The organism is Marinilabilia salmonicolor JCM 21150, from assembly GCF_000259075.1.
Taxonomy (GTDB): domain Bacteria; phylum Bacteroidota; class Bacteroidia; order Bacteroidales; family Marinilabiliaceae; genus Marinilabilia; species Marinilabilia salmonicolor.
Map to the genome: position 1 here is coordinate 57,672 of NZ_AJKI01000021.1, position 57,671 is coordinate 115,342.

36 protein-coding genes and 1 riboswitch (2 of these 37 cut by a window edge) are annotated in these 57,671 nt (G+C 43.6%); of the genes, 1 reads left to right on the forward strand and 35 read right to left on the reverse strand.

The window, feature by feature from the left end; genetic code table 11:
- From W7W_RS0111405 to dapA, 33 genes are all read right to left on the reverse strand, one after another.
- Window positions 1-426 carry the 5' portion of a glycoside hydrolase family 3 C-terminal domain-containing protein gene (locus W7W_RS0111405; RefSeq protein ID WP_010663889.1) on the reverse strand. 1,788 nt of this gene lie to the left of the window's left edge, so 426 of the gene's 2,214 nt are visible here — the first part of the coding sequence; it begins with the start codon at window positions 424-426; the stop codon falls past the left edge of the window.
- A 504-nt stretch (window positions 427-930) separates the two neighbouring features.
- Window positions 931-2,223, reverse strand: a complete 1,293-nt coding sequence (locus W7W_RS0111415; RefSeq protein ID WP_010663891.1) for a cysteate synthase — start codon at window positions 2,221-2,223, stop codon at window positions 931-933.
- A 50-nt stretch (window positions 2,224-2,273) separates the two neighbouring features.
- Complete coding sequence (gene cbiD, locus W7W_RS22085) at window positions 2,274-4,148, reverse strand: cobalt-precorrin-5B (C(1))-methyltransferase CbiD (RefSeq protein ID WP_010663892.1); 1,875 nt, start codon at window positions 4,146-4,148, stop codon at window positions 2,274-2,276.
- A gap of 49 nt (window positions 4,149-4,197) precedes the next feature.
- Window positions 4,198-5,994, reverse strand: coding sequence for a precorrin-4 C(11)-methyltransferase (gene cobM / locus W7W_RS0111425; protein ID WP_010663893.1), 1,797 nt, complete (start codon window positions 5,992-5,994; stop codon window positions 4,198-4,200).
- 4 nt (window positions 5,995-5,998) lie between these two features.
- Window positions 5,999-7,183, reverse strand: coding sequence for a bifunctional cobalt-precorrin-7 (C(5))-methyltransferase/cobalt-precorrin-6B (C(15))-methyltransferase (locus W7W_RS0111430; protein ID WP_010663894.1), 1,185 nt, complete (start codon window positions 7,181-7,183; stop codon window positions 5,999-6,001).
- Between the two features lie 184 nt (window positions 7,184-7,367).
- Window positions 7,368-8,768, reverse strand: coding sequence for a precorrin-3B C(17)-methyltransferase (gene cobJ / locus W7W_RS0111435; protein ID WP_010663895.1), 1,401 nt, complete (start codon window positions 8,766-8,768; stop codon window positions 7,368-7,370).
- A gap of 684 nt (window positions 8,769-9,452) precedes the next feature.
- Entirely contained in the window at window positions 9,453-10,142 is a 690-nt protein-coding gene (locus W7W_RS0111445) for a precorrin-2 C(20)-methyltransferase (RefSeq protein ID WP_010663896.1), read from the reverse strand.
- Between the two features lie 71 nt (window positions 10,143-10,213).
- Window positions 10,214-11,632 (reverse strand): cobyrinate a,c-diamide synthase, encoded by a 1,419-nt coding sequence (locus W7W_RS0111450; RefSeq protein WP_010663897.1) that lies wholly within the window; start codon window positions 11,630-11,632, stop codon window positions 10,214-10,216.
- 67 nt (window positions 11,633-11,699) lie between these two features.
- Window positions 11,700-12,239: a bifunctional adenosylcobinamide kinase/adenosylcobinamide-phosphate guanylyltransferase gene (locus tag W7W_RS0111455; RefSeq protein ID WP_010663898.1), complete on the reverse strand. Its 540-nt coding sequence runs from the start codon at window positions 12,237-12,239 to the stop codon at window positions 11,700-11,702.
- A 77-nt stretch (window positions 12,240-12,316) separates the two neighbouring features.
- Window positions 12,317-12,889 (reverse strand): alpha-ribazole phosphatase, encoded by a 573-nt coding sequence (cobC, locus tag W7W_RS0111460; RefSeq protein WP_010663899.1) that lies wholly within the window; start codon window positions 12,887-12,889, stop codon window positions 12,317-12,319.
- Between the two features lie 91 nt (window positions 12,890-12,980).
- Window positions 12,981-13,886, reverse strand: coding sequence for an adenosylcobinamide-GDP ribazoletransferase (locus tag W7W_RS0111465; protein ID WP_010663900.1), 906 nt, complete (start codon window positions 13,884-13,886; stop codon window positions 12,981-12,983).
- Entirely contained in the window at window positions 13,846-14,925 is a 1,080-nt protein-coding gene (gene cobT, locus W7W_RS0111470) for a nicotinate-nucleotide--dimethylbenzimidazole phosphoribosyltransferase (protein ID WP_010663901.1), read from the reverse strand. The genes W7W_RS0111465 and cobT overlap by 41 nt, the downstream gene beginning before the upstream one ends.
- A gap of 4 nt (window positions 14,926-14,929) precedes the next feature.
- A complete protein-coding gene (gene cbiB / locus W7W_RS0111475) occupies window positions 14,930-15,934 on the reverse strand; it encodes an adenosylcobinamide-phosphate synthase CbiB (RefSeq protein WP_010663902.1) in 1,005 nt (334 codons plus the stop codon).
- The gene (locus W7W_RS0111480; protein ID WP_010663903.1) at window positions 15,925-16,935 is read right to left on the reverse strand and encodes an aminotransferase class I/II-fold pyridoxal phosphate-dependent enzyme; all 1,011 of its coding nucleotides are present in this window, start codon (window positions 16,933-16,935) and stop codon (window positions 15,925-15,927) included. Before W7W_RS0111480 ends, cbiB begins: the two co-directional genes overlap by 10 nt.
- Window positions 16,932-18,401 carry a cobyric acid synthase gene (locus W7W_RS0111485; protein ID WP_010663904.1) on the reverse strand — a complete coding sequence of 490 codons (1,470 nt, stop codon included), beginning with the start codon at window positions 18,399-18,401 and terminating at the stop codon, window positions 16,932-16,934. The genes W7W_RS0111480 and W7W_RS0111485 overlap by 4 nt, the downstream gene beginning before the upstream one ends.
- 635 nt (window positions 18,402-19,036) lie before the next feature.
- Entirely contained in the window at window positions 19,037-20,080 is a 1,044-nt protein-coding gene (locus W7W_RS0111490; RefSeq protein WP_010663905.1) for a FecCD family ABC transporter permease, read from the reverse strand.
- Window positions 20,077-21,195 carry an ABC transporter substrate-binding protein gene (locus tag W7W_RS0111495; RefSeq protein ID WP_010663906.1) on the reverse strand — a complete coding sequence of 373 codons (1,119 nt, stop codon included), beginning with the start codon at window positions 21,193-21,195 and terminating at the stop codon, window positions 20,077-20,079. The genes W7W_RS0111490 and W7W_RS0111495 overlap by 4 nt, the downstream gene beginning before the upstream one ends.
- Window positions 21,185-22,039, reverse strand: coding sequence for a sirohydrochlorin cobaltochelatase (locus W7W_RS0111500; protein WP_010663907.1), 855 nt, complete (start codon window positions 22,037-22,039; stop codon window positions 21,185-21,187). Before W7W_RS0111500 ends, W7W_RS0111495 begins: the two co-directional genes overlap by 11 nt.
- Window positions 22,040-22,055: 16 nt before the next feature.
- Window positions 22,056-24,218 (reverse strand): TonB-dependent receptor, encoded by a 2,163-nt coding sequence (locus W7W_RS0111505; protein ID WP_010663908.1) that lies wholly within the window; start codon window positions 24,216-24,218, stop codon window positions 22,056-22,058.
- Between the two features lie 115 nt (window positions 24,219-24,333).
- Window positions 24,334-24,615, reverse strand: a riboswitch (cobalamin riboswitch).
- Window positions 24,616-25,070: 455 nt separating this feature from the next.
- Window positions 25,071-25,352, reverse strand: a complete 282-nt coding sequence (locus W7W_RS22090) for a hypothetical protein (RefSeq protein ID WP_010663909.1) — start codon at window positions 25,350-25,352, stop codon at window positions 25,071-25,073.
- Window positions 25,353-25,535: 183 nt separating this feature from the next.
- On the reverse strand, window positions 25,536-27,959 hold the full coding sequence (locus tag W7W_RS0111520) for a glycoside hydrolase family 31 protein (RefSeq protein ID WP_010663910.1): 2,424 nt from the start codon (window positions 27,957-27,959) through the stop codon (window positions 25,536-25,538).
- Between the two features lie 178 nt (window positions 27,960-28,137).
- The gene (gene galA / locus W7W_RS0111525) at window positions 28,138-31,005 is read right to left on the reverse strand and encodes a beta-galactosidase GalA (RefSeq protein WP_010663911.1); all 2,868 of its coding nucleotides are present in this window, start codon (window positions 31,003-31,005) and stop codon (window positions 28,138-28,140) included.
- Window positions 31,006-31,122: 117 nt separating this feature from the next.
- The gene (locus W7W_RS24065) at window positions 31,123-31,308 is read right to left on the reverse strand and encodes a hypothetical protein (protein WP_081485176.1); all 186 of its coding nucleotides are present in this window, start codon (window positions 31,306-31,308) and stop codon (window positions 31,123-31,125) included.
- Between the two features lie 155 nt (window positions 31,309-31,463).
- Window positions 31,464-33,890 (reverse strand): glycoside hydrolase family 95 protein, encoded by a 2,427-nt coding sequence (locus tag W7W_RS0111535; RefSeq protein ID WP_157202474.1) that lies wholly within the window; start codon window positions 33,888-33,890, stop codon window positions 31,464-31,466.
- A 413-nt stretch (window positions 33,891-34,303) separates the two neighbouring features.
- The gene (galB, locus tag W7W_RS0111545) at window positions 34,304-36,754 is read right to left on the reverse strand and encodes a beta-galactosidase GalB (protein ID WP_010663915.1); all 2,451 of its coding nucleotides are present in this window, start codon (window positions 36,752-36,754) and stop codon (window positions 34,304-34,306) included.
- Window positions 36,755-36,832: 78 nt separating this feature from the next.
- Window positions 36,833-39,673 carry a TIM-barrel domain-containing protein gene (locus W7W_RS0111550; protein WP_010663916.1) on the reverse strand — a complete coding sequence of 947 codons (2,841 nt, stop codon included), beginning with the start codon at window positions 39,671-39,673 and terminating at the stop codon, window positions 36,833-36,835.
- A gap of 346 nt (window positions 39,674-40,019) precedes the next feature.
- Window positions 40,020-41,744: a cellulase family glycosylhydrolase gene (locus W7W_RS22100; protein ID WP_010663917.1), complete on the reverse strand. Its 1,725-nt coding sequence runs from the start codon at window positions 41,742-41,744 to the stop codon at window positions 40,020-40,022.
- Window positions 41,745-41,883: 139 nt separating this feature from the next.
- Complete coding sequence (locus W7W_RS0111560; protein WP_010663918.1) at window positions 41,884-43,728, reverse strand: hypothetical protein; 1,845 nt, start codon at window positions 43,726-43,728, stop codon at window positions 41,884-41,886.
- A gap of 20 nt (window positions 43,729-43,748) precedes the next feature.
- Window positions 43,749-45,464 (reverse strand): RagB/SusD family nutrient uptake outer membrane protein, encoded by a 1,716-nt coding sequence (locus tag W7W_RS0111565; RefSeq protein WP_010663919.1) that lies wholly within the window; start codon window positions 45,462-45,464, stop codon window positions 43,749-43,751.
- Between the two features lie 18 nt (window positions 45,465-45,482).
- Window positions 45,483-48,620, reverse strand: coding sequence for a SusC/RagA family TonB-linked outer membrane protein (locus W7W_RS0111570; protein ID WP_157202475.1), 3,138 nt, complete (start codon window positions 48,618-48,620; stop codon window positions 45,483-45,485).
- Window positions 48,621-49,134: 514 nt separating this feature from the next.
- Window positions 49,135-53,292, reverse strand: a complete 4,158-nt coding sequence (locus tag W7W_RS0111580) for a two-component regulator propeller domain-containing protein (RefSeq protein WP_010663922.1) — start codon at window positions 53,290-53,292, stop codon at window positions 49,135-49,137.
- A gap of 97 nt (window positions 53,293-53,389) precedes the next feature.
- A complete protein-coding gene (locus tag W7W_RS23985) occupies window positions 53,390-53,743 on the reverse strand; it encodes a family 43 glycosylhydrolase (protein WP_010663923.1) in 354 nt (117 codons plus the stop codon).
- 490 nt (window positions 53,744-54,233) lie between these two features.
- Window positions 54,234-55,124: a 4-hydroxy-tetrahydrodipicolinate synthase gene (dapA, locus tag W7W_RS0111590; RefSeq protein WP_010663924.1), complete on the reverse strand. Its 891-nt coding sequence runs from the start codon at window positions 55,122-55,124 to the stop codon at window positions 54,234-54,236.
- A gap of 285 nt (window positions 55,125-55,409) precedes the next feature.
- On the opposite strand from dapA, the gene W7W_RS23990 reads away from it, so the two are divergent.
- Complete coding sequence (locus tag W7W_RS23990; RefSeq protein ID WP_262492828.1) at window positions 55,410-55,538, forward strand: hypothetical protein; 129 nt, start codon at window positions 55,410-55,412, stop codon at window positions 55,536-55,538.
- A gap of 296 nt (window positions 55,539-55,834) precedes the next feature.
- On the opposite strand, the gene W7W_RS0111600 is transcribed toward W7W_RS23990, so the two are convergent.
- Together W7W_RS0111600 and W7W_RS0111605 are read right to left on the reverse strand one after the other, a co-directional pair.
- Window positions 55,835-56,800 carry a glycoside hydrolase family 43 protein gene (locus tag W7W_RS0111600; RefSeq protein WP_010663925.1) on the reverse strand — a complete coding sequence of 322 codons (966 nt, stop codon included), beginning with the start codon at window positions 56,798-56,800 and terminating at the stop codon, window positions 55,835-55,837.
- A 13-nt stretch (window positions 56,801-56,813) separates the two neighbouring features.
- On the reverse strand, window positions 56,814-57,671 hold the 3' portion of the coding sequence (locus W7W_RS0111605) for an endo-1,4-beta-xylanase (RefSeq protein WP_010663926.1). Its footprint extends 288 nt past the window's final position; 858 of the gene's 1,146 nt are visible here — the last part of the coding sequence; its start codon lies off the right edge, out of view; it ends in the stop codon at window positions 56,814-56,816.

A 57,671-nucleotide genomic window follows, 5' to 3' on the forward strand; every position in this document is an offset into this window, starting at 1 on the left:
AATGTAGCGCGCTTCAATGCTTTCAATTTCTCCGGCTTTACGAATGAGTTCAGGATTCCAGGTAGCTCCCATTCCGTAAGCCTGAGGAAACTGGGTGGTAGGGACCCTTTCGTCGCCTTTGGGAGCCCAGTTGGCCGGACCGCCCATGGCCACTCCGTGATAACCTTCAATATGCGGTGCGCCTTTGATGCCCAGCCTCGGAACTGATGGATCAGTGCTTAAAGCTGACACTTTTTCTTCCAGCGTCATTCGTGAAAGGAGATCATCCACCCGGGTTTCCATATCCAGGTCCGCATTCTGAAAGGGATAACTGGTCTGTGCCGATGCATTTAATAAGGAAAAGATCCCGATTAGTATCAGCAAGTAAGGGATTACTCTTAACCTCCCGAAATAATTATTACTAAAAGAATAAATTCTAAAGTTCATAACAATAAGTTTTATTAGTTGCTGTGGTCGATACACTTATAAAACTTAAAATTACATTTTTTTACGGAAACATACAGGATGTTACTAATTCGTAGAATTACTATCACAAAGGAGGGGTTATCGTTTTTACCTTGACTCCGATTATGGCTTTGCAGGTTTTAGGTTCATCTGCCAAGGTCGGCACCCAGCAAGCACCAGCACCCAGCAAGCACGATAACTCTGTTAAAACAACTATTTTGGAGAAAGTTTCACTCAAACCAATAAAAGGAACAATCAGGTTTCCCGGATTCCTATATTTCGAAAGCTTTTTAGCCAGAGTGATGGAAAATTCAGGAAATTAATTTTTGATAATAATAAATTTTCTTTTTGGCATTCCGCGTGTCGCCGAAGCTTTAGCGTTTCACCTTCGGCGACCGATGGGAGGCACTGCCAAAAAAACAAAAAAGCCCCCCGGCATTCGGAGAGCTTGCTATATTACTCGAAAAAGTGCTCTGACTTAAAGAACTAAAACAGGTCTTTCAGAACTTTCTTCACATCTTCAATATCGGGCTCGATATCAAAAATATGATCCGGCTTCAGGTATTGAACCTCTTTTTCACGTTTAAAGAGCTCTTCACCTCCACCGGTAATGTTGAGCATCACAATATCATCCTGAGGAACAGTTCCTTTTTCCACTTCTTTAATGAGTGTTGCAGTGGCGATTCCTGCCGCCGGATGAATATCACAGCCTTCCAGTTCTTCGAAGAGAGCAGCAGCCTGACGACCTTCCTCATTTGTAGCCACCAAAACTTCGCCTGAAGTGTCTTTTAAAGCATCATATAAACCACCAAAAATAGGATAAGGAGGTTTACGATTAGATAACACTTTGGCATCCATATCCTCCACCTGCTTGCGGGCTTCATCATTATCAAATTCAAGCATTTGACGAGAATCGGCTTTCCAGGCATCATAAATAGGCGTAAAGGGTGCGTTTTGTGCCACACGGAGTTTCATGATATTGGTACCGAATCGTCCATCCACCATAAGTCGCTGATTAGCTTCCCAAGCAGCAATAGCGCCGGTTCCGCTTCCAACAGCCTGAAAATAATGATCCGGAATACGCCCGATAAAAGTAGCTGCTGAAAGTACGGTGGTCCCCATACCATCGCGGCGTGCCACATTTTTCGCACCACCTTCGGCAAAAAATCCGGGAAGATCGCAAATCATATTGGAAAGATGAATGGCATCAAAATAATCACTTCCGGAGCGGGTACTAACCAGTTTCACATTACTATTAATAGAGCGGTCGAACCACATGGCGCTGAGATTGTCTTCAGGGACACACAACAAAAGTTTAATGTCATTGTCAGAACAAACTCTGGCAAAAGCACGTGCTGTATTTCCCGCTGATGCAACCACTAACACGCCCTCTGTTTCGGCAGTAAGTCTTCCCCCTACAGAGTAGGCCTCCGTCTCCTTAAAGGAGCAGGTCGGCATGAGTGCCCCTTTTTCGGGCCAGTATCCGCTAAAAGTGATATAAAGATTATTCAACCCAAGATGTCTGGCCAGTCCCTCGCTCTTGTAGGTTACAGGAGCCGCAGATCCCTGAAGCATGTGATTAACAGGCAACCAGTCAGCAAACATGAACAAACCAAACGATTCATCTTTCAGGTTGATCTGAACCTCTTCATAAACGGCACGTATCAAAGAAGGTTCTGTTTCTCCCGGAGCATCGAGCGTCCAGCCTTTATCAACAAATTCTTGTCCTGTTTTAACTGATTGAAGCAGATACTGAGTAGGAACAAATTGTGAAGCCATTTCTTTTTAGTATTAATTTTCGCGGTGCAAAAATAAAAGAATTAAAGGACTTATCCTTGTCCATGGCACAATTTATGGTCTGAACCGCTCCTGTACTCAATTTTAATTTTACTTTCCTTGCCTATAAGCATCACAAATTTAAAAACGATATTTTCAGGGATCAATGGCTTGCAAACTTCAAAACACGTTGTTGCAATGATCTGATAAAACTGAGTCGAAATTTCCGGAGGGATTATATCCAAAACGGCATTGGCCATCTTTAACGATTCAATTTCACCAATCACATCTGGAGCCAATCCACAATCACGTGCAATATCTGCCACAAAAACCGGATTGAAGCGACAATTTTTACTGTGGGTATTCAGATTCCCTGCAGCAAGTTTGGTGCTTTTCGCAAACATCAAAGCCAAAGTAATTTTTTCAGCGCCCTCTTCCACCGCCATCTTAATGGTATTTCCTATCAGGTTGCCAAAATGCACAAAAGCGGTATCCGGCAGGTGAGAAAAATCTGATCGGATCAGGTTTTCGCTGCGTTTTCCTGATGTCAATACAACTTCGCGACATCCTGTTTTCATCGCCACAGACAACTGAGGACGAATACTGGCCAGAAAAGCTTCGGAAGAAAAGGGAATTACCCGCCCTGAAGTTCCGATAATTGAAATGCCTCCTACCACTCCGACTCTGGGATTGAAGGTTTTCGCGGCGAGTTTTTCTCCCTCCGGCACAAAAGCCCTCACCTCGAACCCCATCTCCAGACCATAATCCTCTGCCAGATGTTCCAGCAAATTTGTGACCATCTGACGAGGCACCGGATTAATGGCGGGTTGCCCCACCGGAACCTGTAATCCGGGAAGAGTCACCTTACCCACTCCTTTCCCCTGTAAAAATTTCATCCCTGAACCAGGGCATATTTTCAGCTCACAACCAATTTCATGACCATGAATCACATCAGCATCATCACCCGCATCTTTAATCACTACGCAGGAGGCCTTTACATCAGAAATACTTCCAGGAAACACAGGAAACACAGCTTCACTTCCATCCGGGAGCATCACAGAAACTTCATCCGGAAAAACACCTGTCATCAATCCCAGAAAGCAGGCTTTCGCTGCAGCTGTAAGGCAGGTTCCGGTGGTGTATCCCTTGCGGAGAGGCGATTTATCCTGCATCAACTCCCGACGTAAGTGATAAAATCGCTGCAAAAACGATTTTGGTGAAAATACCTTATAAGAAAAATCAGGCAATGAAGGACGCCGAACCATCCAGAGAGGCACCTTTAATAATGCAGCAGCCTCTATTTTGCTTTGAATAAAGCCTGAAGCACCGCTCTCCTTGCTAAGTAAAACCCGGACTCCGGTTTTCTTTGCCAGAGCAACAAGACTGTCAACATCTTCATCGGGAGCCATCGGAATTACCAAATATTGAGGAATACCATATTTATTGGCTTTATGACGACTCAAACGGGTATCCAGAATGCGGAAATAGCACTGTCGCTTTTGCCATACAGCACGAAGCTTTGGGATGGTCTGCACTCCGGTAAGTGCAAGAATATTTTCGAAATCACTATTCAGCAAAGCCTCCTCCAAAGAAACAAAGTCATCAAAAAAACGCACATAATTATTGTTCAAAAAGTCAGGAACAGGGCGCTCGAAACGAAGGGTTGTAATATTACATCTGATGGCTGCATTCTTGATATTATGATGCAAATCCACCGCAAAAGGATGAGCTGCATCAATAATCAGGCGAATACCATTGGCATTGCAAAACTTAGCCATAGCATCAGCATCCATAGCCCCGACAATCAATCTACCCCTAACCTTCTGAGACGTCTCAGCCTTCGTAGAATAATAATAATTCTGTCCGATTATATCCAATATCCTGGCTGCCTGTCGGCCTTCTGTAGTGCCACCAAAAAGTAGAATCATAGTTTTCTGCTTTGTGCATGGGGCATGGAGCATGGAGCAAAGGGAAACACTATGCTCCATGCTCTCTGCTCTCTGCCTTAATTCCTTCCCTAAACTCATGTGTGAACGATCGGTCGTATAACTTGGAAAATCCCGAACGGTTATCGATCGCTTTACCGACCACAATTAGTGTTGTCATCTTCAGATTATTCTCCTCTACTGTTTGTGCAAGTTTTTCGAGCGTACACCGATAGATTCTTTCATCCTTCCAGGTAAGTTTATAGCAAACAGCCACCGGTGTTTCTGGCGGATAATGAATCAACAACTCCTGCTGAACCTTAATAGCAATAGCTGCGCTAAGGTAGATACACATGGTACTTTGCGATGCCGCAAGCTTGTGCAACTGTTCACGATCCGGCACAGGAGTTCGTCCTTCACCGCGGGTAAGGACAATGGTTTGCACCTCCTCCGGAATGGTAAACTGAGATTTCAGAGCTGCTGCCGCCGCCTGAAAGGAGGAGATGCCCGGTGTGATATGATACTGCCATCCCCATTGATCCATAATATTCATCTGTTCCTGAATGGCTCCGTAGATACAAGGATCGCCTGTATGCAAGCGAACAATAAACAGCCCCCGGTCGTAAAACCTGCGCATACTTTCCATTTGTGTCATCAAGTCCATCCCTGCCGAACTTTCCACCACACATCCGGGTTTGGCATATTCGGTTAGTTCCCGTGGCACCAAACTTCCGGCATAAAGAATATAATCGGCCGCCTGAAGCATCCGTTTTCCCTTAACGGAGACTAATTCCGGATCTCCCGGTCCAGCCCCCACAATTTCAACAAACCCTTTTCGCTCAAAGCGTCGATCGATGGCAACAGCATAAGTAAAGTTTTTGTCTCCGGCCTGTCCTTTTGTTTTCTCAATCAACAAAGTATTATTGGCCAAATGCATGGCCGAAGCCTCGGCAACTCCGGCGGAACCGGTCATCTCCCTTACCCGTTCCGATGGATTTGGAACCTTATACCTATTGAGTTCGTCACCAGAGAAACAACGCAACGGAAGGTCCCACTTTTCGCTCAATTTCAGAAAAGCCGGCTCATCTTTTTTTAATTCAACAGTCCCCAGGGATGCCAGAGAAAGCGGGGAAATACCTTTCTGCTGAAAACTATCCAGCAGCAGATTCTCAAATTCGTCAAAAGGCAAATCCCGCTGACAGCCTATTCCGGCATGAAGCATTGGGGGGCGGTAAAAAATGGCTTTATTCCCAAAATCGTAAAGAAACGGAGTGACCGCAATAATTAATTGATAATCAGCGACATTTAACGTCGATGTCTTAAAAAAGAGATCCACATGAGAAGGGAGTTCAGTTTCCAGAAATAAAGTCCCCTTATCTCTGGCTTCCAACAGTAAGGCTGTTTTCCGGCCATTAACAAAAGCAGCCATCAGCCGGGTAAGATTCCCTGAGCACTCTATTCTCCAGTTAAACCTGGCAGGCAAGATATCCAGGGCCCAAAGTCCGGATGTATCACTGACGGTGGTGATGACCGGCTGAGCTCCAAGCATTTCAGAGATTTGCTGAGCCAGTGCATTGGCACCTCCCAGATGGCCAGAGACCACCGGCTGAACAAATTGTCCGTTGGCATCGATGTTGATCACCGCAGGATCCGTTTTTTTATCTTTCAGAAAAGGGGCTACTTCTCGAACGCAGATTCCCAAAGCCCCAATGAAAATAAGGGCTTTATTCCCTGCCCATAGCTGCTCATAATTTTTGGGTGATCGGATTATGGTTGCCTCAAAATCTGCTGACAGAAGCCTTTTTGCCAGTTGTTGGCCTTTATCAGAATGGGTAATAATAGTTTGCATATATTTATCTTTTCTTCTCTGCTATCAGTATAGAGATGGGATTATGATCGTCCACCTGGATTTGTTGCTGTTGTGTTATCTCAAATCGGTTGTGAGAGCACCAGCTCAGAAAACGAGTCCTGCTCTGGCCGGATACGGAATTAAAACCAATGACACCTCCAACCAGAAGGTATTTGTTCACATCATCCAATACCTCCTCCATTTTGCCACCATAACCACCAATAAAAACGGCATCGGGAGCAGCCAATTTCTCTTTTTTTGCTTTTAAAAAATCCCCGACAATCAAATAAATCCCAGGAGCCTGAAACTTTTGGGCATTGCGGTGAATGATGCCTTCCGACTCGGAACGAATCTCAAAAGCTGTTATCTGCAAATGAGGATGCTTTAGTCTGGCCTCAATCGAAACACTCCCGGTACAAGCACCCACATCCCAAAACACCTTGCGCCTAAGTAGTTGCATCAATGCCAAAGTAGTAATTCTAATCGGCATTTTTGTGATCATGCGGGGACGGCCTTCAAGAGGCTCAAAAGACTCTTCAGGAATGCCTCTTGCCGGAATGGCATCATCTGTTTTTTCCAGAAAAAAGCAATTGGGGTGTTTAAAATCCAATTTTGAAATATCCTCTGCATCAAGCACCATTACACGCTCGTTTTCTCCTCCCATTTTTTCACCGTAATAAATCCTGTAATTTGAGTAACCATAGTTTAGCATCCTTCCAATAATCTCAACAGGTGTTTTTTTACGGTCAGTAAGAATTGCCATGCGATTGGTCCCCTGAATCAATGCCTTGTCAAATTCATGCCAGGGTCGTCCGGTAAGTGAGACCACCGGGAATTCTCCGTAATTCAATCCCAAACGATGCGCCAGCAATTGCAGGGAGTTAAATTGTGGCAGCACTTTTATTTCTGAGTCAGGGAACTCACGTTTTAGTGTATTGCCAATGCCGAAGAAAAGAGGATCACCGGAGGCAAAAACCACCCAGTTGCCCTTCTTATTTTGAATATCTTCAAACAAACCCGACAAAGGCACCACAATAGGACTCCAGTGATACTTTTCCGGCAGGAACTGCTTTACCAATTCATGATGACGATTGCCTCCGGCAAAAAAATTCACCGATGCAATAAAGGTTTGCACCTCTTCGGTAAATTCCGGAAGCCGGTCGTTAATGCCAATGATTGTTATCTTCATGTTGTTTTCTTTTGTGCTTCAAGAATCTTTGTACTGCTCTTTTGGGCGAATAGGAATTCGACCCCATTGATTTTTTTTATCTAGTTAAAGCCAAAATCCAGCGGGCGAATAGGAATCCGACCCCAATTGATTTTTTTATCTAGTTAAAGCCAAACTCCAGTGGGCGAATAGGAATTCGCCCCACCTACAATCCGGCACCGGGATGCATGGCTTGAGCATCTTCCCAGCTCAAAATGGCATTGATAATGGTTGCCGCCACATTACTGCCACCTTTCCGGCCATCCACAATAACAGCAGGAACCTCCGGACATCCGAACTTCAACTGCCATTTGCTTTCACGAACATTCACAAATCCCACAGGAGCCGCTACAACACCTGACGGATGAGCCTTCCCATTTCTAATAAGCTTTATCAGCTCCATCAATGCAGTTGGAGCATTGCCAAAGGCAAAGAGTGCATCGGGATGCTCCTCCACGGCCAGACGAATACCTGACTGCGTACGGGTGATGTTTTTATTGACAGCCAACGCTTTAACGCGGTCATCATCAAGATAACATTTTACCTCAACGCCCAGTTTATTTAGGGTTTCTCGACGAATACCACGTGTGACCATCGAAACATCGGTGACAATAACCGGAGGTTTCCCGGAATAAAAAGCCTTATGCAACCTGGCAACCATATCGTTCCTGATTTCCACCAAATCATTCATACCAAAATCGGCCGTGGTATGAATACAATGCAGTGACACCCATGTATGATCCAGGGGTTGGTTTTCAACATTCAGGTTCTTTAAAATGGTGCGAAAACTCTCATTCATAATCTGACGACCGGGATTGTCCTCCGCCGTCCCTTTCTGATTATAGTAGCCACGAGGCGTCACCATGTGATTGTTAATCATGCGTGTTTGGCTATTGCCAACCATCACCAGGGAAAACATATCCACCATCGAAGCATCCAGTTCTTCAATGGTCAGGAAATTCAATTGCTCATCCTTTCGCCCCACATTCCGTGCAATGCAAACACAAGTCTGAGGAGACCGAAACTGCAAAAAAATGTCCCGGAGCCGCATTAGTTGCCAGAACCGTCCCTTGCTAACAGGATTGTAAACAGCCGTCACAAAATCAGCCACGGCAGCTGCCTCAATCCGTTTTTCAATTCGTTCCCAGGGCGTGAGCAAATCCGACAATGAAATCGAACAAAAATCATGTCCCAACGGTGCCCCCATACGTGCTGCAGCAGCAAACATGGCACTGATACCCGGAACAACTTCAATTTCCATATCTGATGCGCGCTCCTCCTTCATTTCCCAAAGAAGCGGGGCCATCCCGTAAACTCCTGAATCACCGCTGCTGATAACCGAAACTGTTTTCCCTTTTTCCGCCTCTTCAAAAGCCGACTTGGCACGATCCCGCTCTTTTTTCATACCTGTGCTAATCGTCTCCTTCCCTTTGGTGAGGTGACCGATGTATTCGAAATAGTGGAGGTAGCCAACAATTGTATCGGATACTTTCAGAGCCTCCACTGCCTGGGGAGTCATTTGTGCCTGGTCACCGGGACCAATACCTATAGTGTATATTTTGCTCATTTTCCGTCAGTTAATTCTCTATTAAGGAGCTGCTAAAAAGGTCAGCAGCACAATTTTTATCAGCAAATAATTTATCTAAGTCATTGGTTTGATGGAACTCGCCCCGAATCAACGGGCTCGTTTCATTAATTGTTCTTTTTGGCATTGCCCCAAAAAGGAACCAAATCCCGATTATGGTTTTTGTGATTCTTTTTACAAAAAACTTTACAAAACCTATATCGGGACTAGTCCGCTTAATCCTATCCCCCCGCGAAACCCAAAATTTCCGGCCTAAGTGTCGTATCCCGCATAAAATAATTCACCAAGTATCATTGATTTTACTTTTTTCGGCATGATAAAAAAATCACGTAGCTAAGGCTATGCTCTTTTTTCTCATATTGAAAAAAGCAAAATCAATTTCAACTTTTACATTATTTTATACACGAAACAACACTGGCGCAAGGCCATGAAAGTCGCCCATTTTGGCTTCCCGCCATCCGCCGGCCCGGAAAGCGGACAGGCCAACGCGCCTTTCAAATAGTAAAAATCACTCATTATGATAGCATTCTTTCAACAGTAATATGTTGATATCTCACCTTTAATGCTCCAGCTTTTTATAGTGTTATTCAGAAAGCCTTATTTAACTTTTGGCATGGAGCAAAGAGCATAAGGTCAAAATCTACTTTTTGCACCATACGCCATACTCTATGTATAAAATATTATCACTGAAAAATAAGGAATCTCCCTATCCTTTAAGTCCTCCACTTTTGAGGTGACAAATCCATCGGTTGTGCCAGCCTTTTCCACATAAAGGAAAGGTCGAGAGCATTGCTTCAGATGGTGATACCAGCCGGTAAGCACTTTCATTTTCATTACTACCAGCGTGTCGTCAGGATTTGCCTGAAGCATTTGGGATATCTGCGCAAAGCTTTTTGGACGGGCAATGACGTTGAATCCCGAATTACCCTCTACAAGAGGGATATCTCCGAGACTTCCGGCGGCAATAAAAGCAGGAATACCGGATATAACGCAGCACTCCATATTATCGGCTTTAGCCATTTTAAAAAGATAGCCAAAAGTACTGTAGAAAAGCACATCTCCTTCATTCACAACCGCTACTTCTTTGCCCTCCTCCAATGACTCTTTTATGATTTGGTACGCTTTTCGATAAATCTCATCACGGTTTTTATCTGTCATGGGAATGTTTAATGGCCGACACTCCGTTGTTATATCCAGCTGCTGTAAAATTTCCAAAGAGTAAGATTTTACGCTCCCTGATTTTGAATAAGTAGCCGGATAATAGATCACATCAGCCTGCCGTAAAGCTTTTAACGCTTTCAGGGTAACCATTTCCGGATCGCCGGGGCCAAGACCTATACCTGTAAGTTTTTTCATATTTTTTTTAAAGCAGGAGATTCTCTTAATCTTCAAACAAGAGACACTAGTTCAAGTGTCTTTATTTTCTCTTAATCCCCTAACACAATCTTCAGAAAACGCTTCATTTGCTCAGGTTCTCCCAGGTACAAATGCATGTAAGATGCCCACACTCCTTTGTGACGAAACACCGGCATTTCAACCTCTTTTCCTCGTGCTGTTTTTACCGAATAGCGGGGTGTGGAATGGGCATTTATCAATTCGGAATAATGAAATTCATGGCCCCTTAATACAAAGGATTCTCCACTCACCTCCCGATATCCCAAATGGAGTTTCATATCTTTAAAAGAGGTAGAAAAATCGAATACTCCTGCCATGGGAAACGACGAACCATCTTTAAGTATTATCTCCTTCCCCAGATACATCATTCCACCACATTCGGCCACAATGGCTTTTCCTGATTCTGCAAACTTTCGAATTGCAGATAGCATCAGACGATTCTTAGATAACTCCCCGGAAAATAATTCAGGATATCCTCCGGGCAACCAGATAAGATCCGCATCAGGTACGTTTTCGTCAGCGATTGGAGAAAAATGCCCCAACGTCCCCAAAGCCTTAAGACATTCTAAATTTGCCTGATAGGTAAAATTAAATGCCTTGTCGGCGGCAATGGCTATTTTTAAATTTTGCGATTCAAAGGGAGCCTCTCCAAAATCCCCACCTTTATTATTCGGAGCACTCTGAGGCAGGGACGATTGCTGACAAAGAGATGCCTCACTCCGTTCAGAATGACAAAAGACTTGAATTTCATGACTTTTGGTACAGTTCCATTGCACTTTTCTATCTGACTCAAGCAATTCTGACAGCCCCACATGCTTTTGAATCAGTTCAGCGGCTCTTTTCATAATGTCTGCTTCTTTACTTTCTCCCGGCATTTGTAATCCAAGATGCCGGTCATCAATGGCCAAAGCCTTATCGCGAGGGACATATCCCAGTGCCTTTACACCTGAATCTTCTGCTGCTTCTTTCAGAAATTGGTAATGAGAAGCTCCTGCCACCTTATTAAAAATAACGCCTAACAATCGAATACTCCGGTCGAAATGCTTAAAACCATACAACAGAGGCGCAACGGAATAAGCAACACTGGAAGCATCCACCACCAAAACTACCGGGATATCTAATAACCGGGCGATGGCGGCCGAACTTCCCTCATCCTTTCGGGCTCCATCGAACAAGCCCATTACACCCTCCACAACACCCACCTCGGCATTTTTCATCTGAGTATAAAAAACTGATTTTAAGTGACTTTCTGATGACATCCACAAATCCAGATTGTAAGATGCTCTACCGGCAATGGCAGTATGATGCATCGGATCGATGTAATCGGGGCCGCATTTAAATGGTTGCACACAATAGCCCTGATCACTAATTGCTTTAATGAGTCCCAGGGTTATCAAGGTCTTCCCTGAATTACTTTTGGGCGCAGCTATGAGAAAGGTTGGTTTTGTCATGATTTTATTAAATTAATTTGCATGGTGCAGAGGGCATGGTATAAAGAGAAACTCCGTTTGACAACTTCTATGCACCATGCGCCGTGCTCTTTGCTCCAGGCCTTTTTAGCTGCAAAGGCAATCCTGCCACCATCAGCGTTGCTACATCTGCCAGGCCTGCAATGTGCTGATTCATCCATCCCTGAAGATCGGTAAAACGTCTTGCAACCGCGCTCTCAGCATGGCCTCCCAACCCAATCTCATTGGAAATAACAATTAGGATGGTATCTTTTTTAGTCAGTTTGCCAAACTCTTTTTTAGCCATTTCTAAAATCTCATCCACCGAGTTATCCTGATGATCAAAAAAGAGGTTGGTAAGCCACAATGTGACGCAATCCAGCACCACAACCCGGCCCGACACCTCACAATCAGAAATATTCAGCGGTTCTTCAATATTTGTCCATTCAGAACCACGATCCCTTTGATGGCGTTCCACCCGCTGGCGAAAATCATCATCCCAAATACGAGCAGTAGCCAAATAAACAGGGTTGGAGGACATTTTCAGCGCCAGATTTTGGGCGTAACTACTTTTTCCTGATCGTTGTCCGCCGGTAATGAAATAAAGCATTGTTTAGTTTTTAGATTTTAGACAATAGAATTTAGAGATTAATCCAAATCGTCAAGTGGGATTTAGGGGGCTCTCTCCTACAAATATTTCACTTTATAATATTCGTTATTGTGCCATTCCAGACAAATCACATCTCCATAATCAATATGCATGGCAAATATCTTCCGGGGAGATGCTTCCAGCAGGTGAGCCAGTAGTGCCCGGAGCAATCCGGCATGGGTGACCACCATAACATTGGTATGTCCGGTATTTACCAATTCATTCAAAAAAGCAATAACCCACCGCTGCACATCAAAAAAATTCTCTCCCCCATGAATTTTACAATTGATAAAATCCTGCCCCCACTGATCCTGCTCCTCTTCAGGAATATCGGTCCAGGGTACCATTTCCCAACGACCAAAATTGATCTCACGAATGCGTTCGGAAGTCACTACCATGGCATCCTGCATTAATGCCTCAGCCAGCATGGTACAGCGCGATAACGGACTGGAGTAGCAGATGTCAACGCTCATACCATTAAGTTTAGTCCGGGCTTTTGCGACTGCTTTCTCTAAAGATTCGACAGAAGGTTTTACATCTGAATTTCCGTAACAAACCCCCGGAGGAGCTTCTGTTTTTGGGTGTCTGATAAAATAGATATTCTTTGGCATAAAAATGAGATATGAGATGTATAGATACTAGATAAATAGCATTGAGTCTAACCAACTTTTGCGTCTCAATTATTCAAATTAAATGTTCCTCTTATGATCCAATCAGCATAAGTAGAAAAGCAATTACCAATACTTCATTAACCTGCTGTACAGCCCCCAGACAATCGCCGGTATAGCCGCCAATTCGTTTTTGAAACCATTTTCCTGACAACAGAGAAAACACAGTGACAATGGGGATCGTCACCAGCACCCACCAGGATTCAAACAACAACAGCGGGGAAAATCCCAGTACAGTAGCCCAGAAAAACCGGATCCAGGAAATTGGATGACTTGTATCACGTGATTTGGACTCTCCGGTTGGTCGGGCATAACTCCAACCCATAGATATTATCAGGGTTGACCAGCGACTCAACACATGAGAAGTAATCAAAATAACAGGTATCCACAAGGCATTTATTTCTATTAGCAAAGCGATTTTGAGAACAATCAAAAGCACTACTCCTATTAGCGCATAGGCTCCAACACGCGAATCTTTCATTATCTTCAATCGCTGGTCTTTACTATATCCCCCACCGAAAGCGTCACAAACGTCCGCAAAGCCGTCCTCATGAAAAGCTCCGGTCACCAATACGCTGGCTCCCATCGAGACAATGACAGCCACTGATTGTGGCAAATAAAGATTGGTCAGCCAAAAGACAAGAGCTCCCAAACCTCCCACAATAAAGCCAATCATGGGAAACCAGGTTAAAGCCAATTGTTGATTCTCTTTTCTATACTCAACTTTAAACGGCAAAGGCAGTCGGGTGAAGTAGAGAATTGAGGAAAACAAGATATTTAATTCACGCATAATGATTTCATGATAAAAAAATGAAAGTATCGAAATGAGCATAGAACATGGAGCATGGGGCTTGGAAAAGGGCAAAAGTATTGACTCTCCATGCTCCGCGCCCCATTCATCAATATTCAGGTACAATATTTCCGGTCTGATCAACCACATTATATACCTTGGCTTCACCAAAAGAAGTCATCTCATTAAGCATAGCCACACTTCCCTGAATGATTGGATAGGCAATTGCAGAGCCTGTTCCCTCACCTAAGCGGAGATCGAGATTTAGCAATGGCCGGCCCGTTAGGTATTCAAGCATTTTCACATGTCCGTGTTCTTTGGAACAATGTGAAAAAACAGCGTAATCCCGAACAGTGGGACAAATTTCACGAGCTGCCAAAAATGCCGATGTGGTGATGAAACCATCCACAATAATAAGCATACGACGTTGAGCCGCTTCCAGCATTCCTCCCACCATAGTGGCAATTTCTAATCCGCCAAAAGTCGCAAGGTTCTCTTCTGGGCTCTCAGAGATGCCATGCTTTTCAATGGCACAACGTAAAACATTCGCCTTGCTATCAACCCCTTTCTGATCAAGACCACATCCGGGACCGGTACATTCCTCTACTGCCAATCCGGTATAAACGGACAACAACGCAGTAGCCGGAGATGAATTGCCAATGCCCATTTCTCCAAAACCAACAACATTACTTCCTTTCTCGGCAAACAAAGCCACCACATCACGGCCATTTTGAATTGCCTGGTCACACTCTTCAGTTGTCATAGCAGGTTCGTTCAAAAAATTCCGGGATGCTTTACGCACTTTTTTATCAATTAAGCGCGGATGCACTTCAAAATCGTGATCAACACCGGCATCAACCACATACAAATCGAAACCATACTGTTTGCAGAATAATCCGATACCTCCGCCACCATTGACAAAGTTACTGACCTGCTGCCATGTAATTTCAGTAGGCACCGGGCTCACACCTTCCTCGGTTATTCCATGGTCTGATGCCACAGTCAGCATCACCGGTGATTCCAATTCAGGTTTGGTGGTTTGCTGAATAAGGCCAATTTGTAAGGCCAGCTCTTCCAGATATCCCAAGGATCCAACAGGCTTGGTTTTCTGATCGAGGTTGTGTTGAAGAAGTTTTCTCAGCTCACCATTTTCGATGGGCTGAATGCTTAGGTTTTTGAGTGAATTCATAAAATTATTGTTTTAGAGTAAAAACGAAACTGGTGAAATCAGAAATTTGAAATGCTGTATTTCTTACTCCACAAGGCAAATCAGTGATAATCAGGATCGAAATAATCAAGACAATCATCAGGATTTCCACTCCCCTGTTGATTTTAATTGTTTTTTTTAGATCCGGCATAGTTATTTCTCTCTTATTGCTTCCAATTTTAGGTTTGGAAACCACCTCTCCAAAATAATCATGATCGCCCCCAAATTGGACATTAAGAATCCCGGCCAGAGCAGCTTCCGGATAGCCGGCATTGGGGCTGTTATGCGATCTCCCAAACCGAAAAATGAACTGAAAAGCCCTGTATCTCATTCCACAGAATGCCATTAAAAGTGCTGTAATTCTCGCCGGAAGGTAATTAGCAATATCATCCAATCGGGCAGCAAATTTCCCAAACTGTTCATATCTTTCATTTTTGTAGCCAATCATTGAATCCAGTGTATTGATCATCTTATAAGCCATCATACCCGGAACCCCGAAAATGGCCAGCCAAAATAGAGGAGCCACAACTCCATCACTGAGGTTTTCGGCCAATGTTTCAAGGGTGGCAGTTTTAATTTCATGACTACTCAGGTTTTTGGTGTCACGCCCAACAATCCGCCCAACCTGTCGCCGCCCTTCTTCCATACCAATCTGCAACTTTTCGAAAACGGATTCCCCTTCACGAATAAGAGTGGTACCGGCCAAACCCGAAAAGATAAAGACCATTTGGAAAAAGACTTCCAGCCAGAGATTTATCTGACCCAATAGAAAAAAGACCCAATAAAAAAAGAAAAACACACCGGTGACCAAGACGACCGTCACCACCATTCCACGTACAAAATTGCCTCTTCCCCGGTTACATTTCTTCTCAAAAAATGCAATAAGTTTTCCAAATACAACGACCGGATGTGGCATCCGGGAAGGATCCCCCAGAATACGGTCGAGTATCCAGGCAAAAAACAAAACCGGTATAAGCAAATTCAACTCCATTCTTTGAGTGCTTCAATTAATTGATTGTTTTCTTTGGGCGATTGCACCGAAACCCTGAAATAATTTTCTGACAGGCCTCTAAAATTGGATGCATCCCTTATCAAAAAGCCATTATTGTGAGCAAGATGTTTTTTCATTACAGCTGCTGACAAAGGAGCCTCGACTAAAAAGAATGTAGTTGAAGAAGACTCCACCCTAAACCCTTCTATATCATTTATTGCATCTTGAAATCGTCGTGATTCCTGAAGATATCCGGTCACTTCCTGCTTATCGTGAACAAGATTGCTAAAACAAAAACGTCCTGCTTCCAGTGCCAACACATTAATTCTCCAGGGCATCACTTGTCGTTGCAGTCCATCAATTGTTGATGGAGCTGCCAAAAGATACCCCAGCCGGAGCCCGGGAATCGCAAATATTTTAGTTAACGACTTCACAATGATTAGATTTCTGTGTTCCGGCAAACTGGGTTCGAGTGATATATCACAGTTCAGAAAATTGGTGTAGGCCTCATCCACCACAAAAATAACATTGGGGTTATCCTCAATTTTTTTCACCAACTTATCCTGGTCATAAATGCGCCCGTCCGGGTTGTTGGGATTACATATCCAGACCAAATCTATCCCCGAAAAATCAACATTTCCGAATGTTGTGTGGTGAAAAAACTCCATCCGGTGATTGTACTTACGACAGGCATCCTCGTACTCCGAAAAGGAAGGGTAAAAAATTAATGATCGTTTCCCCTGAAATAGCTCCGCAATCAAATAAAAAGCTTCAACAGCCCCATTGGTGATCATTACACTATCGGCAGGCAAATAATTCTGCTGCTCTATCTGACGAGCCAGGTTTTCACCCAATGGATCGGGATAACGTTCAATACATTTCATACAGGAACACAGGTGATTTTTCAGCGCGGTATCGATACCCGCCGGAATAATATTCGAACTGAAATTGATCCGTATAACCGGAAAATCATATATGTCGTCACCGTGGCCTCTAATCATTCTGCCAATACTTTATAAATCATATCCATATCCACATTTTTGCGAAGATGGTCGGCCAGCAGGTCGTACTGATTTTGTTTAAACTCATCATAACTAATTGAGGAGGTGACAGCTTGCGCATAAGGAGCCAGCAAATCTTCTATCACCACAGGATTATCAAGGATTCCGTGCATATAGGTTCCCCATATATTAGTATTTATCCGGCAGCCCTCTGTACCTCCATTCTCCAAATGGTTTAATGGCTCCACACCCTGGCGATTGGTTTGTCCCATGTGGATTTCATAACCCACACAAGGCTCCTCAAAATCCTTGAAATAAAAAGAAGTTCGAGCGGTGGATTTCTCCGATTCGAGGATGGTCGTCACAGGTATGATATTCAGCCCCGGAACTGCATCCACATGTCCTTCCACATGTCCGGGATCTTCAATACGAGCCCCCATCATCTGGTAGCCACCACAAATACCAATCACTGTTTTTCCGACTCTTGACTGGCGGACAATTTCGGCTGCCACGCCATTTCGACGCAGTTCAATCAAATCAGCAATGGTACTTTTAGATCCGGGCAAAATGATGATTTCTGCTTTCCTGATTTCTTCCGTATTATTGGTATAATATAAATTTACTCTTTCATCCTGCTCCAAAGGACTAAAATCGGTAAAATTGGACAATCGCCTCAGATGAATCACCGCCACATTGACCCTATTATCGATGGCAAAAGTCGCTTTTCGCTCCAACGAAACTGAGTCTTCCTCTTCAATACTAATGTGAGTAAATGCCGGAATAATCCCGAGTACGGGAATACCTGTGAGTTCTTCGATAATTCTCTTCCCCTCATCGAACAGAGAAATATCGCCCCTGAATTTATTAATGATAATTCCTTTAATACATTCACGTTCCAGGGGCTCCAATAACTGAATGGAGCCATAAACACTGGCAAAAACCCCTCCCCGCTCAATGTCAGCCACCAGTAACGTGGCCGCTTCAGCAGTAACAGCCATCCGCATATTCACAATATCATTTTTCTTCAGGTTAAGCTCGGCAATGCTTCCCGCACCTTCGATTACCACAGGATTGTAAGATTTATGCAGCCGTCTAAACGCACCTATTACCTCCCCAAACAACTGGTCTTTTATCTCTCCCCTAAAATAACTACCTGCAGAATAATTCCCCAATACCTTTCCTTTTACAATCACCTGAGATTGCTTATCCGACCCGGGTTTAAGCAACACGGGATTCATATCGGTATGACAATCCAACCTGCATGCCTCTGCCTGAACTGCCTGGGCGCGACCTATTTCGCCCCCGGTTGCCGTTACGTAGCTATTGAGCGACATATTCTGTGCTTTAAAAGGAGCCGGACGATATCCATCCTGCAGAAAGATGCGGCAAAAACCGGCAGCCAGCACACTCTTGCCTACATCGGAACCGGTACCGACAATCATCAGAGGATGTTTCAATTTTTTCATTTCTATTTTATTTACAATACTCCGTTATCCCGAAATTTCGAAATTGCAATGCACTGAAATTCAATTACTTAAAAATCATAGTTTTTATCGCCTAAAACACAGAATATCAGCGTTATATGAATTGTCTTAAATCAATAGGGTCCTAAACATTTTCCAAAAGGGATTTCATCCCTTAAACCCTGAATTACTTTTTTGTCTTGATACAAAAAAGTAATCAAAAAACTTATTTCATGATTATTGCTACGCTCGACAATATTCAAGCAAGCTTGATATTGTTCTCACTAAACGCAATAATTCAAGACTTAACCAGCTTTCACTCTAAAAACTACGGTTCTTCCATCGAAATCGTCTAAACTCATCTCACTTGCTGCGCGCGTGAGATTCAAACAAAGACGATTTTTCGATGAAACAACCTTGTTTTTAGGCTTACCTGCCAAGGTCGGCACCCAACAAGCCCGACAGCTCTTTTAAAAAATTATTTTGGACAGGGTTGATTTTACATCTAAAAGTCTAACGATCGACTGTCATTTAAACGCAAATAAACAATAGCCAGAGATAATCATCACCTCTTTTAATTCTCTTTGCCCCGTGCCCCATGCTCCATGTACTATGTTCCATGCACTATGCCCGATGCACTATTCTTTATTTCTCTTCCCCTTCCATATCACCCATATAACCACGGGAGCTCCCACAAATGCAGTTACCGAATTAATGGGCAATTCCTGCTCCAATCCCGGGAGCCGGGCTACCAAATTACAAAGCAATGCTATTGCGCCACCAATAACAGCAGCATTAATGACCAGATGATAATGATTGGCTGTCCGTGATAAAAGTTTGGCCAGATGCGGCACTGCCACTCCGATAAAAATAACAGGACCACAAAAAGAGGTTACCAAAGCAGTTAAAAAACCGGCCGTGATAATGACCCCAAATCGGGCCCTTTTCAATTGCAATCCCAAATTAATGGCATATCTGTCACCCAGTGACAGAAGATTCAAGGACTTGCTCAAAGCCAGTGACGAAACGGATAAAACAATCGTCACCAGACTAAATATCCAGGCTTTTTCGGCTGACATCCGACTAAAACTACCCAGGCCCCAAATCACATAATTGTGAACATCTTCTTCAGTGCTGTAAAATTTCAACAGCCCCACCAACGAAGAAGACAAATACCCAATCATCACTCCGATAATCAGCACACTGAGTGTTCCTCCGATGCGACCGGAAATAAAAAGAATTAAAAAAAGCACAAGGCCAGCCCCCAAAAATGAAGAAAGTATTACTGCAAAATCCCCCCACACCCCAAGACTGTAAAACGAAAAACCTAAGACCTGACCGGAGAACAGCATTACAAATGCCACCCCCAGACTGGCACCAGATGATATCCCTAACACGGAAGGACCCGCCAGCGGGTTCTTAAAAAGGGTTTGCATCAATAATCCTGCAACACCCAGGGCCATTCCGGCTCCTACCGACACCAAGGTTTGTGGTAAGCGGGTTTTGATTACAATATTTTCAAAAATAACATTGCTGGTTTCCCCGGTAAAAAGAAGAGTGACCACTTCTGATAAGGGAATATGAACCGACCCCAAAGCCACATTTAAGACCATAAGAATGGCTGTCAGCAAAAGTGCTGCCACTAAAACAATGGTGACTCGTTTACTCCCTTTTCCAATCATTTCAGTCTTTCATAAAAAAACGGTTCATAAGCCGGTAAGATCTCCCGATGAAAAAAATGGATGTAATCGGCCAAAAGCACATCCGGTTTCACGGCAGATTGCTCATAATATGGTTTCTCCCGAATATTGCACAACAAAACATTTCTCTCCCTAACGGCTTTAAAATCAGCATACCTGCCATCCTGCTGCAAGAACTCATAAAGTGTTAGTCCTGTTTTTTCGGGATGAACCAGGCGCCAGAAATCAGCATTATGCGCCTTTCTGTAAATGGTCTCAAAATCTACCGGATAAGCCCCCTGTTCATCATCATTAATGACATAATCAGCACCGGCATCACGAAACAGACGAGCATAGAAACTATCTCCCCCCGGGACATACCACGATCCGGAACGCATCTTCCCGGAAAAAACTGTTGGCCGATGCTCAACTCCGGCCATCTCTGTTTTTAGTTCGCAATAGCGTCTGGCAATCTTATTGAAAATCGTATCTGCCTTTGCCTCCTGCCCTACAAAAAGAGCCATCATCTTCAACCATTCAGATCGTCCAAGCGGAGTCATTTCATTATAAGCAGCCATCGGAACAAGCGGAATTCCCATATTTCTTAAAACATCGAACCCACCAGCTTTAAACGGTGACACAAAAATCACATCAGGATCCAAAGCTGCCAATACTTCCAGGTTAAAATTCCCTTCCTTTCCGATTTGTTTAACCTTACCTTCAGCCACCCGAGCATTCATCTCTTCATGAAAAAGATAGCGGCTGCTGTTAATGGCAACAATATCATCGATATCGTCCAGCGCAAAGAAATAAGCCAACTGGGTGGATGACACACAGACAATCTTTTTGCAGGGCACCCTAATTGCATTTTCTATGCCGACCGCATCAATGCTGTCTTTAACCAAGGTAAACCTGCGGGCCGACTGTTCAGAGTGATGCTCATCGATAAAAACTGTCAGTAAATGCCGGTCTCCCTGTTTTTGTAACGTGAACTCCCGGGCATACTTTAGCTCCACGTCTTGTATCTTTTCCGAGGCTGAGTTTTCTTTTTCCTGCTGAACACCACAGCTCTGAAACAAAATTACCAGCAACACCAGACTCAAAAATTTACAACTCATCGAAAGCCCCTTTTAAATGGTCAATCCATATCTTCACGACCTCATCATATTCTGCCAGTCCTTTCATCACAACATCCACATCAAATCCTTCAGTTTCAAGCTGCGATTTCCAGCTCTCCTTCTCCTCGCCTGCCATATCGTTTTGGGCATGGTCACCAGCTACCGACATAAATGGAGTTAATGTCACTTTTTTAATATGCTGTTTTTTTAATTGTTTTATCACATTATCAAGTGAAGGGTATCCTTCCACAGTTGCCACATAATGGCGGTCAGACAAATCATTCAGATAATACTGAAATCCCGGATAATAGATATTGGCATCGTGATGGGTCCCATGCCCCATAAGCACCACCGCCTCATCATCCAAAACTGGTAGTTGTTGCGTAAAAAAACGGGCCATACGCTGGAGATCCTCATGGTTACTTACCAGCGGACGTCCCATGGTTGTTTTCCCACCCCTTTTTTGAATCCGGCTAAATCCTATAACAGTGTGTACCACATCATGAAATTCAGCCCCCGGAATAATATGCAGAGACTGCGCTGCTATATGTGTATATCCGGCCTCTCCCATTTTTGCCAGCGCTTCGGAAGGCGAATCAATCGGAATGCCTTGTTTTGCCAGTTTCTTTCGAATAAATCCGGAGGTATAAGCCCAGAAAACATCGATATCGGGCCAGTTTGTTTCGACCGCCGCTTCAATGTTATCAAAAACTTTCCGGGCTTCGGGATAACTGGTTCCAAAGGTGACCAGTAAAATACCTTTCTTCTGATTTTTAGTCTGCGCACTTGTTCCCATGCTAAATATCATTAGGGCGATTATGCCTATTAACAATAACTTTTTCATTGGTTCCGTTTTTTTCTTATTCTGAGAAATTAATTCTCAACCCCATAAAAAAGGTGCGCCCCGGCGTTAAAGTTCCATAATGAGCCCCGAGCGGACTGTCATCCACATAATCAAAAACATTGTCAACTCCAGCAGACAGTTCAACTATCAAACTTCCCAAATTGGAGAAAGTATGATTGGTGGTAAAATTCCATAAATCATATCCTTTTGCGTTGGGATCTCCATCATAGAATTTTTCGTCCTGGATACGGCCAAAAATATTCGCATTCAGCGCGTAATTCTTCCAATGGTGATCATAAGCCAGTCTGATGTTACCACTATGCTCCGCAACACCCTCCAAACGAATATCATTGGTAAGGTTTCGGGCATTGACATAACTATATCCGCCGCCAAAAGAAAAACCAGCACCTGTCCGCACATCCAGTAACACATCAACACCCTCGGATCTGGCTTCTGAAATATTATCATGAATCCGCTCATTTTCCCCTTCCCCGTCAACATAATCAATCAGATTATCAACATTGATGCGGTAGGCTGATGCACTCAAAGAAACTTTCCGGGTGTTGTATTCAACACCGGCAGATAAATACTCTGACTTCTGAGGATCCAGTTCGGTATTACCGAGGTAAACGCGTCCCCGCCTTTCATAATTGTAATAAAGTTCTTTGAGCGTAGGAGCTTTAAAACCTAAACCATACGTACTGCGAATATTGAAATTCCCAAGCTTGAAAAGTGCTGAAAGTTTAGGGGTAAAGGCACTACCAAACTCTTTATGATTGACGTACCGGACACCTGCCACCACATCCAAAACATCAAAAAACGTCATTTCATCCTGAGCATAAAGAGCCAGGGTATAAACATCAGCTTCTCCATCCACAAGACGGTCGGCCGATACCATTTTTTCATTCAGGTAATCAACGCCTACAGTCAGCGTGTTTTTAGATGATATGACATTCAGATACTTTAGTCGGGCATTATCCAGACGCTGATCATTATTGATGGTCTTCTGATCTTTCAGAAAATCCCCATCCACATCATCATGATTGTACCGATAGTAATAAAGAAAATTATCGTGGTGATAATCAAAAGAAATATAATCTCTGCCATCCAACAGGTGTTTGGCTCCGGCTCCATAAGCCTCATCCTGATAGTAATAGCCATAATCAGCCACAGCTTGTTGTCGGAACATATCCTTCTGATAATAGGTACCTCCGGCATAGAAATCCAGTTTTGGTGAAGCCGCAAATTCAAATTTTTGAGTTACCGTAAAGTCTTCATAAGCCTTCATGGTTTTCTCTTCTGTTTCAACCAATTCATCACCATCTTCTTCATATTTGCTGAGCTGCCAACCGTCGCTGCTTTTACGAGCAAAGGAGGTGTGAGAAGACAATCTGCCGGCATCCACTTCCACCACATTATTTTGTTGCCAGGTATTATTTCCCCTGATACGAGTGGTGTTAGAAAAATGGCTTCTTTGTCTGGATTTCTTGGTGATAACATTCACAACACCGGCAATAGCATCGGAGCCATAAAGCAGTGATGAAGCTCCTTTCAGAATTTCGATACGTTCAATATTATCGGGATTGATTCGATTGAGGTCGATATTGCCACCAATATCCCCATAAAGTCGTTTCCCATCAATCAATACCACGATAAAATCGTTGCTCAATCCGTTAAGCTTCATAAAAGCTCCCATGGAACCGGGACTAAAGTCAAATGAAGGACTCAGACTCAGCATCAGGTCATTAAAATCGGTAGCTCCGACACTTTTCACCTCTTTGGAGGAAATGAGTTCTGTCGGGACAGGCGCATTTTTTAAATGGTGAGCAGTTCCTGTCCCGGTAACGACAACCTCTCCAAGATTGCTGGTTGATTCCTCCAGAGAAAAGTCCATTTCATTGCGACCTTCAACAATTTCAACATCCTGCCTGATTCTTTTAAATCCATTGAAAGAAACAATCAAAGAGTAATTTCCGGGCTTAATACTGTTAAATTCATAATGCCCCTTGTTGTTGGAAGCGGTCCCGGTATTGGTTCCTTTGAAATAAATGTTTGCCCCCGGCAGAGATTTGCCGGATTTACTGGTGGTGATTTTTCCTGAAAGAGAGGTGCTTTGTGAATAGGCAGACATACCCATTCCCCATAATAAAACTACAATAGTCCAAAAAAATTTCTGCATGGTTAAAATAATTTTAATTAATTATTCCACCTTGCATCCATAATGATAAAGAAAAACATGCCGAACACGCGCGCGAATGTCCTAAACATATACTTCTATCCCGGAAGCAAAATGTTAGATAAAACTCATTCTGGCAGGTTTTCTGGCTCGCTCCGGTTTGAAAAGACCTTCCCGGAAACATTTTCAATTATCAATTACCAGTTATCAATTACCAATGTTAAATTGTCAATTGATTATTGGTCACTGATTATTGCTTTTTGTTTCCAGTGGTAAAAGAGTTTTTTCAAACCACCATTAAAGAGCTTACAGCTGCGGGTACAGCTCCGGATTTACACCGGATTCCCTTTTATTACCTCCAAAGAGCTCAGAGGTAATCACCAAAATCGGGGACAAATATATTGATTATTTATCAATATGAAAGATTAAAGAAATGTTGACTTATTAAAAATAGAATGGACCAAAACAAATCTAACGCCCAGCTATCTCAAAATAATTCCTTGTGCTCCTAGCCTTTAACCTCAAATCATCATGCTTTTATATAATTTTTTGGTTCATCACAATTAATAGATACTTAAAATGGGTACGCCCCACCTCGGGGTCGATTTCAATAATTTAAAACATGAGCTATAAAAATTTGACCCACTTACGGGGTCATGACTTTAAATTATAGCAGAGCGGAGCCTGAAGGGCTCCAATATTTATATAAATAATTGGTAAAAGAATACCGACGCTGAAGGTGTCGAATTCTTATAGTTTCCTGAAGCGATTTACTTTGGCATCAGTACACATATTTATTATGAAACTATTTAGGGGCTGCTGAAAAAGTCAGCAGGCCTATTTTAAATATATATTTTATTGTCCTTTTTGGCATTGCCCCAAAAAGAACGAAAAAAGTCTAGTCCGTTTAAACCTATCCGCCCGCGAAAGCCAAAATTTCCGGCCATTGCGCAAGGCCTTGAAAGTCGCCCATTTGGGCTTCCCGATATCCGCCGGCCCGGAAAACGGACAGGCCACCGCACCTTTTAAATAGGAAAAGTCGTTTAGCCTAAAAATATTCTTTTGAACAGTGATATTTTGACTATTAATTACCACAGGTGCAGACTTCTTGAAAGATTTACTTGAAAAACCTTGCATTTTGAATGATGTTATTGGCTATAATTGATTTATTATTAATTCTTTGATTGTTTTTCAGCAAGCCTTATTTAAAAAACTTTGCGTCTCTGCGTAAAATACTTTACGCATATTATTAAAAAAGCCCCGGCAAGAATTCCTGCCGGAGCTTCACATTAAACAGATAACTGTATTAAAAAATCTCGATTACTTAACTGTGACACTCAGTTTTGCTTTCCCTCCCAGTGGATTTTCTTTTAACTCAAACGTTTCGCCTTTTAGTGATAGTTCCACTTGCTGTAATGTATTATCAGAAGGCAGACAAACCATGCCTTTGACCGATGTTGCATCGGCAACAAAGACTTTCAATTCCAGTTTAGACCAGTCCATTTGCATAGTTGATTGGGCGAGTTTAATGTGCGGCACCACTGCGCCATCACGAACCAGCATCACCACGGGAACGTCACCGGCTTCAATTTTGTGCCATCCAGGTGTGTAACCTTTTCCAGACTGGTAATCGATCCACTTATGGTTTCCGGGTAGATATACATTGCGGGTATTCGTATTTTCAAAAATCGGAGCCACCAGAACATCCTGACCAAACAGATACTGATTATCCACAAGCCATGCACCAGGATCATCGGGATATTCCACAAATAGAGCGCGCATCATTGGCAGACCATTCTCTGCGGAATGTTTGGCCTGGGCATAAATGTAAGGCATCAGCTCATACCGCATATTCACCGCTTTTCGGAAAGCATCGGTAAAGTCCTCTCCGTATTCCCATGGTTCTTTTGGTGGGGCACCATGCGTGCGTGAATGCGAGGAGAGCAAACCAAAAGGCAGCCATCTGCGATACAAATCTTCAGGGGTTTTCAACACAAAGCCTCCTATGTCGTGACTCCAGAAGGAGAAGCCGGACAGTCCCATGGACAAGCCCCCGCGAACAGTAGCCGACATGGCTGAATTGGTATTGGCAGGATCGCCACCCCAATGCAACGGCCATCGCTGACTGCCGGCCCACGTGCTGCGAGCCCACATGATTTGGTCACCGGTAACCTCTTTGGTAATATCGGCTACTGCTTTGTTGTACCTCAAAGGATAAAGGTTGTGCTCATAAAAACCGGTTCGACCGTTGTAAAAAACCCCTTTGGCAGGAGCGGCCTCTCCAAAATCCACTTTTATGGCACCCACTCCCAGTTCTAGCAAACCTCTCAGTTTATTTTGATACCAGGAAACAGCTTTTGGATTGCTAAAGTCCAGAATGGCATCTTCAGTAGGAAGATTTCCCTTGTCGTTTTTTATGAATAGTCCTTTTTCGATAATCTCAGGGAAGAGTGTATTTTGTGGAACAAAGTAAGGCAATTGCCAGAGTGATGTATGAAAACCCTGATTTTTGAGGTCTTTTATCATTTTCCCTGCGTCATCGAAACGCGATTCCGAAAATTGATAATCGCATCGCCAGTCGGTTTCGAACCAACCGGTATCAAAATGAATCACATCACAGGGAATTTCATATTTGCGGAGGTCATTTGCCACGTTGCGACCATCTTCTTCTGAAAAATAAGTGATGCGACTCATCCAAAGCCCAAACGACCACAGTGGAGGCATTTCAGGCTTTCCGGTTACATCGGTATAAGCATCCAGAACCTCCCTGGGGTCTCCCAAAAAAACAAACAAATCCAACGTTTCGTCACCGACCATCAGAGAATTGGCACCACTGAAATATTTACCCACGTCGCAGGTAATTGGTGACGAAGTATGCATAAACATTCCGTAACCACGGCTACTCAGAAAAAACGGGATGGGCTTGTAACTGGTTTCGTTCTGGGTACCGTTGGCATCATCTACCCACAGCACAACTTTCTGACCCCGCTTATCCAATTCGGTATATTGTTCTCCAAAACCGAAGATTTTTTCATCGGGCAAAAGATTAAAAGTTGCCGAAAAACTACGGCTGTAATCTGAGGCTCTGCGAACATACGAAAAAGGCATAACGGGCGTGTAAGTAGCCTCAGCATTGTCCACGTGATGATTGGTGCTGGTTAATAGTTTGCCCTTTTCATCATAGAACGAAACGCGCCAGGGATTTTCATCAATCACCACAGCTCCAAATTGGCTGCTGTACCTGTGGCCTCCCTCAATTTTCTCATACTTCCAGGCATCGCTGGGTGGCATCTTATTATTGACGAGCATCATGGATTCTCCATTGGCCACTTCGGGGCTCACAAAGCCGGACTGTGCCTGTAGTCGAACCGTCCGGGGAGAAACAAACTGCACAGAAAACGGGAGCGTAGGCGACACTTCATATTCGGCTTCAGGAAACTCATTGGGTGTCACCGGACGCAAAACTCCCAGCATATTGTTAAAAGCCATACGGGTTTTGAACTCATACCGGTTGTAAACAATTTCTCCGGTACCGGTTTCCGGGTCAAAACTGACCATCTTATCGGCCAGATAATAAGTGTTTTTAAAACTGCGAAAATCATCACTGATATCCACAGGTTCGTTACGAAGGCCCATTTCCTGGACCTGGGCGTTTACAGGCACCAGAATCAGTACTGACAGAAACAGTAAGGTAATCCTGGAAGAGGGTTTTGCCCATAATTGGAGAAAAGTTCTTTCTTTCATAGACTCTTTAATTTTTAGTAAGAAGCTAAATTTGTTTAATGATTTATCCACAAATCAGAAAAAAAGGGATGAACTGAAAGCCAATAAATGTCTCTCACCTCATCCCTTTCTCATAAATTCCGGTTACAGGAAAAAGCAAAGCTTTAACACACTCCCGGAAGACTTAATATACAAATATTTACTTCACGGCAGGTCTGCCTTCGGCCTCCACCACTTCAATGATCAATTCCCCGGTTTTCAATCCATCTGAATTACCAGTTAGCTTTATTTCACCGGCCCCGCCAGTGGATTGAATAATAACCTGAGCCAAACCATTAAATGTTTTGCGCTGCCATGGCTCAGCAGGAATGACTACCTGCAGTTTTCCGGGTTCGGTATTTACCACCGACCAGGGATTTTCTTTCACATAAGGAGTAGCAACAACCACAACACGATTGATTCCGGCTTTCAAATAATCTTTCTTAAGATGAAAGACTTTTTCGTACTCTGCAATATCCTTCTCAATTAACTGACCATTAACATACAACGACGGATTATCCCCAATGCTGCGGAACATCCAGTTAATATCGCCGCTAAGTTCCTCTTCTGAAAGATCAAACTGACCAATAAACACGGTTTTCTGAGCTTCTGTACCTGGTTCCAGGCCGTCATTATTCAAAGCATCTTTTAGTCCTTGTACATCAAAGTCAGGATTAAGCACCTGTGAAATATTTGATTCAGTAGCCAGTGTTTGTTTCCAGTTATTGAAAACGACTGTTTTGTAGGCATCAATGTACCGGTCCGGTTCATGAGAGGTAGGATCACCGTTACCCACACCAATAATTTTGCCAGGTCCCTCAATCTCAAAAGTGATATTCCTGTTGGCCGTAGGCACCACACGTCCCTTTTTATCGGTCACCTGAACAGTAACGATGGCCACATCTTCACGATCCCCATCAATGGTTTGACGGTCCGCAACCAGTCTTACTTTTTGAGATTCCCCGGTTGTTTCGACGATTTCAGTATCAACTTTTTTCCCGCTATCATAAGCAACCGCCTTTAATTGTCCGGCCTTGTAGGGAACTTTCCATTCCAAATGACTGTTAGGTTCCATCTTCTTGCGACCAAAACTCGTTCCATTGGCAAAGAGTTCCACTTCATCGTGGTTACTATAAACCCATACGTCGAGGGCATCACCTTCACGACCTTCCCAGTTCCAGTGAGGCAGAATATGCAACACATCCTCATCGCTCCACCATGATTTCAGGTACCAGACATTGTCTTTGGGTAATCCACACAGATCAAACATCCCAAAGTAAGAAAGTACGGAAGGATATCTGAAAGGTGTTGATTCTCCACGGTAATCGAAGCCGGTCCAGATAACCATCCCGGCAAGGTAATCGCGATCGGCATAGTGTTGCCATCCCTGCTGAATGCTCATAAATCCGCTTGGTGTAGGAACATCATAAGCTTTGAGGTATTGCTTTTCCTGATCATCTACATAGATGCCACGAGTAGTATTGGTAGAGCCCTGCTCAGTACCCAACGAAGCCTGCCAGGGGAATTTCTCATGATGCTCATCGGTACTACCATGTCGCAGATAATTGAAACCCATCACTTCGATCACAGAAGAGATACCGGCACCCCAGGCACCACTGACGGCTGCATTAGCCGGACGAGTTGTATCCAGCGTTTTAAGATAAGCCTGCATATTTTGCGCCATCATGGCACCACGTTCTCCGTTCTCTATCATCCACTCCTCATTCCCAATGGACCACAACACAACTGATGGATGGTTGCGATCCCGAATGACCAGACGTTTGAGATATTCAAGCATGTAATCGGTCGTCCCCATCAGGCGGTTTTCATTCAGAACAAGCATTCCCATGCGGTCGCAAGCCTCGAGTAAGGCAGGAGTTGGCGGATAATGTGCGGTACGGTAGGCATTGTTCCCCATATCTTTCAGTTGCTTCAGTCTCCATTCATGCAAACCATCAGGGATGGCGGTTCCCACGCCTGCATGATTTTGGTGGTTATTGGTTCCTTTTATTTTCACATGCCGTCCGTTCAGGAAAAATCCTTTATCAGGATCCCACTTAATGGTACGAATCCCGAAAGTAGTTTCATATTTATCCACAACCTGGTCATTGCTGTGAATCAAAGTTTCAAGAGTATATAAATGAGGATCATCAAGATCCCACAAATGCGGATTATCCACTTTGTACTCAAAAGTGTATTCGTCACTACCCATCGGAATAAGTTCAAATACACCGGATTTCCCCTCTGCCACTACGTCACCGGCAGCATTAACAATCCTGTTTTCCAACGAAAAGGAGGATTTTCCCAGGTTCTTATTCCGAACAGTCACCCGGGCAGTGACGGTTGCTTCATCTCCATCCACTTCCGACGTAACAAAAGTCCCGTATTGAGGCACATGCAACGGATTAACCTTGGTCATCCAAACATGGCGATAAATTCCGGCTCCTTCATAAAACCAGCCCTCTTCCATGCTGGCATCCACACGTACAGCCACCACATTCTCACCGCCGTAATTCAGGTATTCGGAAACATCATAAGAAAAACCGGTATACCCACTAGGCTCGTTGCCACAATAAAAACCATTGACCCATACTTTCGAGTCACGAAATACGCCGTCAAACTCCAGAAAAATACGTTTCCCTTTATCCGATTCCGAAACAGAAAATGTTTTACGATACCACCCCACGCTGGTATCCGGAAATCCGGGACCAACTTTTTTGTACCCATGACTATGACTGGCGTCACCGGAAAACTCCATTTCAGCAGCCCAGTCATGCGGCAGATCCAGGGTCCGCCAGGTTCGGTCATCAAAATCAGCAGCTGCAGCTCCATCACCATAACCGGCTTTAGCCAGATACGTAAAATAACTGGTACCCATATTGAAGTCTTTTTCCACATCGTGGGGATGACCGAAAGTAAACTGCCAGTCGAAGTTCATCAGCAGGCGCTCACGCGGGCTGGCTGATGACAAAAATGGCACCACCATAAAAAGCAGTAAAAGGATTTTTCTTGTTGTGTGTGTTTTCATATTATAGATAATTTTATTTTAAATAAAGGGGCTGTCTAACCTGCTTAAAAAATTAGTAACACTAATATGTACTTCTTCATAATTGTTCTTTTTGGCATTCCGCGTGTCGCCGAAGCTTTAGCGGAGGCACTGCCCAAAAAGGAACCAAAGAAGTCTAGTCCACTTAACCCTATCCCCCCGCGAAAGCCAAAATTTCCGACCATTGCACAAGGCCATGAAAGTCACCCATTTTGGCTTTCCTCCATCCGCCGGCCCGGAAAGCGGACAGGCCAACGCGCCTTTCAAATAGCTAAAGTTGTTCATTATTACAACATTCGTATAAAAAGTAATATCTTGACACTTTCCCTTTGCAGCTGAAGAATTTTAATCATTTGCATAATAAAGATTAAACCAGAAATGAAACTTCACCTATAAATCATCCAATTTTCAACTATTACGCATTGCTCCGGAAACCCCTGTTAATAAGTTACTCTTATTGTGATTGGGGCCCTTTCCTTCAGGCTCACCTCCATCGTTCCCTCTCTTAGTTTTTTTCTTTTAATGAAGGAAGCACTATTTTCGGTCTCCACTTTAGAAATCGCTTCGGGAAGCTCAATCATCACATCCTGGTCTTTGCCCGATGTTAGAGTTACTTCAAGACCATTTTCAGTCCACAACAAACGATCAATCGTAATTTGTCCCCGCAGGGCCATACCTTTAATACTTCCGGTTTTCCAGTCATCAGGTAAAGCAGGCAATAATTTCACCAGTCCGGGTTCTGAATACGCCAGTGTGCGCATAATTACGGCAGGAAAGCCACCACTCACATCCATATTAAAGAGATTGCCTGAATTGTGATAAGTTCCCAATGACGGAGTGAAGTAAAACCGTGAAATCCAGTTGATAATTTCTCCGGCAATTTCACTGTTACCCAGGTTGGCTGCAATCATTCCCTGTTGTGCCAGTCCGAAAGCCATTTCGCCACCATTTTCATGACGGCGGTGCACCATTCTTCTTTCTACAGTTTCCCTGGCAGCTGCCATCAGCTCAGGATCTTCCTTAAATTCGGGGGCAATCATTTCGTACAAAGCATACAAATGAGAAACATGCCTGTGTTTGTAATTGTCTTTTAAATCTTTGGGCAACCATTCAGCCAGAGCTCCGTCTTCGTTAATGCGGTATTCAGGCATAAGCTTCAGCATTTTCCCCCACTTTTTCAACTGAGTTTTCTCTTCCCCCAGTAATTCACCGGCTTCGATGCAATTACGCAGCAATTCTTTGGCAATCATCACATCCATGGTGGCATCTATAGCCGCCTGCGCATTCGTGTTTGAAGGAGTATTCTCCGGGGAATAAGAGGGAGTAAAAACATATTTTCCATCATCTCCCAATATCAGAAAGTCCTCATAAAACCAGGCACTCTCTTTCATAAACGGGTAAATGTGCTCTTTCAGGTAATCTTTGTCACCGGTATAGAGATAATAATCGTACAAAATACCGGATGCCCAGCCGGCTCCTCCTGTCCATAATGAAAGACACCACTCGTCGTCGAAGTGAATGGCCCAGCCTTGCGAACTGGAATGCGCTGGTAGCACAATCCCCCTGGCCCCGAACAATCGTTGTGCATTGTCGCGATAATACGGCATCATCCGTTCATGATAACTCATATAAGCATGCATCAACTCAGGAGTATTGGATGGAAGATACGAGGAAACCGCCACTTCGACATTGCCATCGTGTGTAAAACCAGACGACCAGGGTGGCGTCCAGGTTCCGCTCCAAATCCCCTGAAGGTTGGGAGGATTGGTGCCGGTTGAAGAGATAATATTGTAACGGGTTGCATCAAACTGTCTTTCTATGAGAGCCGGAGAAGTACGCTCCCGGGCCTGAAGCACCAATACCTCTGACTGCAATTCGGAACCTTTATCCTCAGGCAAATCAAGCATAACACTATTGAATAATTTGCCATGTACCTTTTCATGCCGCTCCTCCAATGTCTGATAGTCAGTAATCACCTTTTCCAATTCCTCTTTTAAGGATGGAACCACTGATTCTGAATAGTCATAGTTGGGATCGACCTTCATCATCACCAGAATTTCATCGGCATTTTCAACCACCATTTCATTGTTGCGGTAAAATACTTTCCCGCCTTTAGGAACAACTCTTGCGACTCCTTCGAATCCCTGAGGATTCCCCTCCCATTGGTTTTTGAATTCAGTGCGGTAAACCAGGTAACCATCGTGGGCCGAAACATCTACATTCTTAATGGTGCTGTTTATGTAATCCCATTGATCCCAGCTTACCGAATGACGGTCAAGCGACAAAGTAGCACTTACCTTATCACTCCCGGCTATTTTCATAACAATCACACTGTCGGGACGAGATACAAAGAGCGTGCGCTGATATAATTTACCGTTCTGCTCCCACTCCACCTTAGCTTCCCCGGTTTCAAAGTCAACCATCCGGGAGTAATTGGAAACATTACCAGCAGGCATGGCTACATTAATGTTGCAAAAAGGGACAAACGGATCAATCCATTTCTTTTCTCCATATCCCTCTTTCATGCTCTGGTCAACAGGAACCTCTGCCGCTTCTCGGTATTCCCCTTCTTCCAGAAGGCTGCGAATCTCCTCTAAACGGGATGCCTGATCTATTGGCTGCAAGGGCACCCAGACAGGCAGATAACACAGCGCATGGTTGATGACCACCCGATCTCTGTGAGGATCGCCAAAAACCATAGCCCCCATAGTTCCATTGCCACTCAAAAGAGCATCTTCCCAGGTGGGAGCAGGTTTCCAACTAACAAATCCGTTTTCAGGTTTCTGAAACGATTGTCCGGAAACAACAGCCCCGGTAAACGTTAGTATTATTGCCAGTAAATAAATTTTATAATGATATAGATTCATAGTATCAATCAGTAAAAAACCATTAAAACAGGGTCTGCTCAAAAAGTCAGCAGACCTATTATTAATTCCTTTTTTCTTAATGTCCTTTTTGGCATTCCGCGTGTCGCCGAAGCTTTAGCGGAGGCAATGGCGCAAGGCCTTGAACGTCGCCCATTTTGGTTTCCCGCCATCCACAAGCCCGGAAAGCGGACAGGCCAACGCGCCTTTCAAATAGTAAAAATCGTTCATAAACTAAGGCATCCTTTTAAGCAGTCATATGTTGATCCGGTTACCTTTTTGGATGCTGATATTTTTAACGAGTCACAAAAAAAAATTGCACATTTAACAAAATTACGTGCTGCAAATTATTCTTAAAGCACTTTTTAAAAAAACCAAAATACAGACAATCAACTTCCAAAAAACCAGGCGCCTGGTTAATGACAAGAACCCGATTCTGAGCGCAAAATAACATGTGCAGCAGCCTCAGGCAATCCCTCTGCATTGGCTTTTATAGTAACAGATCCTGCTTTGTCTCCTGCTTGAATAATCGCCAGACATTTTCCATTAAATGTCTTTCGTTGGGCACTTTGGAAAGAAGCATGACTGGTTTGATCTCCGTTATCAGTAGCAATTACCGAGGCCTCTCCGTCCAGACTGAATTTTATGAGGTTATCTGCATCAGGAACCAAATTACCATCTTTGTCTGTCACAAAAGCCGACACATAAGCCAGATCATTTCCGTCTGCTTCAATGGTATCCCGATCAACATTCAGTTTAATCAGGGCCGGTTCTCCGGCTGTTTGAATACGTTTTTCAGCTACAACTTCTCCATCTCGGATGGATACGGCACGCAATATTCCTGGCTCAAAAGGCACCCTCCACAAGACATTAAAGCGACCTTCAGGTTTGCTTTTGGAACCCAGTGATTCTCCATTCAGAAATAACTCAACCTCATCGGCATGATTGAAATATGCCCATACATCAACTGTTTGTCCCTCTTCCCAGTTCCAATGGGGGAAAACGTGCAAAACAGTATCCTTTGACCACTCACTTTTGTAGAAATAATAGGAATCTTTTGGAAAACCAGCCAAATCAACCATTCCAAAATAGGAACTTCTGGACGGCCACTGATAGGGAGTCGGTTCGCCCAGATAATCAAAACCTGTCCAGATAAACATTCCTGACATATAATCATTGTTTTTTATGAGGTTCCATGTTTCTGTATGAGTGGATCCCCAAGGCGCCCGGCAATTGTCATAAGCCGAGCAAGTATTTCCGGGATTCCCGTCATAGAAAGGAATATCCCAGCGTTTGGGCCAGATTCGAACACTGTCGGAGGGCATATCGTAATGTCCACGGGAATGTAAAGACGAGTTGGTTTCGGTAGCGATAAATGGTTCACCGGGAAAAGTTTTTGGGAAGTCCAGCCAGTCTTCATGATGGTAATTGAACCCCACCAAATCCAAAGCCCCGGATTTATTCAATGAATTGTTAGGTGACGGCCCGTTGTTACCGGTTGTGATGGGTCTGGTTTTATCAAGTTCGCGCACAATGGCAGCCAGTTCTTTGGTAATCCTGATTCCGGTGGAGTCCCATTGCTCCAATATTTCGTTACCGATACTCCAAATCATCACACTCGGGTGATTTCGATCCCGGCGAATGTGGTCACGCAAGTCCCGCTCATGCCACTCATCCCAATAAAGCGAATAGTCGTAATCGCTTTTGGCTTTAGCCCACATATCAAAAGTCTCATTCATAACGATAAGTCCCATTTCGTCACATAATTCCAGAAGTTCAGGAGCAGGAGGATTATGTGAAGTACGAATGGCATTGGCCCCCATTTCCTTCATGATTTCCAATTGCCGTTCAATAGCCCGACGGTTAACTGCAGCCCCCAAAGCCCCAAGGTCGTGGTGCATGCATACTCCTAATATTTTTGTTGGTTGATCGTTAAGGAAAAAACCCTTTTCGTGGTCGAAATGAAAAAAGCGAATCCCAAAATCGGTTTCATACCTGTCGATTAAAGAACCATCGGTCTCAATTTTAGAAACTGCGGTGTACAATGCAGGATTTTCGAGGGTCCACAATTCCGGTTGAGACACCTCTGTAGAAAGGTCAACGACTTTAGTTTCACCGGCAGCAATGCGAACGTCAGCCGCCCGTACCGTAGAAATCTTCTGTCCATCGGTAGAAATAATATCAACCAAAAGCTGAAAAGTAGTATCCCGGGCATAATCGTTGCGAATTGAATGCTCAATGTGCACCAAAGCCGCATCCTCTGTAACCTCGGGTGTTGTAACAAAAGTTCCCCACTGGTCCAGATGAAGAGGATTCACCGAAGTGAGCCATACATTACGATAAATTCCGGAACCGGAATACCATCGGGAGTTAGGCTGAACGCTATTGTCCACTTTTACGGCAATCACATTCTCTTCTTCACCGAAAAGGAGATAAGGTGTAAGATCGTATCTGAAAGAGATGTAACCGTTGGGCCGTTTGCCAAGATAATGTCCGTTGATCCACACTTCACTGTTCATGTAAACCCCGTCGAACTCAATAAAAAACATTTTATTGCTCTGACATTCAGGTATCGAGAAGGTTTTCCGATACCAACCCAGTCCGCCGGGAAGCGCGCCGCCTCCAACTCCTGAAGGATTATTTTCATCAAATGTCCCCTCAATGCTCCAGTCATGCGGCAAATTCAACTGGCGCCAGTTGGAATCATCAAAACCCGCTTGGTGATACCCGTTCGAATCCAGACTATCCACAAGTGTAAATTTCCAGTCGTCGGTGAATTTATTTTTCGTTCGAACTTCCTTATCTTCATGAGAACAACCCGACAAGAACAACCCGGCAACCATAAAAAACAAGACAAAAGACCTCATAGCGATTAGTTGTATGTGTGGAGAAATAAAAAAAGGCCTGATAATCCATATATCATCAGGCCTTTAGTTCAATTCAATCTACTTAAAAACGAACTCGACAGCCTGACCGGAGTAATCCACCAGCTGGCCTTTTGCCGCATCAGGATTAAACCCGACAGACTTATCGGGAGATACAAATACTACCTCAAACTTGCGCTCTTCCAGCATCCCGTCGAATGAGCCTTCACGATTGCCAATTGTAAGGGTTTTATTCTGATTGTTGTATGTGAAAAGAATGGTAGAGAATTTACCCTCCTCGTAATTATAGTTGGAGTTTTCGTCTTCGTAAAGCTTAAACTCACCATCGTCACCGGTGTAAACATAAACAGTGATCAGTTCAGGTTTTTTCTCTGTGGTGTACTGAATCTCCGGACCGGCAGTGATAATGGCTCCTGCAGGGGCATAAATCGGCATCCGTTCGTAAGGAGCATCCACCTCTTTGGTTTGTCCACCCCTGACAAATTCTCCGGTATAGAAATCATACCATCCCTTGTTTTCGGGGAAATAGACTTCACGACTTCGCGCTTTGTATTCATAAACGGGGCATGCCATCAGACCGCCACCAAACATAAACTGATCGTCAATATTGTAAACGTTTTGGTCATCGGTATAATCCATTACCAAACCACGCATGATGGTATAATTGTCGTGATAAACGGCTCCGGTTAGACTATAGATATATGGCATCAAACGGTAGCGAAGCTTGTTGTAGTAAAGCATCGACTCATAAGCCTTGTGTCCTTTGGGTGCAATATTCCAAAGTTCTCTGTAAGGATACTGTCCATGCACACGGAACAAAGGAGAGAAGGCTCCAAACTGATACCAGCGGGTGTTCAACTCGCGCCACTCTTTCATATCTTTGCTGCCTTCTTCGGCTCTTTCATACCTTTTCTCCACACAAAATCCACCGATATCCATAGTCCAGTAAGGCATTCCGGAAAGAGAGAAATTGATAGCTGCAGGGATTTGTGCTTTCAGGTCTTCCCAAACGGTTCCGATATCGCCACTCCAGGTAACCGTTCCGAAACGTTGCATACCTGCAAATCCGGAGCGCGTAAGAATAAACACACGCTCATCGTTCTCCAGAGATCTCTGCCCCTCATAAATTCCTTTGGCATTCATCAGCGCAAACGCATTGAAATACTTAGTTGATGGTCCCAAATGAGTTGGGTTCATCAGCTCTTTGCGGTATTCCATGCTGGCATTGGAGAGAATATCCGGCTCTGTTGCATCCAGCCACCAGGCATCAAAACCTTTGGTGTAAAGTTCCTCATTAATTTGCTTCCAGAAAAGCTGCCTGGCACCGGGAGCGTAAGCATCATAAAAGGATCCCACATATCCGGGATAAATCCAGTCTTTGATGCTGTCCTCAACAGCAGTACGATACATCCAGCCGTTTTTATCAAACTCCTTAAAATGCTCTGTATTGTGGTAAAACTTAGGCCATACAGAAATCATGATGCGGGCATTGTTTTCATGCACCTCATCCACCATTCCTTTGGCATCGGGGAAACGTTCCTGATCAAACGCATGACTTCCCCACTGGTCCACAGGCCAGTAAGACCAGTCCTGAACAATATTATCGATGGGGATTTCGCGATCACGGAATTCATGCAACACATCCAGCAATTCCTCCTGCGTTTTATAACGCTCACGACTCTGCCAGAATCCCATGGCCCATTTGGGCATCACCTGAGCTTTTCCGGTGAGTTCACGGTAGCGTGAAATCACATCATCCATAGAATTTCCGGCCATAAAGAAATAGTCAATCTGATCGCCCATTTCACTCCAGAAAGAGATACGCTCCTGTTCTTCAGGATCCACGGGGGTTAAAGCTTTCAGCCCGATATAAGACTCTCCCCCATCAGGAATCCAGTCGAGTTTCACATGATACTTCTTCCCGGCTTCCATATCCACTTCAAACTTGGCAACCGACGGATTCCAGGCAGTACGCCAGCGATCGGCCATCAACTCACCATCAATCCATATTTTGGTATATCCGGCATAGTACATCAGGAAGCGGTGGATTCCAGTCTCATCAGGCTCAATCTCACCTTCCCAGGTAATCCGGGCATTGGTAAAATCAAAACCTTCGGGAAAATTCTCAATGGTTGTCAGATTTTCATAATCAATAGTATTCTCCTGACGAACCGTGAATACATTTCCTGTTTCTTTATTGTCGATGTATGTGGCAGTAAGGCTTCCCTCTTCACCTTCGTTGTTGAATAGCTTAAATTGATCTATCTGCCCGTAAGGACGAGGATCTCCCCAACGTGTCAGTGAGTAATTATCCCACAAAATTCCGTAATTACGGGTGGATAGAATCACAGGCACCGAAACTTTGGTGTTGTATTGAAACAACTCCTCATTTTTTCCTTTATAATTGTAATCGTGGGCCTGATGCTGACCAAGTCCATAAAGACCTTCGTCATCATGCGACTCCCATACCTGACGAACTTCGTACCCTTTTACGCCATCCACTTCCATGGGCTTAATGGCTTTTCCACCATTTGCTTTTTCCTGAAGTATCAGATTTCCATCCATATCAAAAAACTGAACTTCTCCGGTTATTTGAGATACTTTGGCAGCAAGCTTTGCAGTAGAAAGGATCAGAATACCTCCATCTTCTGTGACATCAAAATCAACAGCTTTCTCCAATGGCAAAGCAACCAGACTCTCTTCATTACTAAAAGCATCGGCAGCTGTGGCAGACACTTTGATGATTTCTTCACCAAAGGGAGTCAGACGAATAGCCTGAACTGATTGATCAGACGGATTCTCAGGAAAAACCGTCAAACCGGAATCATCAACCTTCCATCCTTCCTGGGAACATCCAAACCCCAGAATCGCAATAAAACCAAGTAACAATAACTTCTTCATAATTTCCTCTTAATGATCCTTATAAGCAAAGTTTACTCATAAGATAGTTCTAAAAATAAAATGGCAATAATCTAAACTTCAGGCAAGGGGATAATTTCTTCATTTAATGTGATCTCCTCACAAAGATTGTAAATAAGTGTGAAACTTACACACCGTATCTGAACAAAAGCTGATACAATCTTTATACTAAGACATTTCGCATTTTTTAAATCATCAAAAGCCCGGAAGTTTCCCCCTGAAAAAAGAAAGAAGCAAAAATTGACCACTTAACCCCTGACTCCCCTCTTTAGACAAAGGGAAAAATCCATGACTTTCAATAAGATAAAAACGGCATATAAAAATATAATCAGAAGGGATATTCTCCGGCGTTGGAACCCTCCATCAATGCATCGTACAACAATTGGTCTCCCACTTCTAACTGGTTTCTGTCCATCATCCCGAAGCCATGGTTGGTCAGACTTCCTTCGTCCCAGTAAAAAGGAACCATTCCGTAGTTTTTTGCCTGTTCGGTGACATACCGGTTAAAATAAGCGCGGGACTCATAGTGGAGTTGTTGCCATTCAGCATTGTCACTAATGGTGCGGCGTATAGCGCCAAACTCTCCCAGAATCACAGGTATCCCATTATCCACAAACTGGGTTTTCATTTTCTGAAACTGAGCCAACACATAGTCCTCTTCGCAATCCCAGTCGGGGTAGCGTCCTTCGGCTCCTTCGATGTGATAATTCCCGCCCCAGAAATAATAAAAGTCTCCCCAGTTCTCATCCTGCGTCAAACCACAGAAGTTCCAGGGTGTATAGTAATGTACCTCTGCCATCAGACGGTCTTCCACATCATCCTGAGGCAAAGCGGTCATCAATGTATGGGTTTTATCAATATCGGTTGAAGGCCCCTGGAAAATAAGCACGCGGTAGGCATTGCAACCACCGGTAGCTCTCACTGCATCGATAAATACCTGCTCGTAGTTAAGAAGGACTCCCATCTGCTCTGCATCTTCCACATTGGGCTCGTTGGTTCCTGCAAATAACAGATGTTCATCGTAGTCCCGAAAATGGATGGCAATCTGTTTCCACAGTGCTTCCTGTTTTTGACTCACTTCTTCCTCCTTTTCAGGGATAATATTTTCTTCGAGCCATCCGCCATCCCAATGGATGTTCAAAATCACATACATATCGTTGGCATAGCAATAATCGACCACTTCCTGCACCCGTGCCAACCAGGAATCCTTAATTTTGTTAGTTTCCAGATCTTCAATGTAGCTGTCCCATGCACAGGGAATACGTACTGCATTGAATCCGGCAGCAGCCACTGCATCAATCAGGGCCTGCGTAGTTTTTGGGTTTCCCCAGGCTGTTTCACCGGATGGTGGTTCCATGGAATTTCCGAGATTCCAGCCCATATTCATTTTTGATGCCAGTTGGATGGCCGTACTCTCCATACCCGTCATATCTGCAGGGATGAAAGCATCGATGCCCGACTGAACCACCGTAACGGTATCCTTGATGTCGCCCATTGCAAAAATGACCAGCCCCGTACGTTGGAAAATTGAAGAATTGGAGGCCACCGAGAAATCTTCAGAAGCTTCTGAAAGCGATTTATTCTGCGAAATCCAGTCGCCCTGAATGGTCAGGTCATAATTATTGGTAACCTGCAGGTTTACCGAAAAATTGCCTCCCGATGCATCAATCTCGAAACGATCTTCCTCAATAATCATTAGCTCACTTCCGGCTTGCGTGACCACAACCTCCTGTGTCAGTCCGTCAGCAGAAATGGCTATTAATGCCGTTCTTTCGTCGGCATCAGGATTTTTCTGAACCGTGACAGCAACAGAAGCTTCCTCATCGGCGGCGGATCCGAAAAGCATATCAACATTTAACCAAACAGCTCTTTCTGAGATAACCCAGTCGCGGTTGGACTGAATATTCAGAAATTTGGATCCACTATTGGCAGGAAAAGAGAGTTCATCAACACTCACTGACAAAAAAGCCTCTTCATTGGGATCGTCATCGGAGCAAGATGAGCACTGGAGGCTCAGCAGCGACAGAAAAAAGAAAAAAGCCAGTTTCTTCATAAAAGAGAATTAAAAAGGTTCTTAGAGGTTAGGTAAAAAAATCATACTATTCTGCTGTTCAATAATGCAAGCCCCGGTTCAATTACCGGGACTTGCCTCTAATTGGCTATAAATAGAGTTTGTTTTCTAATCTCATTTGTTAATAAATCAACACCTCGTCAATGGTGGCTGTCACGGCAGTCATATCAGCAATATCCTCTCCCATGCCGACTATATCAACGACGAACACCATCACACCTTCCGACAAGCTTCCGGGAGCAAATGTAGCAGTGTAGGTACCATCTCCGTTTACCGTGATGACCTCTCCGTTAGCTTGGGGATCCCAGTCTCCATCTGCATAAAGAATCGAAGCATCATAAGATCCTGCAGCTCCTTCAGTCAATGTAACCCCACTTAGAGTAAATGTAACTTCCAGACTATTAAATGAAGCCAGTTCACTGGTTGAGAATGGAGGATCTTCTTTGGTGGATCCATACTCATTAAAAAGCTCCAACCGTAGGTTTCCTTTTTCTTCAATATCACCGTAAGCAAGTTTGGTATTATCAAATGCCAGAACTGTTGGCTCAGGTTCTCCATCATCGCTTTCCGGAGCCCCTCCATCTGAAGGAACCAGATGGTAAGCAACATATTCGGGCTTTTCGGGATCTTTTGCACCAACCCACATGCCTGTAACTTTACCGGCAGCATCTTTTTCAATGGACAAAATTCGCAATTGATTGTCAGCAGTTAGTCCAAAACTGGCCCATCCGATAACAGAAAATGAAGGAACAATTCCGTCAAATGTATAGATTCCTTTCTCATCCAAGGTATAGGTACCTGTCTCAGTAGTTCCGTCAGGAGCAACATATTTCACAGTATTCTCTTCAGAATTCATCGTTAAAGAAAATCCATCATAAACACTGGGGTCGGGTGTTCCTAACCAATCGGGATAATCCTCCGGGGCATCCCATTCATTCATCCTTGTTCCATCCAGCTTAAACCAATTTAGAGGAGTCTGGTCAGATAATGTCCAGGTTATAGAGGTAGAAACAACCTGTGAAATATCCTCCTGCCAACCTGCAGGGAGTTCAGGCTCCGGATCCGGAAGGTCTTCGGGAACCCAGTTATCGTAATAATCTTTCGAAACATAGTTATAGACAAACAATGCAGGATCTTCTCCCGACAATGCTTTATCACGAAGAACTCCTAATTGCATAGCATCCTCAGTAAGAGACAACACCCGGATATCTCCCCAGTTTATTACATGTCCATCACGTCCTTCGTCATGCAAAGGAGCGGCATCAGTCATGGAAAGCGTTTTGGCATCAGCATCAAGGAAGTAAGTACCGTTCTCGACTCTTCCGAGCACTTCATGATTTACCGTAACAGTTGCATTTCCTTTAAGACTGAAAGTCATTGTTCCATAATCCGCTGCAGGCATTATCCACTGATTTCCTTCCCAGTCTGCTTTCCAGCTCCAGCTGTCTCCTTCAACAGTCTGTCCTTCAGTCACTGTAGCCCAGCTGTCGTCGGTCCCATAAAAATAAAGAGGCCCGACAAAATAGCGACTTTGTCCCTCAGCATTCAGATCCATCAGCCACGTTTTCTCTTCCCCAACACCACCGGTCAGCAGATCCCACAGAGGATCTTTAACGTAATCCGTGTTACTGGTCAGCAGTTCCAAAGTAAAAGTATCGGCCTGCACTACTCCACCGGGAGTTACCACACCATAAACAAAGTCGTAGTTTCCTTCAAAAGGTATACGAAGAGTATCTATTCTATTGGTACTTCTTCCCATCGGAGTGGTCCAGAAAGGAGCGAATCCATCATTTCTGGCCATCAGAATCACCATATTAGGATCTTCTGCATCCTGGACAATACTGTATTTCAAATCTTCCTTTGAGAGCAATTGCCCCAGTTCATATTCCTCGGGCTGACAGGCTGAAAACAAAAGCGTCATAACAGCCAGCACCGAAAAGCATATATTGAAAAATTTAGTCTTCATAATCTAATAGTTTTTTGTGATTACCATCCTGCATTTTGCTCCAGCAGGTAATTCGACAAGGTTATCTGAGTTTGGGGAATCTGGAACAAACCTTTTTTCTCCACAAAGTTGGAAGCCTGGATTACCACCTGATCTTCGCTGCCACCGGTCAACACATCAACACCATTCTCTTCAGCAATTTGAGAAGCAGCCTTATCAATTCCCTGACGCAGTAAATCCCAGTAACGAATTCCTTCAAAAGCAAACTCAAGGGCTCTCTCTTCCAGAATGTTTTCGGGTGTTGCAGAAACTTCATTAAAGCCTGCCCCCACTTCTCCGTCAACTGTATAAGCTCTTCTCCTCACCCGGTTGAGGTACTCTGTAGCATTGGCACTACCCAATTCGGCAGCCATCAGCAATACATCCGCATAGCGAACGATAACCCAATCCTGATACTGAGAAATCTGAAAATCACCTTCCCCCAGACCGGCAACCTCGTCAACAAGGGTCCACTCACCTGACGCTTCATCCTTTTCCCACTTACTCATGGGAGTATATTTCTTCACAGAGAAACCGGTATATTCACGCTGATCATCCAGTGTTTCGAAATCACCCTCAATACCTTCCCCCACCAGGTCAATCATTGAAGCGGCACGGCGGGTATCTCCGTCTCCAAAAGCCTGAGGAAATTCAGGATGCACAGTACATGCGCCCCAGCCACGACCATAAGGAAAACTACTGAAGTTTCGCATTCCCAGCATTACAAGCCAACGGTTTCCGTCCATATTGCCATTGTAATCCTGGGTGTAATTAAATTTCTTAGCCAATACTACCTCCTGATTTCCCCGGCCGGCATACGATGACTTCATTATTTTATTATCGCCATCCTCTTCCAGTGTCATACTGGCAGCAGGCCACAGATTCCTGAATTCCCCTACCAGACCATACTCTTCGCTGGCAATAATATCTTCAAGTCCGGATAATGCCTCCTGAGCGCTCACCATCCCTACCAGATCACTCTTCTCATAATATCCGGTGTAGTAAAGGTAAACACGCGCCAACAGGGCTTTTGCAGCATATTGAGAAATTCTTCCGTCATTCTCGTTGGCGTTGCTTTTTGGGTAAGCATCAGCCGGAATGTTCTCAGCGCCAAACATCAGATCTTCTGCTATTAATTTATAGACCTCATCGGGATGAACCTGCGGAAGATTTTCTTCTGAAGGTTCGGTAAGCAAAGGAATATTTCCAAACAAACGAATCATGTCGAAATAAAGGATTGCACGCAAAACGCGGGTTTCTCCCTCTACGCGAACCCGATTGGATAACTGAGTTTCTTCTGTATCTCCATTCCATGCTACGTTGTCAAGTTCCTGAAGCAACTTGTTGCAACGGAAAATCCCACGGTAATAAGATTCCCACAAATTGTTGCCCAAATCGGAGTAAGAAGGGGCTTCTGAGAGATCAAAGCGATCAATGGCCTGATAGTTTCTGTCATCACCCACGCCTGTTGCACCAAAACACTGGTCAGACATCACTTCCGACAAAAGGTAAAAAGAGACATCCGCATCGGAAGAGGTACGTTGCCACCCGTCGTAGCAACCAATCAGTGCCAGTTCAGCATCAGCCTGGGTGGAATAAAAGTTCTCGTCAAAGAGGGAAGTTTCCGGTTCCACATCCAGAAAACTGTCGGAGCAGGAAGAAAGGCCCAGTCCTACAACCCCCAGTGCTGCTATTAAATATATCTTAAAAGACTTCATATACTATGATTTTTAATTTTAGAATTTAACATTTACACCCAACAGGAATACTCTCGGACGCGGGTAATAACCCAGATCAACTCCGGAAACCCAGTCACTGGTACCATACCCGACTTCGGGATCCATTCCATCGTATTTGGTAAATGTAAAAGCATTCTGTACCTGGCCGTAAAAACGAAGCTGACTCAGGTATTTCCAGTTAATCAAATCACTAAAGTCATAACCCAGTGATATATTGCTGATGCGAAGGAAATCTCCGTCCTGCAAATACAAGTCAGAGAATGACCAGTTCACGTTATTATCAGTTACCCGGGGCATCTCATTGGAAGTACCCTCGCCGGTCCATCGGTTCAGAATTGCACTGGTATAATTGGCCTTTTTGTTGGCATGATTGCGGTAAGACTGAACAATCTTATTTCCGGCCACACCACTGGCGGTAACATTAAAATCAAAGTTCTTGTACATCAGGTTAACATTAAAACCAAAAGTAAAGTCAGGCATTCCGTTCCCCAGATCTACCTTATCATCCTCATTGATTTTACCATCCGTGTTCTGATCCACATATTTCACATCGCCAGGCTTCACATTGGGCTGGAAAATACCGTTTCCTGAATCTCTCCACCATTGAATCTCAGCCTCATTCTGAAATATACCTGCAGTTTCGAAGCCCCAGAAATATCCGATGGCATGACCGTTTTGAGCACGATAGAATTCACCGGAATTATCATAAAGCATATTGCTCTCTCCGTGAATGATTCCATCTTCTGTTGGAATGGCACCCACCTCATTTTTATTGTAAGCCCCGTTGGCCGACAAAGAATACCTCAGGTCACCAATCTGGTCATTCCAGTTCAGCGCCAATTCAATCCCTGTATTTTTGACATCACCACCATTGATAAAAGGAGCCCCGGTTCCGGCAGTTCCCAATATGGGCGCTTCCACCAGCCAGTCCTTGGTAGTTTTGATGTAGTAATCGATGTTGGCCCCCAAACGAGAGTGCAGGAAACGGGCATCAATACCCACATTGATTTGTTCGGAAGTTTCCCACTTTACGCCTGCATTGGCCAAACGACCGGGATATGCACCTTTCACATTGGATCCCAGCTGTGTTCCGAAAAGGTAATATCCGGCAGGGTAGTCTCCGTCATAATTGGTAATGATCATCGGAGAGGCATACTGGAAGTTTTCGATATTCTGGTTACCAACCTGTCCCCAGCTAGCTCTGAGTTTCAGGTAATTCATCCAGTCGCCGGCATCTTCCAGAAAGGACTCCTCCGACATTACCCAGCCTGCCGAAACAGAAGGAAAATATCCCCAGCGATTGCTTTCCTGAAACTTTGAAGAACCATCGGCCCGGAAAGTAGCATTCAGCATATACTTCTCTTTGAAGTTGTAGCCAAAACGGGCAAAATAGGAAACACGACGAGCTTTCACTTCAGGCCCACCTTCCACATTGCGCTTTTCGGTAACTCCTGTAATATTTCCATCCTCATCTTCCACCAGGGTAGCCTGGCCGGTAGTGTTATCCAGGTAAGCATAGTCCCAACTGTCAAATTGCTCAAGCAGGTCCCAGTTAGATCCCTGCACGCGCATTCCCTGATATTGAATAGACTCCATACCACCAAGCACCTCGAAACGATGGTCACCAACTTCGAAATTATAGGTTGCGGTGTTGGTCCAGGTCAGGGTATGTCCTTTCGACATATTTTGCTGAACAGTAGTGTGATCTTCATTGTAAGAATAAACAGAAAATCTGTAAAGAGGAGTATAGCTGCGGTATTCTCCGGCATAGTAATTAATACCAAAAACCGTTTTAAGGGCAAGGTTTTCGATGGGCTCCAACTCAGCATAGACATCGGCCAGCAAGCGCTGATCATCATTCTCATTATTGCTGTTGGTCATCATGTGCCCATAAGGGTTCCCATCACCATCATACCACTGCGAAGAAGAGGTATCGTTATACGAAGAATCGTACTTGTTATTGTCGCTAAAAACCGGCGCAAGCGGAGAAGTTCCAAAAGCTCCGCGAAGTGTATTGCTGTACTGATTGCCCACCTGAACTCCGTTTCTCATGATGTAACTGAAGTTCAAGTGCTGTCCCACCTTTAACACATCATCGTACAGCTTGTGCTCTGTATTTAAACGAAATCCGTAGCGTTCATAATTGGAAACATCAGGACCTCCTACAACACCTTCCTGTCCGGTATAATTCAAAGACATAGAATAAATGGAGGATTCAGAACCACCACTAAGTCCTATGTTGTAATTTTGCGTAACAGCATCGTCCACAAACATTTGCTCAACCCAATCGGTATCTGACGTACCATCAAAAATAGAAGGATTATACAGCGCAGCTCCCGAGTTGGCTGCCTGCTCCTGCATGATGGCAATGTATTCATTGCGGTTCAGCATGTCGGTATATCTTGGTACCCGCTGAATTCCGTAATAGGTATCAAACGTCACCTGGCTTTTACCTGCTTTTCCGGTCTTGGTAGTAACCAGCACCACACCATTGGCGGCCTGCGACCCATAGATAGCAGCAGAAGCGGCATCCTTCAATACATCGATACTCTCAATATCCGAAGGAGCAATGGTCGAAATATCTCCTTCAATTCCATCGATAATGTAAAGAGGCCCGGCATTACCAACAGTTCCCAGTCCGCGAATGGTTACCTTCATATCGGCTCCCGGCTGACCCGATGTGGAGGAAATATTAACCCCGGGTGTGCGTCCCTGGAGGGCCTGCAAAGGAGAAGTATTGTTCATCCGCTCAATGTCTTCCCCTTTAACCTGCAGGGTAGCTCCGGTAACCAGTTTTTTCTTCTGCACACCGTAACCAACCACCACCACTTCATCAAGGTCGGTAATATTGTCTGACAGCTGCACATTGATGGAGGATTGTCCGTTCACCGGAATTTCCTGACTCTCAAAACCAATAAACGAAAACACCAGGATGGCATCATCCCTTACTTCTATTGAGTAGTTACCATCCACCTGCGTAATGGTACCATTCATCGTACCCTTTTCGAGGATGGATACCCCCGGAATGGGTTCATTTGACGAGTCAGTAACCAAACCGGTCACTGTTTGCTGGGCCATCATCAGCCCAATCCCCGCCATAAAAAAGAACATAAAAAGAAAACTCTTTTTTAACATAGCATTGGATTTAAATCTTTAAAAAATGAAACACTCCTTCTTTTGAGTAAACTAAAAGTTCACTGTCCAATACATTTTTTAACTGTATTCGACTCCTCAAAGGTATTTTAACACTCTTTAAGACTTAAGTCCTTTTGTATAAATGATGGGGGGATTTGGTATTGAAGAGACGACAATATGTATTTCAAAAAGGGGTGAAATGTATTCTACAGAAGGTTTACAGAATTCAATTTCAAGACATTGCATCAAGCTAAATACAGATCGCGTCAGCTTTCAGAACCCGATGTGGAAGGAGGCAAAAATGGACGACTTAGGAAAACTAAAACACAAAAGTCAACATGGCGATCTGAACATTAACACCCACGAGTGTTGTTCGGCTGTTGTTCGACTCTTATAAAATTGGAGAATAGTCGATGAACAGTCGATGAAGCCCCGAAGCAGATACAACCGAGTCCCGAAACTGGTACCACCAAGGGGCTAAGCAAATATGAAGCAGAGGGTTACAGAGAAAAAATCACCCGTTCTTTTCGATCCGCTTTACATATTCGGAAGGAGAAACACCGAACTCTTCTTTAAAGTAACGAGAGAAATATTTGGGATCGTTAAAGCCAACTTTAAAGGCCACTTCACCAACATTGAGCTGACTTTTGCCCAGCAACTGGGCGCCTCGTTTCAGCCGCATAATGCGAATAAATTCTGTAGGTGTTTTTCCCGTCAGAGATACGATCTTGTTGTAAAGATGTCCCCGACTAACCCCCATTTCGCGGCTAAAAATTTCCACCGACAGATCGGTGTTGGCAATATTTTTCTCCACAAACCGCGTGGCTTTTTTTATAAATTTTTCATCCAGGGATGTTACGCCAATTTCTCCGGGTTCTATTTCGAAATGCTGTTTTTCCAGTTTGGCGCGGAACTGCCGGCGTATTTCGATTTGTTTCCTGATTTTAAGCTCCAATACCTCATAATTGAAGGGCTTGGTAATGTAATCATCTGCTCCGGCTCCCAATCCTTCTGCTTCCTGCTCAGAAGACACCTTAGCTGTAAGCAGAATGACTGGTATATGAGACGTTTTGGACTCACTTTTAAGAATACGACACAACTTTACGCCATCAGTTCCGGGCATCATAATGTCACTAATGATAATATCAGGATAGACAGACCGGGCCTTTTCAAGTCCGGAATCTCCATCTGCAGCTTCTACAATACGATAATCGCGGCGTAAATTTTCTTTGAGATAGAATCTCAGATCTTCGTTGTCTTCGATGATCAAAAGAAGCGGCTTTTCACTATGGTCCTCCTCCTGCTTATCTGCAATCTTTTTTCCCCTTCCCCGAAGATTATAAACCTCAATTCTTTCGTCGGATGCAACTCCTGTATCCTCCTCGTGTGTCAGAGGCAATTCAACAGTGAAAGTACTTCCCTGCCCGGGTTCACTTGTAAGAAATATTTCCCCCTCATGCAATCGAACAAACTCCTGTGTAATGGCAAGCCCGATGCCACTGCCAAGATTCTGTGTATTCCTGTTTCCAACCTGAAAGAAGCGTTCAAAGATCTTTTCCTGTTTTTCGGATGGGATTCCAATACCTGTGTCGCTTATAGCGATACGCACTACTCCCCCCGAGTTTTTCTCCGAAGTCTCCGAAAACTCAATATTCAACTTCACCTCTCCATTCTCCTGAGAAAATTTAAAAGCATTGGACAACAGATTAAACACAATTTTTTCCATTTTATCCGGATCAAAACTCATGGTCAGAGAATCAACATTGGAAGAAATTGAAAAACGGATCGACTTGGTGTCAAACAGATCTGAGAAAGAAATAGCAACTTCCCGAACAAATGCGACAATATCCCCTTTTGTCCTGCTTAGAACAATTCCCTGAACCTCTATTTTCCGAAAATCCAGTAATTGATTTACCAAACCTAAAAGTCTTCTGGCATTTCTGGTCACCAGCTTTAATTGCTCCCTGATACCGGCATCTTTCACATCACCAATCAGTTTTTCCAGCGGAGTTAGAATCAGTGTCAAAGGAGTTCGGAATTCATGACTGATATTTGTAAAAAACCTGATTTTCATCTCATCCAACTCATGAATTCGCTTGTGCTCCATCAATTCATTCTGCCGCTGGTATTTGATTCGTTCACGACGTCTGACTATGAAACCAAAGAACACAACCAACCCTGCAAACAATAGGATATAAGCACCATAAGCATATCGGGTGGCATAAAACGGAGGTTTTATTATCACGGTCAATACCGCCTCCCCTCCATAAGTGGCATCATCTCCAACCTGACCTCTCACACGAAAACGGTAAGTGCCGTAATTCAGGTTGGTATAGGTCGCCATAGGATTCTGGGCATCGGCAGCAACCCATTCCTGATTAAAACCCTCCAGAAAATATTGGTATTTTATTTTCTCAGGATGAAAATATCCCATCCCCGAAAAGTCAAGAGAGATTACATTCTGATCATGCCTTAATTCCAGTGTATCGGAGAGAAAGAGTGGTCGCTGAAGAATGACCCTTCGATCAACTTTTTCCCCGACCTCCACTTGTTTATTAAAGAGTCGCAAACCGGTAATTCTAACCTGCGGAATCCGGGTGCTTCGCTGAATCTTTGACGGATCAAACAGATTGAAACCATCAGGCCCGCCAAAAATTAATTCACCATTGGAAGTTTTAAAGGATGCGTGTTCATTAAATTCGCGCCCCTGCAGTCCATCAAGTAAATCAAAGTTGTTAAAGGAATATTCAGGTCCCTCGTTTCCAGTCCGTATTTTTAACCTCGACAAACCATTCAAAGTACTCATCCAAATGTTTCCCTGACTATCTTCAAGCAAGTTGAGTATATTATTATCAGGCAGACCGTCACGTTCCAAAAACAATCGAAACTCTTTGGTTTCGGGGTTATACATATTCAACCCATTTCGGGTACCAAACCACATAAATCCCCGCTGATCTTCGAGTATGGCCAATACAATATGATGGCTCAGAGCATTTTGCTTGCCCGGATTGGCTGGGATGTGAGAAAACCTTCCGGTTCTTTTATGAAGTACATTGACCCCGTAGGAAGTCCCAACCCAAAGGTCACCATCACTGTCCTCTTCCATGGTCAGAATAAAATTAGAATTTACAGAATTCAGATCTCCGTCGCGGTAATGTAGAAAACGATCATTGTCCTCATCAAAAAGATCCAGACCTCCCCCCAGGGTACCTACCCATATCCGTCCTTCCGAGTCTTCCAGAATTTTCCAGATCCGATTGTCTGCAATGGTTCCCGGCATCTCCGGATTGTGATAATACCTTTTAAACTTTCCGTTGTAATAACAATTCAACCCCCCATAGTAAGTTCCTACCCACAAACGACCTTGAGAATCAAAGAGCAGACTCACCACCACATCGTGACTCAAAGAATCAGGATTAGATGGACTGGCCCTAAATACCCGGTACCTTCCAGTATTGCGGTTATAATATATCAGCCCGTTTCCATTGGTTCCGATATACAGGTTTCCCTTATTATCTTCAGCAAAACAATCTATATCATTGGCTGGAAGTCCACCCCCGGAAAAGGGATTGTGCGAAAAAAGTTTAAATTGAAAAAGATCTGGATGGTAATAATTAACACCCTCTTTGTAAGTCCCGATCCAAATGGTTCCGGAATTATCCCGCATCAGGGATGTGATGCTGTTTTGAGATAAACTATTGGACGCTCCTTCGGTTGTTCTTACATTGATGACTGAAAAGTCTGATTTATCGATGATCTGCAAACCTCCATGATCGGTACTAACCCAGATATGTCCCTTTTCATCCTGCAGAATACCGGTAACAATATTGCTGGCCAGGTTGTATCGGGTATCATTTACGGAAAAGTGTAATTCCCTGCCATTTGACACATCCAGATAAAACAATCCGAGATCACTTTGCTCTGAATAAATCCAGAGATTACCACTCTGATCAACAAAAACAGAATAATAGTCGCCCACCGGAACATCAGATAAAATCCTGCTCTCATATGAAGAAACAACATTACCGGTTTCAATATCCAGCCGCTCCACTCCCCCTTGTGCGTTCACTATCAACACTGTAGAATCGGTATCTGCGACAATATCCGTTACTAAATCACTACTTATATCATTTTTGTTCCCTCTCAGCTCATGAAAACGCTCAATTTCATCAGTTTGAGCATCCACTCTGAAAACCCCGTACTGATTGGTTGACACCCACAAGTTAGAGCCGCTGTCAATTACCAAAGATGAGATATAGTCGGAAGGAATGTGGTCTTCACGGGTGAGAAGGTCATAATCCGAACAGAAAACATCTTTGTAAGGATTAAATATGGTCAATTGATTATCCTGAGATAAAATCCACAAAGAACCCCTGTGATCTTCAAAAATCCTCTGAACATTATTAAAGGGAATAGTAGTGCTATCTCCCGGAATGTTCTTATAGGTTTTAAAAGAATGTCCGTCGTATCGGTTCAACCCCGAAACAGTCCCAAACCAAACAAATCCGAAACGATCTTTATGAATGGAGGAAATTTGATTATTAGAAAGGCCATGAGAACTATTGAGATGGCGGAACTTGTAGTCGGCCTGATCCAGTTTTTGTCCTGTCAGAAACAAACAAAAAGCAGACAGAATCACACTGACCAATATTTTTCGGAACAAATACCTCATGATGTCATTAATAACAGAATCTGTTTCGGTAAAATGGAACTTCTTCAGTCATAAATGTAAACAAATAATAAAAATAACTTCTCCAACCTGCGATTTTTTAGTCACGAATGGCTGCATATTCGAACCAGTCATAAACAGCAGGCACCTCCGACGATTCCCCGTTCCCTGTGGCATAGAGACCTACGTAAACACCAGTAAACCACCCCACCGTCTGGGTACTTAAAAAAACGGGGACTCCCGGAAAATACTCAAAAGTACTGTTCACCAGATAATAGTCATCTCCAACCCTGCAAACACTGGGATCAGGATAGAAACCAGGGATAACGGGATTTGTATAAGTAATATCTGCAGAGGTATCAGTTACCATCACCCATGGATTGGGGTTTACCTGTTGTGAAAAAAGAGGTGCCGAAACAAGCAATAAAATAATAATGGTAGAATAATATTTCATGGTATAAGTTGTGTATATTACAGATAATAAAAGTATTAATTTCTTTTAAAACAACATTATAAACAAAAAACAGACTGAATACAATCATTCAGCCTGTTTCAAATTTCAAAATTTCCTGTCAGCTACCGAAGAAAATACTCTTATCTCTTTCGACTCAAATTCTTACAAGCAAGCGGCGGAGCGGAGCGATTCTGCTCAACAATTAAGAAAATGCTGGCTCTCACCAATATATTTAGTGAAAGCCTTCCAATTTCTAAATCAAAGTTAACTCTAGGTAGAGTCTGTCCATAAACTAAGCGTTTTTCACGTGTTTGAGATAGAAAGTTAAAATTCAAGGCGTGTGAAAAATCAAAAACCACAGAATTCTAATGTATTTGAGGATTTAGATTTTGAGCAACAACGCAGAAATTGGACTTTATAGACAAACACTAAGTAAAGCGATACTTCGCAAAACTCGTATCGCTCAACTTATGTTCGATATGCCTGAGAACTATATCAGCTTCAGTTTCTTCAATTCAATTTTCAACTGTTCTCTGGTATCATCCTCCATTTCACACAGAGGAGCACGGAACACTTCATTGACTCTGCCCATAAGCGCAAGAGCAGTTTTTACCGGCAAAGGATTTGACTCAGCAAACATCAGTTCCATCAACGACCGATATTTGTAAAACAATTCACGAGCCACCTTATAATCACCATTTATTGAACTCTTCATCATTTGATGAAAATCAGCCGGAATAAGGTTTGCAACCACTGATATACACCCGTCAGCCCCCAGACAGTTGGCCGAATAGGAAAGAAAATCATCACCACTGTAAACCTTAAAACCATCAGGTCGGTTGGCCAAAAGCTCGGCAAACACATTCATATCACCACCAGCTTCTTTTATCGCAATAATATTATCGAAATTATTGGCCAACTCAATAGCCGTTGATGGTTCAATGTTACTTCCTGTTCGTCCCGGGACATTGTATAAAATGATTGGAGCATCCACATTTTTGGCAACCTGAGAGAAATGTTTGTACATCCCTCTTTTGGAAGGTTTATTGTAATAAGGAGCCACCACCAACAAGGCGTCAGCCCCGAGTTCCACCGCCTTACGACTGTATTTAATGCAATCGACCGTTGAGTTACTTCCAGTTCCGGCGATTACAGGAACTCTTCCGTTGACTTTCTTCACACAGCGCTCAATCATCTGAGCATCTTCAGCATCGCTTAATGTTGGTGTTTCACCTGTTGTACCACACACTACAATTCCGTTGGTACCACTGTTGATATGAAATTCCACCAATTCATCAAAGGTTTCCAAATCGATTTCACCGTTGTCTTTAAAAGGGGTTACAATGGCTACTATTGAGCCTTGCAATTGTTCAATCTGCATAGTTTGTTATTTTATATTAAATTCAAACTTCATTCATTTCCTTTACGACAATTAAGCTGATTCATTGCATTGTCTGAAACTCAAAGGTAATACATATTCGTTATTTGGGAAAATTTTTGTTCTTGTCCGGTTTGAAAATCCGTTTATCATGTAATCCGAGATTCTCATCAAGAAAATCTTTATTTAGCGTAACCCTGAAAGGGGAAAAAACGTTTAGAAAAAATCTGGAACTAATTTTTGCGTTTATTGGATAAACCGTTTACTTTTACTGAAAAATTATCAATCATGAAGAAATTAGCACTTGTTGCCTCTGTGTTGTTGTTAGTAGCTTTGGGTTTTTCATCCTGCAAGTCTGTACAGGACTGTCCTGCTTATGGACAGGCCGATGTTGAAACCGAAGAAGTCAGAGCCTGATATTTTAATTGATTTTTACTGTACATTCATTTATTTCCCGTTTGTTTTTCATCAGTATAAAATTTATCTAAATAAATGGACTGATGGAACTCGCATGCAAGAACTTACACACGTTCTTATGAAATAACCATTTTCATGCTCATTTCATCACGGGATGTTTAATGATTGCCAAGAAAGCTATCAGAATCAGGGGTAAAAAAACTAAAAAAGGAACAAATTAACTGTTCCTTTTTTTTTATGTCTCAAAAAAAGGTGCCCGATATTGACGGACACCTCTAAAAGTTATGAAAACACCATTACTTGTAATCTACCGTAATGGTCTCAATAGAGCCATCAGGTAAATGATTCAAGTCGGCATATCTGGCACTTCGAAGCCATGTCTTTCCTGAAACTGCAGAATCATGGAAAAACAAATACCACTTTCCCTTAAATTCAACAACTGAATGGTGCGTAGTCCATCCCACCACAGGATTTAAGATCACACCACCATAGGTGAAAGGTCCATAAGGATTGTCTCCTGTAGCATAACAAATTTTATGCGTATCACCTGTTGAATAGGTAAAATAGTATTTACCATTGTATTTGTGCATCCAGGAAGCCTCAAAGAAACGGCGATCGTTATCTCCGGCTTTCAATGGTTCACCATTCTCGTCAAGAATAACAAGATCTTTTGGCTCTTCGTCAAATTGAAGCATATCATCACTCAATGCAGCAACTTTAGCACATAATGCGGGCTCATCATCGGCAGGCAACTGACCACATTCAATGGCCTTGTTATCCCGGAAACGCTGAAGCTGGCCACCCCAGATACCACCGAAATACATATAGTGTTTGCCATCCTCGTCCTCAAAAACACAAGGATCAATGGAGTAACTGCCCAGCATAGGAAACGGCTCGGGAACAAATGGCCCTTCAGGCTTATCACTGATGGCCACACCAATTCTGAAAATATCCGTCTTATCCTTCACAGGAAAATAAAGATAATATTTCCCGTTTTTAAAAGCTGCATCGCTGTCCCAAAGCTGACGTCCTGCCCATGAAATATCCTTCACATGAAGTGCAACACCATGGTCCTTTGCCTCAGCATCTATATCATCCATCGAGAAGATATGATAATCCTCCATGGCGAAGTGAGAACCCAGGTCATCCTCCGGGATTCCTGCTTCAAAATCATGCGAAGGATAGATGTAAAGTTTTCCGTTAAACACATGCACTGCCGGATCGGCAATGAATAGGTCTTTTGTCAAGTGTTCTCTAATCATAACTCTATATTTTTTATTGATTCATCTCCCAATCTTTGGCCATTTCCAAAATATCATCAACCCCTTCTTTTATCTGATAATTCCGGTCAAAAAGAAGCGGAAAGTCTGTACGACCTTCAATAGGCCAATCATTTCTCCATGAATTTCCATCATGAACTCCCCAGAATGTCACTCTTGTGATTTTCTCATGGTGTTTTAGGAACATCTCAAAGAATCCGGTATAACGATCCATTACCTGCTGATATACAGAATCCGGAAGTCCTTCGGAATACGGATCATACTCCTTTGACAACTCATAATTCAGGGAAACTTCAGCAGTAACCTCATCTGAAGGCCAGGGCACAATCGTCATGTCCAGTTCAGTAATCATAATATTTACGCCAAGTGAAGACAACTTCTGAATAGAGGTTTCCATCTCTGAAATAAGCGGAATATCAAAATTCAAATGTCCCTGCAAACCGATGCCGTCAACCTTCACACCCTTTTCAAGGAGGTTCCTGACAAGGTCATAAATTCCATCGCATTTAGCTCTTCCTGAAACACCATAGTCATTGTAGTACAATTCCGCTTCCGGATCAGCCTCCTGTGCAAACTGAAATGCAAGCTCAATATATTCAGGGCCGATAATCTGATACCATTTGCTCTTGCGCCAGGAACCATCACCTTCGATAGCTTCATTTACTACATCCCAACCATCAACTCTACCTTTATAGCGCCCCACAATGGTCTGAATATGATTTTTCATACGCTCAATTAGTTCTTCGCGTGAAACATCCTCCCCGTTTTCATTAACAAAAATCCAGGGGGCAGCCTGCGAATGCCAAACAAGGGTATGACCAACAATATGCATATTGTTTTTTTCAGCAAACTC

What these genes read in the sequence shown, in the direction of transcription:
- W7W_RS0111415 (WP_010663891.1), bottom strand. Translation starts at nt 2,223, where the DNA reads ATGGCTTCACAATTTGTTCCTACTCAGTATCTGCTTCAATCAGTTAAA.
- cbiD (WP_010663892.1), bottom strand. Translation starts at nt 4,148, where the DNA reads ATGATTCTACTTTTTGGTGGCACTACAGAAGGCCGACAGGCAGCCAGG.
- cobM (WP_010663893.1), bottom strand. Translation starts at nt 5,994, where the DNA reads ATGCAAACTATTATTACCCATTCTGATAAAGGCCAACAACTGGCAAAA.
- W7W_RS0111430 (WP_010663894.1), bottom strand. Translation starts at nt 7,183, where the DNA reads ATGAAGATAACAATCATTGGCATTAACGACCGGCTTCCGGAATTTACC.
- cobJ (WP_010663895.1), bottom strand. Translation starts at nt 8,768, where the DNA reads ATGAGCAAAATATACACTATAGGTATTGGTCCCGGTGACCAGGCACAA.
- W7W_RS0111445 (WP_010663896.1), bottom strand. Translation starts at nt 10,142, where the DNA reads ATGAAAAAACTTACAGGTATAGGTCTTGGCCCCGGCGATCCGGAAATG.
- W7W_RS0111450 (WP_010663897.1), bottom strand. Translation starts at nt 11,632, where the DNA reads ATGACAAAACCAACCTTTCTCATAGCTGCGCCCAAAAGTAATTCAGGG.
- W7W_RS0111455 (WP_010663898.1), bottom strand. Translation starts at nt 12,239, where the DNA reads ATGCTTTATTTCATTACCGGCGGACAACGATCAGGAAAAAGTAGTTAC.
- cobC (WP_010663899.1), bottom strand. Translation starts at nt 12,889, where the DNA reads ATGCCAAAGAATATCTATTTTATCAGACACCCAAAAACAGAAGCTCCT.
- W7W_RS0111465 (WP_010663900.1), bottom strand. Translation starts at nt 13,886, where the DNA reads ATGTGGTTGATCAGACCGGAAATATTGTACCTGAATATTGATGAATGG.
- cobT (WP_010663901.1), bottom strand. Translation starts at nt 14,925, where the DNA reads ATGAATTCACTCAAAAACCTAAGCATTCAGCCCATCGAAAATGGTGAG.
- cbiB (WP_010663902.1), bottom strand. Translation starts at nt 15,934, where the DNA reads ATGGAGTTGAATTTGCTTATACCGGTTTTGTTTTTTGCCTGGATACTC.
- W7W_RS0111480 (WP_010663903.1), bottom strand. Translation starts at nt 16,935, where the DNA reads ATGATTAGAGGCCACGGTGACGACATATATGATTTTCCGGTTATACGG.
- W7W_RS0111485 (WP_010663904.1), bottom strand. Translation starts at nt 18,401, where the DNA reads ATGAAAAAATTGAAACATCCTCTGATGATTGTCGGTACCGGTTCCGAT.
- W7W_RS0111490 (WP_010663905.1), bottom strand. Translation starts at nt 20,080, where the DNA reads ATGATTGGAAAAGGGAGTAAACGAGTCACCATTGTTTTAGTGGCAGCA.
- W7W_RS0111495 (WP_010663906.1), bottom strand. Translation starts at nt 21,195, where the DNA reads ATGAGTTGTAAATTTTTGAGTCTGGTGTTGCTGGTAATTTTGTTTCAG.
- W7W_RS0111500 (WP_010663907.1), bottom strand. Translation starts at nt 22,039, where the DNA reads ATGAAAAAGTTATTGTTAATAGGCATAATCGCCCTAATGATATTTAGC.
- W7W_RS0111505 (WP_010663908.1), bottom strand. Translation starts at nt 24,218, where the DNA reads ATGCAGAAATTTTTTTGGACTATTGTAGTTTTATTATGGGGAATGGGT.
- W7W_RS22090 (WP_010663909.1), bottom strand. Translation starts at nt 25,352, where the DNA reads ATGCAAGGTTTTTCAAGTAAATCTTTCAAGAAGTCTGCACCTGTGGTA.
- W7W_RS0111520 (WP_010663910.1), bottom strand. Translation starts at nt 27,959, where the DNA reads ATGAAAGAAAGAACTTTTCTCCAATTATGGGCAAAACCCTCTTCCAGG.
- galA (WP_010663911.1), bottom strand. Translation starts at nt 31,005, where the DNA reads ATGAAAACACACACAACAAGAAAAATCCTTTTACTGCTTTTTATGGTG.
- W7W_RS24065 (WP_081485176.1), bottom strand. Translation starts at nt 31,308, where the DNA reads ATGAACAACTTTAGCTATTTGAAAGGCGCGTTGGCCTGTCCGCTTTCC.
- W7W_RS0111535 (WP_157202474.1), bottom strand. Translation starts at nt 33,890, where the DNA reads ATGAATCTATATCATTATAAAATTTATTTACTGGCAATAATACTAACG.
- galB (WP_010663915.1), bottom strand. Translation starts at nt 36,754, where the DNA reads ATGAGGTCTTTTGTCTTGTTTTTTATGGTTGCCGGGTTGTTCTTGTCG.
- W7W_RS0111550 (WP_010663916.1), bottom strand. Translation starts at nt 39,673, where the DNA reads ATGAAGAAGTTATTGTTACTTGGTTTTATTGCGATTCTGGGGTTTGGA.
- W7W_RS22100 (WP_010663917.1), bottom strand. Translation starts at nt 41,744, where the DNA reads ATGAAGAAACTGGCTTTTTTCTTTTTTCTGTCGCTGCTGAGCCTCCAG.
- W7W_RS0111560 (WP_010663918.1), bottom strand. Translation starts at nt 43,728, where the DNA reads ATGAAGACTAAATTTTTCAATATATGCTTTTCGGTGCTGGCTGTTATG.
- W7W_RS0111565 (WP_010663919.1), bottom strand. Translation starts at nt 45,464, where the DNA reads ATGAAGTCTTTTAAGATATATTTAATAGCAGCACTGGGGGTTGTAGGA.
- W7W_RS0111570 (WP_157202475.1), bottom strand. Translation starts at nt 48,620, where the DNA reads ATGTTAAAAAAGAGTTTTCTTTTTATGTTCTTTTTTATGGCGGGGATT.
- W7W_RS0111580 (WP_010663922.1), bottom strand. Translation starts at nt 53,292, where the DNA reads ATGAGGTATTTGTTCCGAAAAATATTGGTCAGTGTGATTCTGTCTGCT.
- W7W_RS23985 (WP_010663923.1), bottom strand. Translation starts at nt 53,743, where the DNA reads ATGAAATATTATTCTACCATTATTATTTTATTGCTTGTTTCGGCACCT.
- dapA (WP_010663924.1), bottom strand. Translation starts at nt 55,124, where the DNA reads ATGCAGATTGAACAATTGCAAGGCTCAATAGTAGCCATTGTAACCCCT.
- W7W_RS23990 (WP_262492828.1), top strand. Translation starts at nt 55,410, where the DNA reads ATGAAGAAATTAGCACTTGTTGCCTCTGTGTTGTTGTTAGTAGCTTTG.
- W7W_RS0111600 (WP_010663925.1), bottom strand. Translation starts at nt 56,800, where the DNA reads ATGATTAGAGAACACTTGACAAAAGACCTATTCATTGCCGATCCGGCA.